This is a genomic window from Alteromonas sp. RKMC-009 (assembly GCF_003584565.2).
Lineage (GTDB): Bacteria > Pseudomonadota > Gammaproteobacteria > Enterobacterales > Alteromonadaceae > Alteromonas.
Map to the genome: position 1 here is coordinate 3,286,135 of NZ_CP031010.1, position 57,671 is coordinate 3,343,805.

Below are 57,671 nucleotides of genomic sequence, written 5' to 3' on the forward strand. Positions count from 1 at the left end.
GCTGATGTTTAACTGAACCGGTATTCCCATCCAGGCACAGAAGACGGCTGGCACGACGTTTTTCTGTAGGATATTTGGCAATCAAATGCTCTGGCAGCTCGAAACTAAAATCAGATAACTTCATTTTTCACTTCAAAATCAGTAAATTAAAACTCGTAAATATACGCACGTATATTTTTAAATAACTATATATATACCGAAATACGCATAAACATTATACAGCGCGGACTTAAACGCTTAAGATACGTACAGATAGTGATGATGTTCTCCCAAACAGATCCTATTCTGACCCGGTAGCTTTACCGGGTTTTTTTTATCTGTTTCACAGGATTACCTTAATCCCCGATTACCCGGGTAGACGTCTCAGTCATCATCCATATCGTTAAGAATGTCACCAACGGCCTGCATAGCAAGTGGCCGGGCATTTAGCACCATCATGATCTGCAAAAACAAATCCGCTCCCATAATACCTTTATTCACTTTGTTTCGCAGGTTATCTGCACTCTGCTCCACCCCAATTTCGGCTAACCGGTCACTAAGTGCCTGATATTTAACACCTCTCACCGACATTTCTGACTTTACCAGCCTTGCCACCGCTTGCCGCCAATTATTTTTCGCCATCAGAAAACCACCATTTGTGAGTTATTTTTTACAAAAACACACTTTTTTACACATAAGAGAGGTATTGATTATTGACTACTTTGCCCCAACCTGTCTACACTGAACCCCGTGAATGTTGTCGTGCACTTTAAAAGTCGTTTACAGTGTTGTCGACATTTTCGCTTCAATCGTAAAGGAGAGACGTTATGACGTGGGATCTGGAAAAGCTTGAATCCCTCTTGCAAGAACACGACGACTTTGTCATCACCCGTGAAGAAGGCTGCCTTCTCATTGCTAATCAGGATGGCATTGATGCCTGGCTGGCACTGAGTGGCGAGCAAATCCTGGTGGAAAGTCTGTTATTCCCGGCTTCCGATGTAAAAGACAAGCCGGCTTTGGATCATGAGATTCTGTCAACGCACATGGTATTTCCGCTGACGACAGTAGGTATTTCTACCATTGGTGGTGATGAATACTACACAGCTTTTGGCGCACTGAGTGCCCAGTCAAAGCCTGAAAGTATCGTGATCGAAGTTGAAACCTTGTTTCAAAACGTAGCGTCTTTCTTAGATGCCTACGAAACGCATTTAAAATAACCTGACAGGAGAAGCGAATGTCTGTTTGGAAAAAATTAGTAACAGCTGTGAAAGGTGGTGCCACTGAAGCTGCGCAAGCCGTAGCCGACAGTCAGGCAATCAGAATTCTTGAGCAGGAGATCCGTGAAGCGAAAGAAGAGTTACGTAAATCTGACCACGCCCGCACGCAAATCCTGGCGAAATGCAAATTATCGCAACAGAAAGTAGACAGCTTCAGCGCGTCTATTGCTGAGTACGAAGCCCATGCCCGCAAAGCGGTTGAAACAGACCGTCAACTGGCACTGGATTGTGCACAGAAAGTGTCTGATTTGAAAGCTGAGCAGGAACAGGAACAGCAATACCTTGATCAGTTCAAACAATCCGAGAAGCAACTGGCTCAAAATATTCAGCAGGCCAAAGCAAACCTGCGCCGCCTGGAACAGCAGGTAGATATGGTAAAGGCGACTGAAAGTGTGCAAAAAGCGCAGGTAGCTGTATCTTCACGCCATATGGGTGCGAACAGTAAAATGAAGACTGCGACAGAATCTTTATCGCGGATTCAGGAAAAGCAAAAACTTCGCACCGCTGAGTTGCAGGCTGCCGAAGAGCTGGCGGCTGAAGAGTCCACCAGCGATCTTGAAAAACGCCTGTCTGAGGCAGGTATCAAAGGCGGCAAATCATCTGCAGATGATGAACTGAGCCGGATTCTGGGTAAGTAATTAATGTTAAGGGGGCTGACACGCCCCCTTACTTTTTGTGACTTGCACCTGAAATTGCTTTTACGTCATACTGCTTAGCTCAGAAATAATCATCAGGGACGCATCCATACACCATGGCTTCATGGACCCACATTCGTAAACTCATGCTGCGGTATTTTTCCGAATCCCGCTGGTACACCATTGTCACCATCACTTTTATTTACGGCTTACTTGCATGGTTAATGCTGTCTGCGGCCGGAGAAGAAGCGCTGACCAGCCATGCAGACTTTTTTTACTGGATGGCTGTTACTGCCTCAACTGTCGGTTATGGCGATCTGTCACCGGTCACACCGGCAGGTAAAATTATCGTATCGCTGTATGTGATTCCGGTGGGATTGAGTATTTTCGCGATGGTAGTGGGCCGGATTGCGGCATGGGTGAGCCATCACTGGCAAAGAGGACTCTTAGGAATGAAACCATTACATGTTGAAAATCACATTCTGGTTATCGGCTGGAATGAAAACAAAACTCTGCTGTTGCTGGATTTGCTGCTTAAAGAGCGGGAAGCCCTGCCGGATAAGCCGGAAATCGTATTATGTGTAAAAGCAGATATTCACAACCCCATGCCGGACAAAATTGAATTTGTGAAAGTTGATTCATTTAACCGCGACGAAGATATGGACAAGGCCTGCGTCGCCACTGCCAGAACCATTCTCATGGACAATCCGCAGGATGACGTGACGTTAACCACAGCCCTTTATTGCACTAACCGCAATCCGGATGCCCACAAAGTCGCGTACTTTACTGACGATACGCTGGTTCCCCTGCTGCAGATGCATTGTCCAAAAGTTGAGTGTACACCGTCAGTGGCCGTTGAAATGCTGGCGAAAGCAGCTTTTGATCCCGGTTCAAGTATGCTGCATCACGATTTAATCAGCGTTGACGATGGTCAGGCGCAGTTTTCGACTCAGGTTCCGGCGGATATTCAGTCTCTTGCCGTAGAGCATGTGTTTAATAATTTTAAGCGTGAATATAACGCGATTCTCATCGGCTACGCCCCCGGCGGCGTGTATAAAAATATGGTTCTCAACCCTGATTTCTCACATACCATTTGTGGCGGTGACAAAGTGTTTTACATCGCCGGCAGCCGGTTGAACGATATTAACTGGCAGACATTAGGAGCGTAATCAATGTTTGGCAAATTGTTTGGCAGAAGTAAGAAAGACACAGAGAAAGCAAAACCCAAATCTCCTGAAATCATGGGATTATATCTGGGCGGTTCATTTGAACTGGATGATCTGAAACTTAAGCTGCTGGAACCGCAACTTACCATCGAAGGCGCGGCCCGTTCCCAACTGATTCAGGCGGTGGGAGAAGCCCCGCTGGACAGTGGTGGTACTTTGCTGCGTTATTACACTGACGATGACGGCTTCCTGCAAATTGTCACTGATGGTGGTCTTACAGAAAACCATATTACCGACGTAAAGCTGTGGTACTTTTACGAAACCAAAACCATCGGCAATGAAGCCCAGTGGAAAGAAGCATTAAGTTCTGTGATTTCTAAGCCCGTTTACACGCTTAACGGACACGATTATCACCGTGTATGGGACGCTGTCGGTGAAATATCACCGCCAGTTGCTGTTACTGAAACCACCTATGAAGAAGATGGTGATGTCAGTACAACTGACCAGTTTATGATGCTGTATGAACGTCCCCTTGATAACGGTCGCACAGAGTCACTGCTGGTAGCCGGTGAAGAAAAAATTGTAGGTCACAATGCAGACCGCTGTCTGGTGATAAGCACCGGGTTCGATATTGAACCCGCCGACATTACTATTAACGGTTAACAAAAGGATACGTACGTCATGGACACTATCATTCAATCATTAGCAGGGCTGGATAATTTCGCCTTGTACTTTGTTATCTCTGTCGCCTTCTTATTTGTATTTAAAATCGTGTACGCCATGGTCACCCCGCATGATGAGTGGAAACTGGTTAAAGAGGAGCAGAACGTGGCTGCAGCCACCGGTTTTGGCGGCGCCTTGATTGGCTTCGCTATCGCCCTTTCAGGTGCAGCTTCTAATGCAGTATCCATTGTGGATTTCGCGCTGTGGGGCGTGATTGCCATCGTCGCCCAGTCGTTTGCTTTTGCACTGCTGCGCTTTACTTTTATGCCGAAGATCGCAGAACGCATTAACAACAATGAAGTTTCCGCAGGGATCATGCTTGCTGCCATGTCAGTGGCAGTGGGTCTGCTGAACGCTGCTTGTATGACATACTGATTCGGAGACAAATATGACCCGGAAAAGAAGTCGTTACATAGATTTGCGCAAAATGCGCAAAGGGTTTGCACTCAAACCACTGGCCGTAGGGATCGCCGGTATAATGGCAACCGGTTGTGCAGACGACCGTCAGGATGCACAGATTTATACCTCACTGGAAGATTGTAAAACCGATTATCCTGACGCAGCAGAACGCTGTGATGCTGCTTACCAGACTGCCCTCGATGAAGCGTCCCGTACCAGTCCCCGTTTTAATTCCGAACATGACTGCGAGTATGAATTCGGTCCGAATCAGTGCCGTGAAGTTAATAATTCAGGTGGCAGTTTCTTCATGCCGTTTATGGCAGGGTTTATGGTCAGCCAGTTACTGTCTCCCCGCCCTTACTATTCACAACCCATTTATACCTCTTATTCCCCGTACTCGCCGTTCCGCTCAAAATGGGTGACTGCAGATGGCTATGTGTTTGACGGTGACATCCGCAAGCGTAATTACAAAGTCAGTCCGTCTGTTTATAAACCAAAGCCCACCGTTACCCGTACTGTCAGCCGTGGTGGTTTCGGCAGCTCTGTGAGAGCCAAATCAAGCTGGGGTAGCAGCAGCCGTTCCGGAAGCTGGGGCAGCTGATCCCGTGCTTCGTATTCCGCTCAGAGAGCGGCCTGACTGGAAGCAGCAGGCCGCTGAGTACGGCTTTCATTTTCATACCATGTACGGCGAGCCGTATTGGGATGAATCTGCTTATTATCAGTTTTCACTGAAACAAATTGAGCAGGATATAGAAGACCCTACCGCTGAATTGCATCAAATGTGTCTGGCGGCAGTAGATAAGGTTATCCGTGACGAGGAGTGGCTGAACCGCTTTCAGATCCCCGCCCTTCACCGTGAATTCATTCTCCGGTCCTGGCAGGACAACGCCCCCTCACTCTATTCCCGGCTGGATTTAGTCTATGACGGTAAAAGTCCCGCTAAGTTGCTGGAAAACAATGCAGATACACCTACGTCTTTGTATGAATCCGGCTTCTGGCAATGGTTATGGCTTGAACAGCAGGTAGACCGGGGAAATTTACCCCGACACGCCGATCAGTTTAATTCCTTACAGGAAAAGTTAGTTCACCGGTTTGAAGAAATCGCGGCTTACTACCGCATCCGTAATATGCATTTCGCCTGTTGCCGGGATACGGAAGAAGACAGAGGCACCGTACAATATTTGCAGGATTGTGCTCAGGCAGCAGGTCTGCAATCAGAATTTTTATACATTGAAGACATAGGCCTTGCCGATACTGGCGCGTTTACTGATTTACACGACAACCCCGTTACTGAATGCTTTAAGCTTTATCCCTGGGAATTCATGCTGCGTGAGAGTTTCGGCGACGCCTTGTCAGGTGCCGGTACAAACTGGATAGAACCGCCATGGAAAGCCATTTTGTCCAATAAGGCTCTGCTACCTCTTTTATGGGACATGTTTCCGGGCCATCCCAATCTGTTGCCTGCCTATTTTCCCGATAATGCGCCGGGCCTGGAAACCGGCAAATGGATTCAAAAACCGCTGTTCTCAAGAGAAGGGGCAAATATCAGCCTGATTGAAAATGGTAAGCAAACCAAACTCTCCGACGGTCCGTATGGAGAGGAAGGCGTTGTGATCCAAGCATTTACTGCCCTGCCCCGGTTTGCTGAAAATTACACACTGATCGGTAGCTGGCTGGTAGACGATATGCCTGCCGGTTTGTCTGTACGGGAAGACAGCAGTGAGATCACGCAGGATTTATCCCGTTATCTGCCACACATTATTGCGTAAACCTATGCCACAACTTAAAAAGCAGCTTCGCTTTCTTGCCATTATTGCCGGCGTACTCATTCTCATTGAAGCGCTGAACCTCCTCACCGGAAACAGCCTGAATCAATTTGGTATTATTCCGAGAGCACTGCCTTACCTGCCCTATATTTTTACTGCGCCGTTTTTACACGGATCTGCCAGCCATCTGATCACGAATCTTGTGCCCCTGATGCTGTTTATGTGGTTAACAATGCAGTGGGGAAACCGCACATTCTGGCTGACTACCCTGACCATTCTTCTCACCGGCGGTCTCGGCGTATGGATATTCGGCCGCTCAGCAATCCATATTGGTGCCAGTGGCATGGTGTATGGTTACTTTGGCTTTTTACTGCTGGCAGGGTTCATGAGCAGAAAAGTCCCTTACCTGGTGATTTCTGTGCTGGTTGCCATTATGTATGGCGGTATGTTGTTTGGCATTCTGCCAACAAAGGCGTTTATTTCTTTCGAGTATCATTTATTCGGATTTATTGGCGGTCTCATCGCAGCACGGGCTTGGGTGAAGTAATTGATTCCCGTATACTGGCCTTCAATCCGTAGTACAACGAAATAAATATGTCCGGCACCACAGAAACCAAAAATCAGCAAAACCAGGGCTTCTTCGGCAACCTTGCGTTCAATATTGTTATCCCTGTTCTAATCATGTCTTACGGCAGCGGAGACGAATACCTCGGGCCGGCCTGGAGCATCGTTGCAGCCCTCGCTTTTCCAATTGTTTACGGCATCTGGGATTTAAAGCAGTCCGGTAAAGTGAATGGTTTTTCCGTTCTCGGGATTGTCAGCGTTATCCTCACCGGCGGGATCAGTTTATTGAAACTGCCCGCCGAATATATTGCAATTAAGGAAGCCACCATTCCGGCGCTTATCGGTATTGCAGTTCTGGTGACTCAGTTTGGTAAAAAGCCACTGGTTAAAATGCTCATCCTGAACGATCAGATCATTAACTGGGAAAATTTAAACCGCGCGCTGGATGAGAAAGGAAAACAGGCGGAATTTAAACGTAAAATTGCTATCAGCTCTTACATTGTTGCCAGCTCCTTTTTTCTTTCCTCAGTATTAAATTATGTGCTGGCGAAAATGATTCTGGTCAGTGAACCCGGCACCACTGCCTACACCGAAGAACTGGGCCGGATGACGATGCTGAGCTATCCGGTTATCGTTATCCCGAGCATGATTTTGCTGGTGACTGCATTGTGGTATCTGTTTTCTCAGATTGGCAAAATTACCGGTGAAGACCTGGACAACTTTCTGAATCAGTAGATTTAAACAATGATGAAAAAAATAGCCGCAATTTGCGGCTATTTTTTTGCCTTGCCGGGGTGGCAGGCGTCTTTCGCATAAGCTGATAAATGAATCAAAGCGTACTGTGAACATTATCACAGTACGCTTGTCATTCAGCTCAGCGGTTGTTCAGGAAGCGGAAGAATTGCTTTGCAATGTCAGTGTTATCTAACTGGCCGGCAAAAGCGTCTGCTCCGGCACCGAATGCAAAAACTTCCACATCGACACCAGTGTGGCCACCAGTGGTCCAGCCGGTATTCGTCTTCTTATCAAGGAATGCTTTCAACGCTGTTTCACGGGCCTCAAAATCAGGCAGTGCCGCAATACTGTCTACCAGTGCACTGTCATCATCTTCAAAAGTGAATCCCAGTTGCGCTTCAGCATACGCTGCCGGAGAGGCTTCACTGACCATGTTGACAGCAATGGATGAAACCGAAGCCTTCATGTTGCGCAGGTACTCAGGATGCCACTCGTAAATACCGTCTGCGCCGATAGTCAAACCGCCGGTACTGTGATCAGCGGTAAGCACAACCAGTGTATCAGGGTGTGTTTCTACATAATTTTGCAGGTATTCCATGGTAACAGCCAGATCGTCCATTTCCGCCATCGCAGAACCGATGTCATTGGCATGCCCTGCCCAGTCAACCTGACTCGCTTCTACCAGAAGGAAAAATCCCTCCGGCCCCTCAAGATGCTTAATCGCATTTTTAGTCAGAAAAGACAGGCGGTGCGGGTTACTGTCATCCAGCGCAGCCGGCAAGCCCACCGGTGCAAATAGTCCCAGCACGTCAGTGCCGGCAGGCAACGTAGCTAACTGGTCGTAGCCATCAACATATTGATAGCCGTTATCTGCAAATAAAGCGGTGAGATCTCTGTCATCACGGGCGAAATAAGAGGTACCGCCCCCCAGCATAACATCGGCGACAAATCCGTCATTAATACGGTCGTCGAAAATGCTGTCAGCGATGGCGTTGTAATTCTTACGGCTTTCATTGTGCGCCAGATAAGAAGCGGGCGTTGCATGATTGATTTGCGATGTAACCGCAACACCGGTGCGCAGGCCCAGTTGCTTTGCTCTTTGCAGAACCGACTCAACAGGTTGCTTGTTGGCATCCACCCCAATGGCACCATTGTACGATTTTATGCCTGTCGCCAGCGCTGTAGCCGCGGCCGCAGAATCGGTAACGTAACCGGAAACCGGCGCAGGATGCGTAGAGGCATTACCGGTAAGCATGTGATCAAACACGACATCTTCGATGTCAGGTGTTTCAGGGTTATCAGCAAAATTGCGGTAAGCCGTGGTGTAAGCCGGCCCCATGCCGTCGGCCACTACCATGATGATATTTCGGGGCTGTTGCTGTGCTGATGAATTCTGTGCCGCATGACCGGCATTATCGAGTTGCGCGCAGCCTTGCGCCAGGGTGAGCCCTACCAGAGAGCACACGCTTATTTTTTTTAGCATCGTCGTATCCACAGGAAAAAAACTGTGGCTAAGTGTAAATCACATCAGGACAAGCGCCAAACCCAAAGCCGTGAGTCATCAAAAATTCACGAAAGGCTGTAATTTCATCGATTTAACGCTAAGCCTTTGACTGACTGGTCAGGAGTTCGCGCATGCGTTGCTGCGCCACGTCAACTAACATATCCGGCTGAAATTTAGAGATAAACCGGTTGCAACCCACCTTTTCCACCATGGCCTCATTAAAGCTGCCACTTAAGGAGGTGTTCAGGGCAACAAATAAATCACTCATTCTCTCATCACCGCGCACTTCTGCAGTTAAGCGGTAGCCGTCCATTTCCGGCATCTCAGCATCGGTAAACATTAATAAGATAAGGTCAGACGGCCGCTTCCCTTCATCTGCCCATGATTTGAGTAACGCCAGGGCTTCTGCGCCATTGTGGCATTCAAGACAGGATAAACCTATCTGGGCAAGGGTATCTTTGATTTGTTTACGTGCAGTAGCGGAATCATCCACAATCAACACCTGACGGCCATGCATAGCACTGACGACCTGCTCATCAAGCACGCCGTCTGAGATAGAAATATCGTAATCGATGATCTCAGCCAGCACTTTTTCGACATCAATGATCTCTACCAGTTCGTTCTTGCCGTCGATTTCTATCTGACTGATGGCAGTAAGGTAATTTGACTTACCTATAGTCAGCGGCGGCGGCTGAATATTTTGCCAGGATGTATTAACGATGCTTAATACATCACCAATCAGAAATCCCTGAACTGAGCGGTTATATTCTGTGATGATGACGTTATTAGCGTAATTCGTATCGCCACTATTTTTCATACGAATGGCGCTGCGCAGATCAATGACAGGAATTGAATTCCCTCTGTACAGGGTCACACCACATAAATTGCCGTGAGATCCCGGCATCGTATTCATCTTCGGAACACCGATGACTTCTTTAACCTTAAACACGTTAATGGCAAACGCATGACGGGTCCCCAACCTGAACATCAGTAGCTCGAGGCGGTTCTCACCCACCAGATTAGTCCGTTGATCGACGGTACTAAGAATACTGCTCATACTCCCCCCGAATTATTTTAATTACAGTAATCATAGGGCGAAAATAAAGATAATGCTTTAAGCAATTAGACTCAAAAAATGAAACCCGAACCGTAACCTTTCCATGAGACCCACAACAATCATTCACAAATATTATGACGGGAATGACAATTATATATTTACGTTATTCGAATTGCGGCACTAGGATGAATGTGAGCTAACGAGAACGCAGTGCAGCGTAATCGCCTAAACAACATATTTGAGTTAATTCGGGAGAGACCTCTATGTCGCAATATCAGCAAGATATCGATACTATTGCTACGCTTAAAGCCGCGCAGAAAGGAAGCTGGGAAGGTATTAACCCAGAGTACGCCGCACGTATGAAAGCACAGAACCGTTTCAAAACTGGTCTGGACATTGCGAAGTACACTGCCGCTATCATGCGCAAAGATATGGAAGAGTATGATGCCGACAGTGCAAGCTACACCCAGTCTTTAGGTTGCTGGCACGGCTTCGTAGGTCAACAAAAAATGTTGGCTGTTAAGAAACACCACGGCACGACTAACAAACGCTATCTGTACCTCTCCGGCTGGATGGTTGCAGCCCTGCGTTCTGAGTTCGGTCCCCTGCCTGACCAGTCCATGCACGAAAAAACCACCGTTCCTATGCTGATTGAAGAGCTTTACACTTTCCTGCGTCAGGCTGATGCCCGCGAACTGGGTGATTTATTCAAGCAGCTGGATGCAGCGAAAGCAAACGGTGGTGATGTTGCAGCAATCCAGGCGCAAATCGACAACTTTGAAACCCACGTAGTCCCCATCATTGCCGACATCGATGCCGGTTTCGGTAACGAAGAAGCCACTTACCTGCTGGCGAAGAAAATGATTGAAGCCGGTGCCTGCTGTATTCAGATTGAAAACCAGGTATCTGATGCTAAGCAGTGTGGTCACCAGGACGGTAAAGTTACCGTTCCTCATGAAGACTTCCTGGCGAAAATCAACGCGGTTCGTTATGCATTCTTAGAGCTGGGTGTAGACGACGGTGTCATCGTTGCCCGTACCGACTCATTAGGCGCTGGTCTGACGCAGAAAATCCCTGTATCTACCGCCCCCGGCGACCTGGCTTCTCAGTACAATGCATTTCTGGACACTACTGAAGTTTCCGGTGCAGATGACCTGTCTGATGGCGACCTGGTTATCAAGCAAGACGGCAAACTGGTTAAACCTGTTCGTCTGCCTAACGGTCTGTTCAAGTTCAAAGCGAATACTGGTTTCGACCGTGTTGTTCTTGACTGTATCACTTCTCTGCAACATGGCGCTGACCTGCTGTGGATTGAAACTGAGAAGCCTCACGTACGTCAGATTGGTGACATGGTTGACGCGATTCGTGAAGTTATCCCGAATGCGAAACTGGTTTACAACAACTCACCGTCTTTCAACTGGACACTGAACTTCCGTCAGCAAGTATTCGATGCATGGCAGGAAGAAGGCAAAGACGTATCTGCTTACGACCGTGCGACACTGATGTCTGCAGAATATGACGACAGCGAACTGGCTGCAGCTGCTGATGCGAAGATCCAGACCTTCCAGCGTGATGCGTCACGTGAAGCGGGTATCTTCCACCACCTGATCACGCTGCCTACTTACCACACTGCGGCACTGTCTACTGACAACCTGGCGCAAGGTTACTTCGGTGACGAAGGTATGCTGGCATACGTTAAAGGTGTTCAGCGTAAAGAAATTCGTCAGGGTCTGGCGTGCGTTAAGCACCAGGCAATGGCCGGTTCTGACCTGGGCGACACCCATAAAGAGTACTTCTCCGGTGAGGGCGCACTGAAAGCTTCAGGTGACGACAACACCATGAACCAGTTTGATGTATAAACACACAGGTTCCTAACCTCTGGCTCCTTCGGGAGCCTTTTTTATATTCACCGGTTTTATTCATTTCACAGCCACAAAAATAAAACACCCGTTTGAAATCCGGGGTACACTGGCAGTCAAACCAGGTCGAAAGTATCAGTACAACAGGCGAATAAAGCAGTAACAATCTGCGACTAATAGTCTATCTTACTTATCAGGACCTGACGCTTATAATAGCAACAGATAATAATCCTAATTTGGAGCATTGAGAGCATGAATATAGCCAAAGTAGATTTGAATCTTCTGGTTTATCTGGATGTTTTGCTCAGAGAAGGCAGTGTTACCCGCGCCGCTAATCAGCTCAGCATCACCCAGCCGGCCATGAGTAACGGTTTAAAGCGGTTAAGAGATTTATTTAAAGATCCGTTGCTGGTGAGAACCAGCGAAGGTATGACACCGACTAAACGTGCCCTTGAGCTCCAGCCGGTCATCCGCGATGTACTCAGTAAACTGGAAAGCTCCATTCAGCCGGAAACCGATTTTGATCCGGCCACCAGCAACCGTACATTCCGGATCATGACCAGTGATTACGCGGAAAGCACTTTATTGCTTGAGCTGGTCGGCCGTTTGGGCAAGATTGCCCCGAACATCACCCTGGATTTAATCACACCGAGTGACGTGACATTTCACGATGTGGAACAGGGTAAAGTCGACATGGCGATTAACCGCTTCGACGAACTGCCTCTATCCTTTCACCAGAAAGTCATCTGGTATGACAGTTTCAGCTGTGTGCTCAGCGCATCCCATCCGCTGGTAAACCAGAAATGGGATCTGGACAGTTATTTAAGCGCCCAGCATATATGGGTAAGTAAAACCGGCTTCGGTGTGGGCGTAGGTATTGATCCCAATGAAGTGCAAAAACTTGGCTGGGTCGATGCTGAATTAACTAAACTGGGAAAACAGCGGGCGATCAGAGTGTTTACCCGCCACTATCACGCAGCACTGCAAATAGCTAAAACTCAAAATCTGGTGGCCACATTACCGGGCAAAGCCGCGCGACTGTTTAAGGACGATCCGGAAGTTGTAGTGAAAGATCCTCCTTTCGATATTCCGCCAATTGCGTTGAAAATGGCGTGGAGTGCCTTGTTGCATCATGATGCGGGCCATATCTGGCTGCGCCGTTTAATTGGTGAACTGGCATCTGAGATGAGTAATCTGTAAGTCATCTTCCAGCGAACATTCACCAATATTATGACAGCAATACAAACCATAAATTAAAAATAGTGTCCGGAAACCTCTACACTAACAACTCATTAAAGAGTAGAGGTCATTATGAAAGGGTATATTCAACACGGACGACTTCAGGTTGCTGAGGTTCTGGACACATTCATCAATGAACAGGCAATGCCCGGCGCTAATGTCGACAAAGACACTTTCTGGGCGAATTTCGAATCCCTGCTTGCAGACCTCACACCGCTTAATCAGGCTCTGCTGGATAAGCGGGATCATTTCCAAACCTTAATTGACGCTTATCACAAAAGCGGCAAGCCCGCTTCCGGCGACGACTATCTGAACTTTCTGCGGGAAATCGGATATCTGGAGAATGAGCCGGACAATGTCACTGCCACGACGGCCAATGTAGATGCAGAGATTGCCACCATGGCGGGCCCGCAACTGGTTGTGCCTATCAATAATGCCCGCTACGCACTGAACGCCGCGAATGCACGCTGGGGAAGTCTGTATGACGCGCTGTATGGTACAGACGTGATCAGCGATGAAGGCGGCGCAGAAGCCGGAACAACCTATAACCCTGTACGGGGCGCTAAAGTAATCGCAGAAGCAAAGCGATTACTGGACACCCTGCTGCCGCTTGCTGATGCATCCCATAAAGATGTCACCGGTTATGGCATCACAGACGGCACACTTACCGTTTCCCTGAAAAGCGGCAATACTACACTGCAAACCAGCGAACAGTTCCTTGGCTTCAGAGGCAATTCAGATGCGCCGGATGCACTGCTGTTTGTTCACAACGGTTTGCATTTTGAAATTCAGATTGATGCCGCAAGCCCGGTGGGTAAAGCCGATCCTGCCGGGGTGAAAGATGTGCTGCTTGAAGCAGCGCTGACAACCATCATGGACTGCGAAGATTCTGTAGCGGCTGTAGACGCTGAAGATAAAACACTGGTGTATTCAAACTGGTTAGGTCTTATGAAAGGCGATCTGTCGCTGACCATGGAAAAAGGCGGCAAAAAGATTGTCCGTGCTATGCAGTCTGACCGTAAATACACCACAGCAGATGGCGCAGGCACACTTTCACTTGCCGGCCGCAGCCTCATGTTTGTACGCAATGTCGGTCACCTCATGCGAAACGACGCGATTTTACTGGACGGTGAACCGGTCTTTGAAGGATTGATGGACGGTGTGATCACATCCCTCATTGCTAAACATGATTTACTGGGCAATGGTAAATTCCGTAACTCCCGTGAAGGCAGTATTTATATTGTTAAACCTAAAATGCATGGTCCTGAAGAAGTTGCCTTCGCAGACAGCCTGTTCAGCCGTGTTGAAGCCATGCTGGGCCTCGACCGGGATACGCTGAAAATGGGTATTATGGATGAAGAGCGCCGCACCAGTATCAATCTGAAAGCCTGCATCGGCCCAGCCTCATCACGTGTCGCTTTCATCAATACCGGTTTCCTCGATCGTACGGGTGACGAAATTCACACCTCTATGCAGGCAGGGCCATTCGCAGCAAAAGGCGCATTGAAAACCATGCCCTGGATTGCTGCCTATGAAAAAGCCAATGTACAAACGGGCCTGGCTTGTCAGCTTTCCGGCCGCGCACAGATTGGTAAAGGCATGTGGCCCATTCCGGATCAGATGGCAAATATGATGGAAGCGAAAATAGGCCATCCGAAGGCCGGTGCCAATACCGCCTGGGTCCCTTCTCCCACCGCTGCCACATTGCACAGTCTGCATTACCATGAGGTCGATGTATTCGCCCTGCAGTCCGGTATGCAAGAACAGCAATATAACGGTATTGCGGATATTCTTACGATACCTTTAATGCCAGAAGACTCGTCTTTGTCTGCAGAAGCTATTCAGCGTGAAGTAGATAACAACGTACAGGGCATTCTGGGATACGTGGTACGCTGGGTACATCAGGGGATTGGTTGTTCGAAAGTGCCTGACATCAATAATGTTGGTCTGATGGAGGACCGCGCGACCTTGAGGATTTCTTCCCAGCACCTGGCCAACTGGCTGGTACATAACATCATTACGCCGGAACAGGTTAACGAATCCCTTGCCCGCATGGCAGTGCTGGTTGATGAGCAAAATGCCGGCGACAGTGATTACATTCCGATGTCACCAGATCTCGACAACGCCATTGGTTTCAAAGCTGCGAAAGAACTGATTTTCGATGGTGTAAGTCAGCCGAACGGCTACACAGAGCCCCTGCTTCATCAGCGCAGAAAAGACATGAAAGCCGCGCTGGCGGCAAAGTAAATTTTTACTTTCATTCCTGAACAGAAAAAGCCACAAGTGTGGCTTTTTCTTTGTGCGTCCCGCCTGAAGCATTGAACCTGCGAAACGGACTCAGGAGCAACTTACGGTGCGGCACGTATACAGTCAGATATCTGTTTACCGGTGTCAAACAGCTACCCGGCAACGCTTTATTCCTCTGTATCCCCTGCCTCTGCTGGCTGTTAAGGATTTTCTTTTGATAAACGCTCAACTATCAAAATTTGTTCTATAGTATCAATAGCGATATCTAACACAGCACTTTTAAGCTGTCACGTTGCACTATCATTGGTGTATTGTGACGTCAGCAGCAGTGAGAAGTTAAAACCATTATGGCTAAGCGTTCGATATTTGACACAATCAATAAAAAGTTCCGCCGTACCAGCGTAGGAAAGATGTTTTCCGGCTATCAGCAGCTCAGGGAAGCTAACTATATTTCTTCACACTTCAGTACGTATCTGGAACCCGTTCTGGCAGTGGATGATGCTCTGAGAGAGTCTGTCTACAAAATCAGGCATAACGTCTATTGTGACGAGCTTGCGTTTGAGCCGGTGAAAGAGTCGGGTCTGGAAACTGACGAATTTGATGCTTACTCAAGACACTGCATGATTCGCCATATCGGCACTCAGCAAATGGCCGGCACTGTGCGTGCGGTCAGGCCATTACAAGATGATCAGTTATTACCCATTGAGAAATATTGCCGCTCCTCTATCACCCGGAACGATTTGAGTCCGGATAATTTTAAACGCCACGAGGTGTGCGAAATATCCAGACTTGCCGTCCCCAAATACTTCCGGCGACGTCGTTCAGATGACTTCGACGGTTCCGCAACCGGTGCTATCAACCCGGTCACCTACTCGGAAACGGAATTACGCTGTTTTCCTTTTATTGCTGTAGGTTTATATTTTGCTGCCGCCGCCTCGGCGCTGGAGTTCGGCGTGAAACATGCCTATGTCATGATGGAGCCCCGCCTTGCAAGAAGTATGGGTTATGTAGGCATTAAATTTCAGCAGATAGGACCGGTAGTGGACTATCACGGCAAACGGGCGCCTTATTACATTAACCGCCCGTTACTCGAGGGGAGTCTGAAGCCGGGTTTTGCATCTATGCTTAATGAGATCCGGCTCAGTTTACGGGAACAAATTCCGGCGATGCCGGAAGAACGTGAAGAATATTTGCGGCAGTTTATCAAAGACTGAGCCCCTGCCGCTGCGCTCAAGGGTTATACGTTGTAGAACCCTCTGTACCACTCCACAAATTTTGCAATACCGGTATCAATGTCTGTAGACGGACGATAACCGGTATCTTTGACCAGTGCTTCTACATCAGCGTAAGTATCAGGCACATCACCTTTTTGCATTGGCAGCATTTCTTTTTCTGCTTCCTTTCCTAACGCTTTTTCGAGAGTTTCGATATAAGTCAGCAGGTGTACCGGCGTCTGAGCGCCAATATTATAAACTTTCCACGGTGCTTTACTTGAGCCCGGATTTGGTGACTTACCGGACCAGGAATCATCCGCTTTTGCGTCGTTGTCCAGCGTGGCGATAACACCTTCCACAATATCATCGATGTAAGTAAAGTCACGGCGGTGGTTGCCGTAGTTAAACACCTTAATAGGTTTGTCTTCCAGGATCGCTTTGGTAAACAGGAACAGTGCCATATCAGGACGTCCCCAGGGACCGTAAACGGTAAAGAAACGCAGCCCTGTGGTCGGCAACCCGTACAAATGACTGTAGGTGTGAGCCATCAGCTCATTGGCTTTCTTACTGGCTGCATACAGAGATACCGGATGATCCACGTTATCTTCGACGGCGAAAGGCATGCTTTCATTGGCACCATAAACAGAGCTGGATGAAGCGTAAACCAGGTGCTTAACCTGATTATGTCTGCAACCTTCGAGCACATTCATAAAGCCGACAATATTCGCATCAATATAAGCGTGAGGATTTTCCAGCGAATAACGCACCCCTGCCTGGGCAGCTAAATGAACCACCTTATCAAATTTGTGTTCAGCGAAGAGCGCCTCCATCGCAGCACGATCTTCAACGCCCATTTTAATAAACGTATAAAGATGGCCGGAAGGTAAAGACGATACCCTTTCAAGCCTGGCTTCCTTTAATGACACATCATAATAATCATTCAGATTATCGATACCTACGACTTCATCGCCACGCTCCGTTAATTGCGCGGCAACAAATGATCCGATAAAGCCAGCGGCTCCCGTTACTAACACTTTCATATCGTGCTCCCTGAAATAAATGCTGCATGTTGAGCAAGATACTCAATCAAACTTCTAAAGCGACTACTTGTCACCATGACCACTAGCAAGAATGACTCCGCTTTTTACTTCTTAATAAAAATAAGCGCCTTTGCTTACAACGTTATCCCGTGCTTCTCAGCCAGTGCATAAACATGCTTCACCGGAATGGCATAAGTGATGCCGCTGGGCGAAGTAATTGCCGACTCTTTTGTTTTCTTAACGAACACTTTATTGATTACCCCTAACACCTCGCCGGTGGCCGCTTTGTATACGGGGCTGCCGCTGTTGCCGGGGTAAGCGGTAATATCAAGTTGGTACACCATGAAAGGGTTGCGTAAGCTGTCCAGATAAGCTTGCGACAGTTGCGCACTGTTCGAAGCCGAGATCACATTAGGCGTATACGCGGCAACAATGCCTCTGTGTGTGGCCGGATACAATCCTAGTACGGCGCCAATGGGAAAACCGGTCATTGCGATTCCAGTACCATCTTCAACCACATCTGTTGCTGATAGCAGACTGACAGGTGGTAATTCATGGGCCATTTCCAGAATGGCCAGATCATGCTCTTCATCTTTATAAACGTGTTTTACCCGCGCAATTCCCATCTTACGGCCTTCGGGTACGAACACGACCTGGTTAAATTTTACATTTTCTTCTGTAGGAAATGCTGTGATCACATGATGGTTGGTCACTACATATTTTCCATTTCCGACAACGAAACCAGTCCCTTTTAATTGATGGCTGACGGTGGCCAGCGGCGCATAAAAGCCCACACCCACCACGGAAGGCTTCACCTTTTTTACAACCTCAGGTAATGCTTCTGCAAAAGCAGTATGACAAACAGGAAGTGAAGTCAGCACAATTGTCATGCTGACGAACAGCACTCTTATCATATTCATTCTAATGTCCCTATCAGGTAATCCGGCTTTTTTCTGATGATAGCATTTTACATGTCATGATATTAGCTTACCCTATAAAGGTTCATGACAAACTGCTTCGCGCAGGATAACCGGATAGCGTATGGATTTTAACTATGATGTGGCGTTTTCCAGAAATATTGGCTGGGTAACGCATGATGAACAAGCTTCACTGCGCACAAAACGGGTGGCAATTGCAGGTTGTGGCGGTGTTGGCGGACTGCATAGTCTGACACTTGCCAGACTGGGTGTCGGAAAAATTAACATCTCTGATTTTGACCAGTTCGATATACACAATATTAACCGCCAGTCCGGCGCTTTTGTGTCGACAAAAGATCAGGACAAGATTGAAGTCATGTCTGCTATGTTGAAGGATATTAATCCGGAAATAGAGATTGGCAGCTTTCCTGCCGGAATCGATGAAACGAATGTTGATCGATTTCTTGATGGCGTCGACCTTTATATAGATAGTCTCGATTTCTTCGCCCTGGCTGCGAGGAAACTGGTTTTCAACCGTTGCTATGAGAAAGGTATACCCGTTGTGACAGCGGCACCGCTTGGCATGGGCGCTGCTCTGCTTTGTTTTATGCCCGGCAAAATGACCTATGAAGAATATTTCCGCTTTAATGACAAGCAAACAGAAGAAGGACAATTAATCCAGTTTCTGATTGGCTTATCACCGGCGATGCTCCAGCGTAACTATCTTGTTGATCAGGATGCTGTAGATTTCCACGAGCAGCGCGGCCCCTCAACAGCCATGTCGGTAAACTTATGTGCTGGTATTGCTGAGACCTATGCGCTGAAGATTCTGCTGGGAAGAGGCAAAGTATTGTGTGCACCTTATGGCCTGCATTTCGATGCTTACAAGAATAAGCTCAGTAAGACGTGGTGTCCGTTTGGTAACCGTGGCTGGCTACAGAAATTGAAGTTCAAAATCGCTGAGAAAGTAGTTAGCGGAAAATAACAAAATTTGTGTCAGGGATTTTTACACGCAGTTTTTACAAGCAGGCAATAAAAATAAAAAAACCAACAAATTCATATGGATAAAAAGTTGGCACACCAGATGCTTTATTATCAGCGAGGCCTAACAGCCGAACGAATTTAATATGGAGATGGTTATGAAATTTAATAAAGTTGTAAAATCTTTCGCATTGACTGCTGGTTTGTTAGCTTCTTTCACAAGCTCAGCTGAGTTCATGGATTTCCAGGTTGACGAAACCCCTTACGGTGGTTCAGTACTGACTGCTGACAAATTCAACGGTGGTTACGTTGAAGAGCTGGTATTCAACGGTTCTGGCTTCACTACTGGTGCTTTCGCAACTATGTCTGCACTGTACGCTAACGAAGGTACTGACGTATACAAAGGTTCTTCATCTTACCTGAACTTTGGTTACAGTGTATATGCAATCCTGACTGCTTCTGGTACAAGCACTTCAGGTACGTCTTTCGCAGCGACTTCAGCTAGCCTGCAGCTGTACATCGACGTAAACAGCGACACAACTTCAGACGACCTGTTAGCAGGTACTACTCTGAACAATGGCGACGATATTCTTATCGCTACTGCTGACGACGTTACTAATGCATACGGTAACTACGACTTCTCAGCTGGTACTGGTAACTATAACTTCGACTTCACAGATTTTACTCTGACTACTGCTGGTATGGATTACTTCGTGAGCCCTGCTCCGTTCTACTCTTACCTGACAGTAAACGGCGACTACGACAGTCTGTCTGACTTAGAGAACATCACTGGTGACGTTTCTGCTGTATTCCAGGCAGTTCCAGTATCTGTTCCAGAGCCTTCAACTGTTGCAGTTCTGGCGCTTGGCCTGATGGGTCTGGGTGTATCTGCTCGTCGTAAAAACAAATAAGATTGTTTTTACACTCTAAAAAAAGGCGACGAATGTCGCCTTTTTTTGTGTCTTCAATTTAAAAACCCCTGATACGTTTGCATACTTTTCTTTTCAGACGATACCCCGTAAAGTATTCACTCATTTTTAAATCCCGGATGTGCTGTATAGTATGGATATATTGAAACGAACCCGAATTGCCGCTTTTGTCACCGCAACGCTGCTCACCACCGCCTGTTCTCAAATGACTGTAGAAGAACGATTAAATAAAGCAGAAGATGCACTTAGTGAAGACAATTACAAGCAAGCTATTGTTCATTTAAAAGCCGCCGTACAGCAATCCCCCACTGATGTCCGCCCCCGTATTGAATTAGCTAAGGTCTATTTCGATATTGGTGATATGGTCAGCGCCATTACGACCTTCGACAAGGTACTCACCCAACGCGGTGATATTAACGATTTTGCGGATGAGTATTTTTTATCCCTCTATTCCATGGCCGATCTGGATATTTTCGAAGTTACCTTTGAAGAGTTTAAGGGGCAACTGAACAACGGGCAGCGTATTTCTGCAGAACTGATTGCTGCCGTAATATCGGGACGTTCAAGATCGCAGGAACAGGCGGAACATCACCTGAAAGTCGCCAGGGAGTTGGCAAAAGAAAACGCTACGCCGGCAGTTAAAAGCAAAATCGACGACTATGCCTTAATTATCAACGGGTACTTGCTTTCGGATAACCCCGGCGACGTAAATGTTTTATCGGCATTATCAGAAAAATACCCGGATGACTGGATGATTCGCTCACTGACTGCGGAAATTCTCCAGGCATCAGGTCAGTTTAAAGAAGCAGCTGAGAACTACGAAGCTTTGCTGGCACTTAAACCTTTCTTTGCCCAGCTTAATCTGAATATTGCAGAAGCTTACATAAAAGCGAAAGAATTCAAAAAAGCACAAACTTATGTAGAGAAAGTGCTTTCATTGTCTGCTGATCAACCGCTGGCGAATCAGCAAATGGCAATTATTGCCCTGTCTGAGCACGATTTTGAAAGTGCCGCCAGACACATTGATATTTCACTGAACCAGAATATGGTGAATATGACATCCGTGTATATTGCAGGGATCTCACATTTCCAGATCGGGAACTACGAGCAGGCACTTTCCTACCTGGAAAAGGTCGTTGACAAATTTCCTCCTAATCATCCGGGCCTGCAAATGTATATTGCAGCAAAATTATCAGCCGGTGACACGCTGGACAGTTACTCTTTATACAAGAAGTATCCGTCACTTGTTACCAGCAATACCCGTCTGGCGACAAAAGCGGCTTCAGCGCTGATCTTCTCCGGAGAAAGAAATAAAGCCGCCGAAATCCTTTCCAATGTCAAAAATGATGCTTTTCAAAATCCGGTGCAGCAACAGCAACTCGGCCTGTTGAAGCTGTCTGTGGGTGACAGTGACGGCGAAGATTTACTTGAAACGTCATCGCAACAAATCGTAAAAGATGCAGCGGAAGGTAACAGTACACAATCTAAGTTGTTCCTGGTCGCCATGAAGGCCACTAACGGGGATGAAGAAGAGGCCCGTTCAATTATTAATGAATGGATTGAAGCGGAGCCGGACAATGCCGAAAACTATCTGATTTCTGCCCAATTTGAATCATATACCGGTAACACAGATGCACTTGAGTCCTTGTATACCAAAGTGCGTAACCTTGAGCCTGCTAACATTGAAGCGGCAAAGTATTTTGCAGAAAAGGCATTTAGAAATGGTGATGCAGAAGAAGCCCTGAAAGCCTACAGCCGGGTACTGAAAGAACAGCCGAATGATCAGATTGCTTTAACCGGCGCCTACGTGTCTGCTCAGGCGCTGCCTGATAAAAAAGCGACCTTCAAAACGATTGACAATATTTTAGCGCAAAATAGCAAAACCAGCGCTTTCAGTACATTGTTTGCGGCTTTCCTCAAACAGGACTACAAGGAAGTGGTATCACTGTCCCGCAGTTCTATTTTTGGTTTTGGTGAACAACCCAAGGTGGATTTTTTACTTTCCCAGTCTTATATGTCAATGGGTCAGCCTCTGGCTGCTCTGGATGTACTGCGAAACTCCATAAAATCCGGTTTTGCGACCATTCAGGTTTTTGAAGCCTATGCTGAAGCCATGATGCAGGCTGAAGGTAACAAGGCCGCATTACGGGCAATCAAAAATATGCCAGAAGGTGTGGCTGAGGCGCCTCAGTTACAGTTACTGAAAAGCCATATTCTGGTGAATGAAAAGCGTTATGACGAAGCCATGGCTATTGTTGCAGGTTTACCGCCGGAGTTTGCTAACAGCGCCAGAGCGATGGAGATCACAGGCCGGGCACAAGCGGGCAACGAAGACTTTTCAGCAGCTATTCCAGCCCTGCAGGAAGCGTTCGATAAACTTAAAACACCTAAGTCAGCGCAGCTACTTTATAAAGCATTAAAAAATAACGGTCAGGATGACGAGGCACTTGCTGTCCTGAAAAAGGCTGCTGACATATCTCAGGGCTATGATGAAGCCGATTTGTTCTATGTCAGTGAGCTGGCTAAAACGGATAAGCAGGCAGCAATCAGCTTCTATGAGCAACTGGTTAGTGCCCAACCTAAGAACTGGCAGGCCATGAACAATATCGCCTGGTTACTCTATGAAGAGAAGCGATACAGTGATGCCTATCAATGGATAATGAAGGCACTGAACTTACGGCCCAGTAATAAATCACTTCTGGATACAAAAAAACGTATCGAAGAAGCGATCAAATCTAAGTAAATCATTGTATTAAATGCGCCGGCGGGTAAGCTTCGTGCCGGCGAACGATATTTCTGTTGTTACAGTAAAGGTTTTAAAGTTAGTGTTTGAGAAAGTAAAAAGTGATCTGCGATATAAACAGGCAGTGTTTGCTGATGATGGTGCGCATTTATCTTTGCCCCGGTTACTGTTAACCGACGGTACCAGTGCAACACTGCTGTTCAGAATGTCTCACCGCTGTCGCCACGGTATTTTAAGCCCTGCAGGTCTGTTGCTTCAAATGCTGAATAAGTGGATTAACGGCTGTGTCATTGGCGTGAAAGCTGAGTTTGGCCGTGGCCTAGTCATTATGCACCCAGTGGGTGTAGTCATTAACAGCAAGGTCAAAACCGGTGACCGGGTCGTTATCGAAAGCGGCGTAGTGATTGGCGATGAAAAAGGTCAGTCACCGGTTATCGGCAACGACGTATTCATCGGCACCGGCGCAAAAATTATCGGTGGGGTAACCATCGGCGATAATGTGAAAATTGGCGCTAATGCTGTGGTGGTTAAAGACATCCCTTCCGGCTGCACTGCGCTGGGCATTCCTGCGAAGCCCCGTTGATGAGTACAACCATGGAATTCATTTTCTGGCTAAGTGTAGTCGCCATTCTTTACACCTACCTGATTTATCCTGTGATATTACTTGCTGTCAGCAGTTTTCATCAGGCAATTAAAGACACCCGTTTTGTACTGAGTAAACAGGGCCGCAGAAAGCGCGAAGCCGATTTACCTGACGTCACTATCGTCATCGCTGCATTTAACGAAGAGAAGTGCATAAAGGCGCGTATTGAGAACCTTCTGGAACTGGATTACCCGACGGACAAGCTAAAGATCCTCATAGGTTCAGACGGCAGCACAGACGGCACCAATGATATTTTGACATCATTCTCTGCTCCCTGTCTGGAAACCGTAGTATTTGAGCAGAACCGCGGAAAGATCAATGTTCTGAACGATTTGATGACACGGGTAACGACACCTGTCACAGTTTTCTCTGATGCGAATACGTTTTTTCAACCCGATGCTGTCAGAAAGCTGGTCGCGGACTTCCGTGAGGAGCAAGTTGGCGGTGTATGCGGAGAACTGGAACTCGTAGATGCCTTTTCCGGAAAAAATAAAGACAGTTTGTACTGGCAGTACGAGCAGGTACTGAAGTTTCACGAGTCCCGTATTAATGCCATGCTGGGAGCGAATGGCGCTATTTATGCTATCCGGACAGCACTGTATGAGCCGTTACCGGAAAATACTATCATTGATGATTTCTGCGTGTTTATGGGTATCGCCAGACAAGGCTATAAACTGACCTATAACCCTGAAGCACGGGCAACGGAAGAGATTGCGCCTAACCTTGAAGAAGAGGCCGGACGTCGCATCAGAATAGGCGCAGGCAATTACCAGGCGATGATGCGCCTGACCTGGGCACTGAACCCGTTAGCTGGCAGCCGGTGCTTCAGTTATATCAGTCACAAAATCTTACGCTGGTTTGTGCCGCATTTTATGCTCGTCGCATTGGTAAGCGGTGCGCTGCTGGCATTAACAAGTCCTCTGTACGGTCTGCTGTTTGCCGGCCAGGTACTTTTTTATTTTACTTATTATTATGGCCTGACATTAAATGATGATAAGAAAGGCAAGTTAGCCAGCATAATTAAACTGGTCACCTTTTTTGTTTCTATGAATATTTCCCTCGGCCAGGGTTTCATCCGATTTTTAACTTCTAAACAGTCTGCAACCTGGAAAAGTACGGCACGCTAATGATCACCTATATTGTTCTCGCTCTCATTGTTCTGATATTAATTGCTGCCGGTTTAGGTACCGCGCTGATTTATCAAAAAGATATGCAGACCTGGATCCTGGGATACTGGAAAAATGCATTCTTCTCTTCTAAGCCGGAAGTCAAAGGTACAACTCACGTGATGTTTTGTTTCGTAGACCACTACGAACCGCAATGGCTGAATAAAGATAACATTGAACTGGAGCGTGCACGTGTTGACCGCTGGATGCAGGACTACCCTGTTATGGCGTCCAAATTTACCGACGCCGATGGTTACCACCCTAAACATTCTTTCTTCTTTCCGGAAGAAGAATACCGGGAAGAGCATCTGGACAAGCTTTCTGACTTATGTGCCCGCGGGTTTGGTGAAATCGAAATTCACCTTCACCATGAAGATGATACCAGTGACAACCTGCGCACCGTATTATCAAATTTCGCGCAAACACTGCATGAGAAACACGGTGCACTGGCAACCGATCCGGTAACCGGCAAACCTGTCTATGCATTTATTCATGGAAACTGGGCGCTGGATAACTCTCATCCCCATGGTCACTGGTGTGGTGTGAATGATGAACTCACTGTACTGAAAGAAACCGGCTGTTATGTGGATATGACTTTCCCGTCGCCGGACGCTACACAGCCCGCATTAACCAACTGCTTCCACTACGCGAAAGACGATCCGGCTAAGCCTAAGTCTTATAACTCCGGAAAGCTGATGAAGACCGGTGGTGAGGCCTGGGGCGATCTGCTTATAATGCAAGGCCCGATGGGCTTTAACAAAGAAGCCTTCAAGTTCGGTATTTTACCTAAAATTGAACGTGCGGATATCAGGGACAACTGTCGTCCGACTCCGGGCAGAGTAGATAACTGGGTGGATAAGCATATCCACGTTGAAGGCCGTCCTGAATGGATTTTCATAAAGATCCATACCCACGGCGCCCAGGACACAGACATGGGCGCCCTGCTGGGCGAACCGGTTGAAATAATGCACCGTCACCTGAATGAAAAGTATAATGACGGTGAAAAATACAAGCTGCACTATGTCAGCGCCCGTGAAATGTATAATATTGCTAAAGCGGCGGAAGCCGGGAAGCAAGGCGACCCGAACGACTACCGTGACTTTATATTGAAGAAGCCTGCATTTAAAAGGATTTAACGTGCTCGCGAAACGGATACAATCCAAGCTTGAGTCTATGATAGGTGTTTCAGCTTTTCGCTGGAAACACCTGCCGGACGGTGTATACGTACTTAACTTACACCGTATCGGCGATATGACGACCAGCAAACTCGATCCGAATGTTTACTCCTGCTCTGCTGAGAACCTGCATAAACACCTGAGCTTTTTGAAGGAGTGTTTCACAATCATCAGCCTGGCGGAATTAAACCAGTTAATATCAACCAGTCCTAAACCGGACAAACGTTACTTACTGGTTACTTTCGACGACGGCTACAAAGACAATTTTGAGCTGGCTTACCCTATTCTGAAGTCGCTGAATATTCCTGCCGTATTCTTTATTGCCACCGGACTCATTGAAAACAACGAACTCCCCTGGTGGGATAAAGTCGCGTATCTTATTCAGCGCTCACATATTCAGAAAATCAAACTACCCGGCTGGGAAGAGACGGTTGAGTTTAAAACTAACCCGCAAATCTTTATCCGGTTAATTCTGAATCAGATTAAGCGCTGCGCTGCCCCTATTGGCGAACAAATTAAAGAGCTGGAAGATTTTGTTGGTATGCCGTCCCCCTATCCGGATGCAGAGTTTATGTCCTGGGATGATGTCATTACGTTAAGTAATAATGGTATGGATATCGGTGCCCATTCTCACAGTCATGACATACTCGCCAAACTCAGTGACGATCAGATGCTGTTTGAGCTCAGCCACTCCAAAGCAATTCTGGAAGAAAAACTGGGAAAACCGGTAAAAGCATTCAGTTATCCCGTTGGCAGCAAGAACACTTACAACGATTGCGTAATTGAGGCGCTTAAAGATAACGGATATGAAATCGCCTTCAACTTTCATCCCGGCGTCAATGTAAATCTGGCAAAGAACCGCTATGACCTCTGTCGTTTCCCCATTGAATATATGATGGATGACGAAGCACTTAAGAAAATGCTGACCTACGCAAAGCGGATATAGCCATGACAACCCCCAGAATCCTTCATTGCGTGAGCAGCCTTCAGGTTGGCGGCGCAGAAAAGTGCGCAGTTAATTTATTAACGTGTCAGCACGCTCTTGGTTATAAAGTAGCAGCACTGAGCTTTGGCAAACCGGCAGAACCTTTTCAGTCAGTACTGGAAAGCAGTGGGATCCGCGTAATAAATAATAACGAGAGCATTATCCGCCGGCTGGTCAGAACGGTCCGGATCCTGAAAGGATTCGATGTGATACATATACACTCTCCGGCTGTGATCCGCGCCTTTATGCCTGTTTTCCCTTTTCTTATGGGTAAAAAAGTCTTGTACACCCATCACGGTGAAGACTCGCCGGATCAAAAGGGTATGCGCCTCAGTCACTGGCTTGCAGCGCTTTATATAAATAAAGACTTCGCTGTATCAGAGAAAGTTAAACTAAGCGTAAAACAGCGCTATAACTGGGAACCCGCCAGAACAGACGTTATTCCTAATGGTGTATTATTAAGCAAGGGCGACATTACCGCACCTGCTACGCCGTTTAAGTTTGCTTGTGTTGCCCGGATGGTTCCCCTGAAGCAGATTGATAAAGTGGTCACCGCATTTGCACAGGCTGATATACCGCAATCTGAATTACATTTATTTGGTGACGGACCGGAAAGGCCGGCGGTAGAAGCTGCTGTGGCAAAACACAATTTACAACATCGTGTTGTGCTGCATGGAAATGTTCTGGATGAAGATGAGATATACCGGCATGTGGATTGTCTGGTGATCAATTCAACCACCGAAGGGCTTCCAATGGCCCTTATTGAAGCGCTGGCAAGAGGAAAGCCAGCCATTTCAACACCGGTAGGTGAAATACCGAACCTCGATAAACGCTATCATTTTTGCCTTTTCAGTGAAGACGACACAGCCGCTCTCAGCGAAGTCATGAAAACCATGGCCTCCAGTCCTGAACAATGGGAAATGCTCGCCAGAAACGGTAAACAACTCGTGGAAGAATCCTATTCTATAGAGCAGGTATCCCGAACTTATTTGAACGCAGTCAGTTAATCCATGCAGAAAGAACACATTGTTTATTTTACCAACCTGTACCCTCTTCCCTGGGAGCCGGCGCGGGCCGCTTATAATAAGCAAATCGTATCAGCGTTAAGAATGCACTGCGATGTAGATGTACTGACGCCGGTGCCCGCTCCTGTGTGGTTCCGGCAGCTTCTGAAAGGTAAACTGAAAAACTCAGAAGCCACTCTGTTTCCTTTTTTCTTTCTGCCCGGCTTCGGACGGCGTACCTATGCATTGACCTTGTTCATGTCCATGCTCTTATGTGTATATCCCCTTGTCAGACTGATAAGGGCAAAACATATCGTTGCCAGTTGGGCATATCCTGAAGGCGTCGTTGCCAGCCTGTTCAAAAAATGGGGAAATCGTAAAGTCGCCATTCATTGTGTGGGTACAGATATCAATTATCACTTCCGGCATTCTGCCAGACAAAAACAGATGCTGCGTGCATTTGACCGTGCAGATGAAGTGATAACGGTCAGTCGTGATCTTGCCGGGAAAATCGTTCCTCTGGCTACCGCGTCTACCCGCTGCAATGTGGTTTACAACGGCGTCAGCTTCGAAAAATTCGCCTTGAGTGATGCCACAACCCACAGCAAGTCATTCCTGTTTATAGGCAACCTGCTGACAACAAAAGGGGTGTATGAACTGGCCGGTGCCGCAGCCCTCCTGAAAGCCAGAGGTCTTGATTTTACCCTTGATATTGTCGGTAAAGGGCCCGAGAGCGATAAGCTTAAAGCACAGATCAGCAGCGATAACCTTGACGATATCGTTACTTTTCATGGCGCTGTTCTGCATGATGATATTCCGGCTCTTCTGGCGAAGGCCAGAGCCCTCGTATTGCCAAGTTACCGTGAAGGGGTGCCTAATGTCATCATGGAATCCCTGGCGGCAGGCGTGCCACCTGTTGCCACCGCAGTAGGCGGGATCCCTGAAATTGTCCGTGACGGAGAAAACGGCATCCTGGTGCAGGAGCTGAATGCTTCAACGCTGGCTGATGCTATGCAAAAAGCGCTGGAGAAAGACTGGGATAACGCTGCCTTGCGTCATTCAGTGTCAGAGTACACATGGGAAAATTGCGCACAGGGCTTCCTCAGCGCGCTTTCTATAAGGTGAGTTGGATTGCGTTAACGCAATCCGGCTTTACGGGCAACGCCGGAGGCGAATGCCAGAGCCTTTATTAATAACTTCTGCCATCCGGATGCATAAGCAGTCGTACTATAAACGGGTTCAGAAAACTCTGCCAGCGACTGTTTATAGCTTTGTTTCACACCACTGCTAAGAAAGTCATATCCCTTCATCCCCTGCCCTGCGGCATATTCTGCCATTAAATAATGAATAAGGGTGCCGGGAGATATATTCGGGCTGAATCCGCTATCAATACCTCCCTGATAAAAGTAAACAGAATCACCGGACTTCATGCCGTAAAATGCACTCACAGGCTTTCCGCCGACTTCGGCATAAGCCAGCAGTAAAGTACCCTGCTTCAGCAGTTGGCCGGCCAGAGACTGATGAAAGCGGTTGAAATACACATCATCAAAAATGGTGTTTTGCTGCTCCCCTTCCCAGCGCAACCGGTGTAAATCTGTGAGCACAGAATAGAACGCATCCAGCGACGCAGGATCGCTGCATATATGCAACTGACCACCTAAACGGGTAAACAGGTTATAGTAGCGCTTCGCCTTCTTTTTGAGCTTTGTTCCGGCCAAACCGTCATCTTCAAGGGTCATGAAGTAACGTTTCTGTGCCACTGTATTATCAACCAGGGACGGCGGATAAGCTTCGCCGGCTAACCGCAACAACAATGCATCATGTTTTACGTTATTAAGCACCAGCCCTTTGCCGGTCGATTTTATGGCTTCGATAAGAATAGCCGTGACAGTATCAACATGTTCTCTGCATACCAGCACATCGTGATATTCACTGAATACTTCGCTTTTTTCAGGTTCACCGGTGCCGGTAAAACGTAAACGGAAGGGCTCGCCTTTACGTTCATACAAAGGCAGAACAGCTATCATTTGACCATTGCTATGGAAAACACAGAGGAACTGTAAACGTGATATCAGGTGCCGGTAAGTGTCGAGCCAGGTGAGATTCCACGCAGGACTGAGGAAAATATGTGCATTCTCTGCCCGCTGATACAAATCCTGCCAGAGTGGCTTTACGTTGAAAGCCTCCTCCAATGTATCAATAACGCGCAGTTGCATAGCTGTCAGTATTTTTGATATTCAAATGCGTCTGCAATCAACTGCCACTTCCGGGTCAGAGTATTGCAGTTACTGTCACAGACAGTATGGGCCCATAGCAGGCCGGAGCGGCGCTCCCCCCTGAGTGCATTTTCAATACGTAATTTCTTCATTTCACTTTCGGAAGCCACTTCGCCGCCGGGTGCAATAAAACTGTGGGCAAACAAATGCAGATGCCGACCGTCACTAACCAGTTGAATAGTCCAGCTGCCATCGGTTATCCGGTTTATTTCCTGCCATTCTACAGGTGCTGACTTCACCTGATATTGTGTAGGCTTACCATCAAGATCAGACCCGTCGAACAAAATACTCAGCGTATCAAATGCGTATCCCTGAGAACGTTGTTCTTTAACACACACAGCCCCTTCATACGGCAGAACCGGAGCAACCTCAGCATCAATAGCAGACAAACCTTTGCAAGTCTGGCCAGGCGGTGCGGGATCAGCATGTAAAGTCAGCTGTAAAGCTGCTGAGCTCAAAATCAGGAAACATACAGAGGTAACAACTACCGGTTTACGTAAAGTAAAACGCCCCGTACCCGGCTCAGGAGAATGCTCTTCTGCGGCGGGCTCTTTTTTCACCAGTTTTTCACCATACCAGAAGAGAAGAATGATAAACGGCGCGTAGATATACCAGCCAAAGTTATTATGGTCCCGCATCAGTTCACTTTGCATATCAGAAAAATGACCAATAAGTATCAGCGCAACAATTCGGATCCAGTTGGTTATCAGTGCACCGACAATGGCCAGCGTCATGAACTTAGCAATTGAAACTTTATTCCTCAGATTGAGAAACACGAATAAAGAACCGATAGCCAGAGACACAATGAAATAACGCAAACCACTACAGCCACCGGCGATAACAAACGTCCCTTCGGGGATCATTACCGAAGTATTTTCCACATAAGTAGGAATACCGGTGAACCCCATGATTTTCATCACAGCAAACACGGAAAGATGTTGGAGCACGAACTGCAGTGCGCCCCACAGAGGGTACATAAACAACAGGAACGCTACGGTATAAGCCAGCCCTGCAGTGAACGGAACCAGTAACCAGAAACTGTTTGCCAGTAAGGCCAGCGACAATACCCACACCGCAAGGCTCAATTGCGCGGCGATGGAGAAGTAGTAAGCAATAAATAAGACAACAAAAGAAACGACAGCAGGCCAGAAAACGGCCTGGCGGGGTGTAAGCTCACCTTTGTTGGCGAGCACATACAATAAATAAAGAAAAATAAACGGGATCAGGTACGCATGGGAATAAGTACCATCGTCAAAGCCATGCCGCCACAAAGTGATCATGACCGGATAATTGACCACTGCCCACAATACCGTCAGCGCACTTAACGCAAAGAAAACAAATCTTGCCGGGTGTGACTGCAAGAAACCTGACATTCCCGCCTTTTCTTTCATGTTCTACATCCTGATATGAATACAACATCCCTGTTTCTTCACAAAACCGGCGTGTTATCTGCCTTTGCCGAACAACACAATTTCTACAGTTCTGATTAGGATAAGGATATCCAGCAGCAAACTTTGGTGCTTCACATAGTAAAGGTCGAATTTCAGTTTTTCCATAGAATCTTCGACGCTTGCACCATATGGATAGTTTAACTGCGCCCAGCCTGCCAGGCCCGGCTTAACGTTATGACGCTGATTATAATACGGTACTTCACGAACAAGTTTTTCGACAAATTCAGGGCGTTCAGGGCGCGGACCGATAAAAGCCATCTCACCTTTAAACACATTGAACAGTTGCGGCAGCTCGTCAACCCGGTACTTACGGATGAAGTGACCAATCCGGGTCACCCGGTCGTCATTTTTACTGGCCCACTTCGCGCCGTCTTTCTCGGCGTCAGGCCGCATACTTCTGAACTTAATAATTTTAAACAACTTACCATTCAGCCCCACACGTTCCTGTTTGTAGAACACCGAAGCGCCGGTCCGGCGTCCATCATCCAGCCAGATGATGGTGGCGGTAATTAACATGAACGGCCAGGTAAAGAAGAATACAAAGGAGGCAAGAAACGCGTTAAGCAGGTAATCCATAGCATCACGAAGGTAGTTCTGACTATGGAATCCGTTGGAGTAAATAACCCAGCTCGGATACATCAGGTTGACCACAATCTGGCCGGTCTCGCGCTCCATAAAGTCGAGCAGGTCTGTAACTTCTATACCACGCAAACGGCATTCGAAAAGCACATCAATGGGCAATGTACCCCGGCGCTGATCGCAGGCGATGACAATTTCTTCTATTTCATTCTCGGCAATAAAATGCTGGAAGTTTTCGTCTACCTTCACATGAATAATTTTTTCTTTCTTAATACCATCTTCACGGTTATCACCGGGTATGGGAATGAATCCCATGAGATCAAATCCGATACGGTCTACATCACGGCGCATACGCTTTTCGATAATAGAAGCCCGTTCACCGGCTCCTAATACCACTATCCGCACTTTGCCTAATCCGAGTAAGCCAAGACGATTTGTAAAATAGCGGAATATCACCAGCGTAATAATGATGCTGGCAACGGCGGCCGGAAGAAAATAGGAATGCATGGTGAGTTCGTCGAACAGCGCTCTGCTGACCACCTCTACCAGAAAATAACTTAAGCCGACACTGACAAATATGCGCCGGATAATACCGCGGAAAGTCTCTCTGAGCTTAGCTTCGTAAAGGCCCACAGACAGTGAGCAAACGAGTATGCAAACGGTCAGCATGCCCACATTCACAACCAGCTTTTCAATACTGACTGTTTCACTGACACCGATCTGAACCAAAATGAACTGCGTAATGTATGCCATATACGCCACGAGCAGAGCTTCGGTCACTACAAGTATATTTGATCGTTTACTCTGATTGTGCTTATTTATCGCCACCCTTGGCCCCCTGATACTGCAACATCTTTGTTCATGATAAAGGTTATTATTGTAATAGACTACATAAGATGTTGGCATTATAGTGGTATTTGCCGTAGGGTAAATTACATTAAGGCAAAAAAATTAATCATATCGAGTGTAGGATGAACTCTCATGTACTGGTCTAAACACGTTTTAAGTTTGACGGTTGTCGGCGCAATGACAGCCCTTTCTGGATGCACAAGTCACTCATCGTTGCCGGAGGCAACGGCCCACCCATCAATGACAACCAATGTGAACGATTATCAGTATCTCATTGGCCCGGGCGATTCGCTCACCATTTTTGTTTGGCGTAACCCTGAAATTTCTGGTCAGTTTATCGTTCGTCCGGACGGTAAAGTGACAACTTCACTGGTTGAAGATGTTGATGTAGCCGGTAAAACGCCTTCTATGCTTGCCCGCGAGCTCGAAGAGCAACTCTCTACCTTTATTAACAACCCCCGTGTAACTGTCAGCGTTAATAACTTTGCCGGTCCGTTAAGCGAACAGGTTCGCGTTATCGGTGAAGCAACTAACCCGCGCGCGATCAGCTACACAGAAAACATGACACTACTGGATCTGATGATTGCAGTGGGTGGACTGACAGAATTTGCTGACGGCAATGATGCCAAGCTGGTTCGTGTTGTAGATGGCCGTCAGACAACGTATGACGTGAACATCGACGCGCTAATCCGTAATGGCGACATCACCAAGAATGTCGACATTCTGCCAGGCGATATCGTAATCATTCCAGAAGCCTGGTTCTAGTTGTAAAAAGTAGTTGGGACATTAAATGCAGGATTTACAGCGCACCCTTGGTCAGCTGAGTGACTATTTAAAGGGAATTTGGGTTAAAAAGCGTCTCATCATGGTGTGTACCTGGATACTCTGTCCAATAGGTTTCGCGTATGTAGCACTATTGCCGGATGTTTACCGCTCTCAGGCGGTTGTATTCGTTGATACCCGTTCAGTACTTCAGCCTTTGCTTAAAGGTCTGGCGATCCAATCCAACCCGGATCAGGAAATCCAGATGATGGCGAAGACACTGCTGAGCCGCTCCAACGTTGAAACCATTGCCCGTGAAAGTGATTTAGATCTGACGACGACCACTGACCAGGATTTTGATAACCTGGTTAATGGTCTGACTCAACAAATCCAGTTACGTTCAACCGGCAGAGACAATATTTTCACCATTTCTTATGAAAATAAGAATCCGGCCATGGCGCAAACCGTGGTGCAGGAAACACTGAACCTGTTCGTAGAAGGCGCGTTAGGTAACAACCGTCGTGATACCGATACAGCTAACCGTTTCCTTGATGAACAGATTGCAGAGTACGAATCCAGATTGTCAGAAGCCGAACAGCGACTGGCCGGATTTAAACGACAGTACAATAATATTCTTCCTTTACAGGGCACTTTCTACTCAACACTGCAGACACTGAGTAATGAGCTGGAAGCCACCCGCCTTCAGATTAAGCAGACGACACAACAGGTTGAATCCTTACAAAATCAGTTATCAAAGGCCAAAAGTGCCGGTGACAGCTTTGGTGTAACGAATCAAACTGATTCCGTATTGCGAACCCGTTACGACGAACGGATCAAAGCGCTGGAAGAACGTCTGGATGATTTACAGCTACGCTTTACTGATCAACACCCTGACGTGATTGAATCAAAAGCACTGCTGGCTAATCTGGAAGAAGCCCGTCAAAAAGAAATCGATGAGTTTCTTAACGCCGGTGACGGCGAAGGTGATGACGTTCCGATGAGCGACCTGAATCAGGAAATTAAACTTGAGATCAGCCGTCATCAAAGTTCTATCGCTGCATTAAATGTGAAAGAACAGGATTTACAACGCCGTATTGCTTCTCTTGAGTCTAAAATCGACCTGGTTCCGCAAATCGAAGCAGAATCAGCGGCACTTAACCGTGATTACGATATTACCAAGGGTAAATATGAAGAACTGCTGGCCCGCCGTGAATCTGCGGACCTGTCCAGACGCGCGGATGTTTCTGCCGAGGAATTACAGTTCAGAATTATTGAGCCGCCGTTGAAACCTAACGAGCCTTCCGGCCCGTACCGCATCATCTATTACACGCTGGTTTTATTAGTAAGCTTTGGATTGGGTGTTGCTCTGGCATTCCTGCTCAGTCAGCTGTCACCATTGCTTATCCGTGCATCTCAGCTACAGCAGATTACTGATTACCCGGTATGGGGTACAGTCACGCATCTGAATATTGATAAGATTCGCAAGACTAACCGTATGCGAATGGCAATATTCCTGCTGTCGTCGGGTGTGCTGGTATTAATTTACGGTGTACTGGTTGGCGCAGAATTGCTTAACATCGATCTACTGCAGGGTGTTTTATAATGAGCAGTACTATTGAAAAGGCGCTTCAACGTCAGCGTGAAGCCCAGAAAAAACAAGCAGAACTCGCTGCTCAGCAGGCAACTGCTGAGCCTCAGACCACTGCACAACGTCCCGGCCAACAAGTTGCTGCCCGTTCGTCTGTCGCAAGTCAGCACGACGGCGCACCCACACAGCTGGAGCCGTTCACACTGGATATCGAAAGGCTTGAACAAAATGGCCACATTTCGATTAATGGTGTTCGTAAACAAATAAACGAAGAGTACCGGGAAATAAAACGTAAGCTGATTAACAATGCTTTCGGCCCGATCTCTTCAACGCTGAATAACAGCAATATCATCATGGTGACCAGTGGTCGTCCGTCAGAAGGTAAAACTTTTACCGCCTGTAACCTTGCGATGAGTATCGCTGCAGAACAGGATAAAACCGTTCTGCTGGTAGATGCCGATGTGCTTAAGCCTAACGTATTAAATACGCTGGGACTCAAACGCCGCAAAGGACTGATGGAATATCTGACCGGTGAAGTAGAAGACATCTCAGATGTACTCTACCCTACCAACCTGGATAAACTTAAAATCATCCCGGCGGGTAAATCTCACCATCTGACAACCGAATTACTGGCCAGCCAGAAAATGGCTGAAACTGTGAATGAATTTGCTAACCGCTATCCTGACCGTATCGTTATTTTTGATACACCTCCCTTAATTGGTATCACTGAAACAGCGGTACTGGCTAATTTTGCCGGACAAGCTGTTGTGGTAGTCGAGGAAGGTAAGTCAAAGCTTAATGACGTACGTCATGCGGTAGAACGATTAAACCCGGACATGGCAATCGGCTTTGTGGTTAACAAGTCGGTCCATAACGATCCGGAAGGAACCGGTTACTATGGATACTACTACGCAGAAAGGCAAGATTCTTAGTATGCGCAATGCACAGCGTTCAAACAAAAAATGGTTACCGGCTTTAACGCCGGTAGCTTTGTTGCTGATGACGCATTTGTCGCACGCTCAGGGGCTTAATGCGTCTGCTTCTGTAGAAGGTTCTACCATTCTTCAAAATCGTCACTCTGATGTTCGTAATGAAGAATTAGTGACTTTCTCTGTGAAGCCTGAAGGTATTTTAAGATACGATTCCCGTACTTTCTCCGGTACGGTAATTGGCAGTGTCACTCACCTTGAGCGTGACTCTGAAGATGTTGCCCGTAAAGATACCTTCTCAGAATTTTCTTATAACGCAAACTGGCAGGCGATAGACCACATTCTGAGCTTCCGCGCGTCAGGAAACCAGAGCTACATTGATGGCTCCGGTGGTGATTTCCTGATTTCTGATTATTTCTTAAATGCAGAATCGCTGGCGAAAGTAGAAACCCAGAATTATGGCGCCTACCTGACCATTCCTGAAGGTGACTGGATTGCCGGCGGTGGCTCACTGGTCTATGCAAAAACCATTGCAGAGGAATCCGAGTTTCGTCCTAATATCGGGCTGAATAACGACTCTGCAGCAGGTTCCCTTTACCTGATGAATGGTGACAATGCTCAAAATTACTTCTGGAACCTGAACAGCACATACACCAAGCTGGAACGTTCAGAAGAATCAGGCAACGGTGACTATATCGGTAAATACGCCACCGGTGCACTGGATAGCATGATCTATAACGATTGGGGTATCCGGGTCACCGCCAGCTACGATGCCAACGAACTTGTAGACCGTACCGATGAATTCTCTAATGAACGGGAATTTAAAAGCTACGGTGTGGGTATCACCTACCGTGAAGCTGCCGGCCGTTATATATCTGTGACTGCAAACAAAGTAAATTCAGACGTAGAGCGGGATGACGGCGATGTTTTTGTAGGCGTTGACGCCGCATGGGCACTGACACCGCGTACCAGTGTTCAGGCTTCAATCGGACGCCGGTTCTATGGCCGTTCAGCCAGTGCCGGTATTACCTACAATACCCGTAAAATTCGTGGTGTCGTTAATTATTCTGAGCAAGTCACATCATTCAGTCAGCTGATTGCCACGCCGCAGTCTCTGGGCGTGTTTGTATGCCCTACCGGAGATTTCACGGCAGATTCCTGCTTCCAACCTTCTTCACTGGATTACACGCTGGGAGACGATGAGCAATTCCTGCAGTTTATGACAACAGGGTTTGAGCCATCTAATGCGATTTTCCTGAGAAAAGCTGCAAACGGTGAATTTGGTATCCAGGGTCGTCGCGGTACCATCGTACTTAATCTGCAATACGCAGATGACGAATACCTCGACTTTGATCAACAACGTAAAACCTACTCTGCTAACCTTAGCAGCAGCTATCAGCTGAGCCGTCACTCGAGCTTACTGGGTAACCTGCGCTACGGTGTCACTGAACAAATGAATAACGGTACCGACCGTGACAGCGAACAGTGGTTCGCGTCTGTTGGCCTGCGCCGTACATTCAGCCGTTACTTCAGTGGTGATGTGGAAACTGGCTACGTCACACGTTCTGGCTCTCTGGCTACCAGCGCTTATGGTGCTGACTACAACGAACGCCGCATCAGCGTGACTATCCGCTACGACTTTGAATAAAGTCCGTACCCGGTTAAATTCAAATAAAAACGCCGCTTCACAGCGGCGTTTTTTTGTTTGTCTTTCACGTTTATGTGAAGAAGAAAACGGGGCTCCTCAGGATCCTCAGTCTTCATCTTCCTCTTTCAGCCGGGCATACGTCTGGTATTTTTTCTTCAGCATTTTATCGATGTACTGAGTCAATTTTACCTTGTGCGCAATAGCGTCATCCAACGCATCCACCAGCTCAGCCAGCATGGCCTTATAATACTCAGCATCCTGCACTTCTTTGCCTTTTGGCGTCACCAGCTTCTGATGAGGGCCTTTCTTTTTCAGACTGGCAACCACTTCAGATAAATCCATATCTTCGTCGATATCATCAGACTCATCGTCCATCACCGGCGCATCCGGCACAAACATTTCATCTTTAACTTCGTCGATGACGGTATTTACCGCTTCTTCGTCCAGCGTTTCCAGTTCCTCAAGGAATCCGAACAACAGTATACGGTCCATCAGCGTGTTAATTTTGCGGGGTACACCGCGGGTAAATTGATGAATACGGGAAAAGGCTTCGTCTGAAAACAAAGACTCACCATTCCAGCCCGCATGGTGCATGCGGTACTCTATGTAACGTTTTGTCTCTTCTTCCATCAACGGGGCCAGGTGGCAGGAGGCCACGATACGTTGACGGAACTGCTCCATATTCGGTGCGCGCAGAATGGGCTGAAGCTCTTCCTGACCAAGCAGGAAGCTTTGCAGTAACGGTTTTCCGAACTGCTGGAAATTGGACAGCATACGCAACTCTTCGATGGTTTCCAGCGGCAGGTTTTGCGCTTCATCCACCAGTAACAGCGCACGACGCCCCTGCTTGCTTAAATCAAACAGGAACGTTTCCAGCTCTTTAAGAATATCGGCTTTAGTCAGGCCTGCCACATTGATACCGAACTTAGATGCAACCATCTTCACCAGTTCATCCGGTGTCAGTTTTGGTGTCACAATTTGTGCAGCAACAATATCGTCTTCAATTTCAGCCAGCAGACTGTTTGCGATAGTGGTTTTACCCGTACCGATGTCTCCGGTGATAACGATAAATCCTTCCGCCTGAGACAACCCGTATTGCAGGTATGACATCGCCCGCTTGTGCCATTTACTGGCGAAGAAAAAAGCCGGATCCGGCGTTAGCTGGAACGGCTTGGAATCAAGTCCATAAAAACTTTCGTACATGTATTATACCGCTGATACTGAAAACCACTTCTTGTGTGCATCAAGGGTATCGTAAAGCTGGGTTAACCGCCATGCCTTAACCGGACAAATTGGCGAATAAAAGAGCTTATTGTTGCCCGCTGACGATCTGGCTGATGATTCCGGTGGTAGATACACCTTCTTCAAAGTGCAATACCCGCACTTCGCCGCCGTTTTCCATGACTTCTTTGCCGCCGGCAATCTCTTCCACTTTGTAGTCACCGCCTTTAACCAGGATATCCGGCAGCAGGCCGGCTATCAGGCGCTGTGGCGTATCTTCGCTGAACGGCACGACCCAGTCTACCGCGGCGAGCCCTGCAAGCACTGCCATACGCCGGCTCACGTTGTTAACAGGTCGTCCGGGTCCTTTAAGACGGCTGACCGAAGCATCATCGTTTACTGCCACAATCAGACGATCACCTAATTTTGCAGCGGCTTGCAGATAGCTCACATGGCCCGCATGCAGAATATCGAAACAACCGTTCGTCATGACAATTCTCTCACCACGGTGACGGGATTGCTTCATCGCCAGTTGCAATTGTTCTTCAGTCATCACACCACCATCAAGATGGCTGGCCTGCTCTCCCAGCGCCACCGCAAGTTCTGTAGTCGATACTGTGGATGTACCTGATTTACCAACCACAATACTGGCAGCCAGATTCGCCAGCACACAGGCATCAGCCATACTGCTGCCTGCCGCCATTGATACGGCAAGTACAGATACAACGGTGTCACCGGCACCGGTAACGTCATACACTTCTTTGGCCTTTGCCGGCAAATGAAACGGACTGTCGCCCTGTTTAAACAAGGTCATGCCCTGCTCTGAACGGGTCAGCAACACAGACTCCAGCGACAAGCTGTCTCTTAAGGATTCAACCTGAGCAGCTAAAACTTCTTCACTATCTGCTTTGCCTTTCACCGCTTCAAGTTCTGCACGGTTAGGTGTAATTAACGTGGCGCCTGCATAGCGGCTGAAATCATTCCCTTTAGGATCGATTATGACCTGCTTGCCGGCTTCTTTTGCAGCCTGAATAAATGCCTGAGCATCAGTCAGACAGCCTTTTGCATAGTCTGATAATACGACCAGGTCGTGCTCAGAAAGCGCCTCATAAAAAGCCTGAGTCAGCGCTGCTTTGTCAGCTTCAGCAAAGCTCTTTTCGAAATCCAGTCTTAACAACTGCTGATTCCGGCTCATCACCCGTAATTTCGTAATGGTATCGTAACCTTCACAGCGCACCAGCTTATGGGAAATACCATGCAATGACAGACGCTGTTCAAGTATACCGGCATTATCATCATTGCCGCACAAGCCCAGCAGCGTCACCTTTGCCCCCAGTGTTGCAGCATTAATTGCCACGTTAGCTGCCCCGCCCGGCCGGTCTTCTGTGCTGTTTACGTTAACCACTGGCACCGGCGCTTCCGGCGAAATACGAGCGGTTCCGCCAGTCCAGTAGCGGTCAAGCATGATATCGCCGGCAATCAAAATACGGGTTGTGCTAAAGTCTGGTAGAATCATGTTTTTTCTGACTATCTTCAAAGTTGCAGCAGAGTATACCAGCCATCAAAGTAAAAGAGCAGACGCAGGCACCGTCATGGTATGTGTATATGGTGGAAAACCGCCTGGGACAATTCTATACCGGCGTTACAACAGACCCGGCCAGACGGATCCGTCAACACAGAGGAGAAATACAAGGCGGCGCAAAGGCGCTTAAAGGCAAAGCGCCACTGGTGTTCCGGATGGTGGTATCTGCCACAGACAAATCTGCGGCGATGAAAGCGGAATACTGGCTTAAGCAGCTCAGTAAAAGACAGAAAACCGCCCTGCTTGACGGTAAAAAAGCACTACCGGGCGACTTCCCGGACTGCACTTCACAATTCAAAACGTGCTGAGCTTAATCCAGAAACGCCAGCACACCGTTCACAATGAGTGCAATCCCGATACTGAGCGTTAACTCAAGACAGGCCACGCCGATGTTATGCTGCTGATCCACCTCCTGGCGGTAGTTCAGGCCGAACAACAATAACTTCTTACTGATAGTTACCAGCACCAGTAATGCGAGGGACAGCACCACGCCGGTGGCCAGCCAGCCGGTGATATTACTGACATAGCCTGACGGGTGATAAGTCAGCAGGTGGCTTGCCGACGACACAATCATCGCGATACCTAACAGGTTGCCCGCATGTTCCACCGCCAGTGCCAGCTGTCCTTTTCGCAGCGCCCCCTGAAATGAGTCGTTCTGATTATCCCGTGCATACCGGATTTCATACACCCTGGTCATCATCAGCAATAAGGCCAGCACCACAGTAAAGCCGGTCACAATGGCGATAATCGCGTTCATATCGCTGCCATCCACCCATAACATCATGCTGCGCAAAATAATGGCGCTGGCTATCAGACTGGCAGCATCAACAAGGGCAACGCTGACACTACGCTCTCCGATTAAGTCCATGGTATCCAGCTTATTCAGCACAATTTTGTCATGGGCATAACGGCCGAATTTAACCAGTAATACCCCGGTTAAACCAAAAATCAGCATCCCTTTTGTTGCTTCCAGATATCCCTGCCCCACATGCCGGCCCACCACGGAGCCAACAACGATACACAGTGACAACATGCCGCCGGCCATGCTGATCCCGAAAGCGAAGTTATCCTGCACACCCAGCTCTTCTACTACAGAGCGCTTGCGGAACGCACCGGACAACCATTTCATGACCATTAACAGCAATAAAGCCAGACCAAAATCTATCAGCAGATAAACCCATAAATCGTGGGGCAGCGGGTTCAGCTTTACCAGTGCATCCATGAAATATTAACTCCGTATTCAACGTTAAACAGAACTGGAGACCCTGTGCATCTTGTGCCAGACTCGGTGCACATTCACTCTGACGACAACATGTATTATGCCTACGAAGGAAGTAAAAAACAGGATTATCACTGAAAAGGGAACAGCTTGCTGGCAGGCTCTGAATGAACGGCATTCTCTGAGTGAGCAAATTCAGTTACATCAGGCAGAGGTCATAGCGGCAACGGGCTGCAGTGAGTTTATCTTTCGTCAGTGTATGCAAGATATGGAAAACCTTGAATTTTGCCTGTCAGACGCTCCGGTTGCGGTAACCGCTGAAGCTTTCAGTGACAGCCTGAAGCCACTGTTAAACGATCTTGATGAAGCCGGAATGATGCGGGTTTTACGCCGTTTCCGTAATCAATACATGGCCAGAATCGCCTGGCGGGATTTGCTGAACCGGCAATCCATAGAAACATCCTTACAACAGGTATCCGCGCTGGCGGACGCGTTGATCCTTTGTACATATGACGCGCTTTACAGCAGTCATTGTAGTAGTTTCGGCACACCTGAAGGGAGCGAAGGCCCGCAGCCCATGCTGATTTTAGGTATGGGAAAACTCGGTGGCAGAGAACTGAATTTTTCGTCAGATATCGATTTAATCTTCGTTTATCCGGAAAAAGGCGAAACCTCAGGCGGCCGGAGATCCATGGAGCATCAGCAATTTTTCATTAAGCTTGCTCAGAAACTCATTAATGTACTGAATAAAATCACGCCGGACGGTCAGGTTTTCCGTGTAGACATGCGCCTCAGACCATTCGGTGACAGCGGCCCGCTGGTCATGCACATGGCCGCGTTTGAAGATTACTATCAGGAGCAGGGACGGCACTGGGAACGCTTCGCCATGATTAAGGCCCGCGTACTGAATCCCCCTTCTCCCTATCGCACTGAGGTTGAAAGTATTCTTAAACCCTTTACTTACCGCCGGTATCTGGATTTCACGACAATAGAGTCACTGCGGGAAATGAAGGGGTTGATTGCCAGCGAACAGCGCCGCAGACAACTTACCGGCAACATAAAACTGGGAGCCGGCGGTATCAGGGAAATTGAATTCTTTGCCCAGAGCTTCCAGCTGATTCACGGAGGCCGCGAGCCGGACCTGCAGGTTAAAGGGTTACACGAAACACTCTCCGCTATCGCCGCATTAGCACTGGCCGGAAAAGATGACATAGAAACCCTGTACAGACATTATCTTTTCCTGCGGAAAACCGAACATACACTGCAGCAAATTAATGATGAGCAAACTCAGCTCCTTCCGGCTGATGAATTTCGCCGGACAGTACTTGCAGAAGTGACCGGTTTCCCCTCATACGATGATTTTCTTCAGGAACTGGAAAAGGTGTGTCATGGCGTTCATATCCGTTTCCGCGAGCTTATCGACAGCAGTGAAGACAATCATGACGCAGATGACTCTGTGTTTCTGCGCTGCAGGGACGCATGGGATCTTGAACTGACAGAAGACGAATTTTGTGCCCTGACCACACCACGGTTTGACGGAGAAGACGGCCGCACTATTTTTTCAATCCTCAGCAATTTTAAAGAAAAACTGACTCATACCCGGCTGGGACAGCGTGGCAGGGATACGCTGAACAAACTGATGCCGGAAGTTTTGTATGTTCTGTCGGAAGAAGCGCCGGAAAAAATGATAACCGTGCTACAGCGGGTGCTGAATGTGATCAGTGCGATTACCGGGCGTACCACTTACCTGGATTTGTTGCTGGAGAACCCCGATGTACTGCGCCAGTTAATGAAACTGTGTGACCGCAGTAACTGGATTGCTGAACAAATTCAACGATTCCCTCTTCTGCTGGACGAACTGCTGACGCCACTTTATCTGCAACAGCAAAAAACCGGATACCGGCAAAGCCTGGATGCTTACCGTGACGAATTGCGCCAGAGCCTGCTGCGTGTTGAACCTGAAGACGTAGAGCTGCTGATGGATACATGGCGTCAGTTTAAGCTTTGTCAGCAGTTGCGCATTGCCGCCAGTGATATCAGCGGATCTCTGCCGGTGGCCAGTGTCAGTGACAAGTTAACGGCTCTGGCAGAAGTCGTACTGGAGAGTGTTCTTAACAGCGCCTGGCAGCACACCACAGAGCGTTACGGCCCGCCGTCTCACCTGCAGGAAGGAGAAACCGGTTTTGCTATTGTGGGCTACGGCAAGCTTGGCGGGTTTGAACTGGGCTACGGCTCCGATCTTGATTTAGTGTTTTTACATAACGCCCCGCAGGACAGCCGCACTACCGGCAAGAGAACGCTGGATGCCACTCAGTTCTATATCAAGCTGGCTCAACGCATCATGCACCTGCTGAACACGAAAACTCTTTCCGGACAGCTTTATGAAACCGATCTGCGACTACGGCCTTCAGGCAATGCAGGCCTGTTAAGCTGCCATCTTAACGGATTCAGGAAATATCAGCAGGAGGACGCCTGGACCTGGGAACATCAGGCACTGGTAAGAGCCAGAGCCATTACCGGCGATGCGGCGGTGATTGAGTCTTTCGAAGATATCCGCAGAACAATTCTCGCCAAATCCAGAGACACAGGCGCTCTGGCAAAAGACGTCACTGAGATGCGGGTAAAAATGCGGGAGCACCTGCTTAAAGATAATGCGGAAGGACTCGACCTTAAACAATGCAGCGGCGGGATCACAGATATTGAGTTTATGGCCCAGTTCTGGGTACTGGGCTATGCCTCACAGCACCCGGGCCTGATGGATTTTCCTGATAATCTTCGCATCATTGAACAAACTGGCAAAGCGGGATTAATCACTGAGGATACTGCCAGTCAGCTACAGGAAGCCTATCTGGATTTGCGTGACAGATATCACCAGTTAACGCTGGCTGACCACAGGTATGCAGGAAAAGAGGATTTAAGTGATATCAGAGCCGCTGTACAGAAAATCTGGCAGGAAGTCTTTGCCTGAAGCTTTCTGCCGGCGACCTTTGCAGGCCCGGGGCATCTCCGGCTCTGAACTGACATATTAGTTTACAACGTTGCAGTTTTTCTTCAGAAAGGGCGTCACTTCATCGGTTACCACCAGAGAGCGTTGTTGCGGGCACACATACGTGCCTACTCCGCTTTCAAAGTTTGAATCAATGGCACTGGCAATGTCCGATAATGAACCGACGATGGTGTTATCAATCTGAAAGTGATACTTGATGACAAAGTCCTGGTCCAGATCCCAGATAACCTGCATCCCTTCCTGCTGGGCATACCGTGTAATGGCTTCACGCAAGGTATTGCCGGGCTTAAAGCTCCGGTTCTTGTGTTCACCGACCCAGCGGTTATTAGCCGGTTTCAGTTCGCTGGACATACCGGACAACTGACTGTCCAGGCTGCCGCCCTCGTTGTTCAGTTCCACCACAAAGTCGCTTTCCTGATCTTCAATAGGATCGCTGGCCGACATCCGGTATTCACGGTAAAACTCACTGAGCCCCTGTGAAATGGACTTTTCCTCTTCAGGTTTTTGCGGAGCTGATGATTTGTTTTGCTCGTAAAGCATAACCACAATACCGGCAACCACCAGCGTGGCAAGCGCCACGCCAATGTGTTTTGCCCAGAAGGCAGCATCTGATTGTCTTTGTTTAGTGGCCATACAATACATCCGGACAGCGCATGTTTTTCCCGTTTCAGTATAGACAGAAAATGGACTTCACGGCTACTTTGTGAGGAAAAAATCATACTAAACAACTAACTAGCCATCAGTCGTAAAGCGACGGAGCATCCGGATCAGGACGGGTTTTAAATCGCTTGTGCGCCCACAAATAGCTTTCAGGCTGTTCAGCGATAATTTTTTCAATGTGCTGATTCAGCAACGTTAAAGCAGGCACATCTTCCAGTTCACGCAATGCTTCCAGAGGCGGGTAAAATTTCACTTTATAACCATCCCGCGTGTACTGTGAAGTAATGATCAGCGGCACACTGTCAGTTCTTCTGACGAACATCAGGGTTGCCGTGGTGGTTGCCGTATCTTTCACTCCGCCAAAGGGTACAAAAATACTTTGCGCCCGGCCGTAATCCTGATCAGGAAGGTACAAACACAGCTCTTTTTCAGCCATTGCTGCGAGCAGGGCTTTAGCATTACGTTTGTGGATCATATATTTATTTGAGCGTGCACGGCCATGATACTGAAGATAATCCATCAGCGGGTTATCATGCTTACGGTAAAACGCAATGGCAGGATGGGTATATCCCAATCCACGACAGGCAAACTCCAGGTTCATGTTGTGAAGCGCCATACCAAATACGCCCCTGCCCTGAGCCAGCGCCGCTTCGACATGCTCGTAACCTTCAACGGTAAAGTGTTTCTTAATCCGCCACGCCGGCCACCACCAGCCCATGCCGGTTTCGAACAGCGCCATGCCAGTACAACGGATATTTTCTTCCAGCAACCTTGATTGCTCACCGGCTGACAATTCTGGATACATAAGCGCCAGGTTCCGTCTGGCTACATTTACCCGCTTTGGTAACAGCCGGGCGATTAGTTTTCCTGTTCCCGCACCAAGCAAGCGGATCACAGGAAACGGAAGCCACAACAAGAGATAAAGCAAGCTGGCACCCAGCCAGACGCCCCAATATTTAGGGCCGAGATAGGAAAATTTGAAAACAGGGGGTTTTATAGCAGCAGACAAAAACAAACCATCCGGATAATTATTTGCTGCTTATTGTACTCATTTGTCGCCTGCCAGCATACCGGCAGGCGAAAGAAAGCAGGAAAACTCCGATGAGTCTGCTTAAACGGCCAGAGCAGGCTAATACTGCTTATCGATTTCTTTCAGTTTTTTCTCAAACTGCTCGTAAGCATCCTGAGACGGATAATCAAAACGGTACTGATTGTGAAAGCCGAACTGCAACTTCACCTTAGCATCTTCAATGAACAAGGTATAACCATCATGGTCAGTGAACGCCACAATGCCGTTAAGCAAATATTTATCGTCATTCTTCTCGCCGCTCTGGCGAATTTTATCGAACACCTGAAGCAGAAATTTACTTTCCAGTTCATTTTTCATCGGGGAGATACTCCATCAGCAACTGTCATACTATTCATACGGTAACAGCCGCCGATGGATTACTTTTACGTACAGCGAAAGGACTAATTAAAGTTGTAGCGAAAACCGAGGTTCAGCACGGTGGCAGCGAAATCGTCCTGTCCACGAACGTATAATGCTTCCATTCGCAGCATGCTGTTCAGACCGACGTGATAGTCAAAACCCAGTCCGGCCATGCCAGCAATAATGCCATCGTCGTAAGCACAAAAGCCTTCAGGGATTGAATCAATATCGCTGACCTGGCAACTGCCTGTTTCAATGCTTTGCAAACCCTGAACGTCAACATTCATGACGCCCAGTTTGTAGTATAACTCGCCGGTACGCCCGCCAGCTTTACCCAGCACAGCCAGATAAAGGCCCTGGGCTTTCAGCGCATCGGTATCGCCTTCTTCATCCAGTAAATTCTGGTAGCCGGCTTCTACATACCATTTACTGCTGAACTGGTGACCCAGCGCAAGACTGTACGCCACGCCTTTATTTTCAGTGTCGCCAAATTCTGCATCGGTATAACCCACCGTCGCCAGACCGTACATTCTTTCGGTGGCCTGCGCGTTGAAACTAAGTCCTGCAAGACTTAACACCGGTAACAGCAAGGCGGTGACTATTCCTTTTTTCATACTCTGCAATTCCTTTCCTTAGAAATAATATTCCAGCGCTACCTGCACGTGGTCGTCACGGCGCATGTAGTAAAACGTGTCGTCGGTTTGATCGGAAGAGAAGAAGTAAGCGTCCATCTTCCAGCGCCAGTTGTCAGTCATTCGGCTTGAAGCTTCAACAAAAGCACTGTAAGTATCGCTTTCGTCCAGATCCTGAATGAAGCCGGATAAGATTTCTGTACCGTCGATATCATTCCACACCCAGCGTAGTCCCAGCATCAGGTCGTTCTGACCGGTGGCGAAGAAATTATCTTCACGCTCGTCGTACTGATATTCCATCAGCACACCAAGATCATAGGAGGTACCGAAAACGCCCACCGAAGTGCGCTCAAAGCCTGCCACGGCTGCGGCAAAATCTTCACTTTGCCCTGCGCGGTAAATACCTTCAAACTTAAGTAACCAGGCGCCCTGCACTTTCAGTAAATCCACGCCATATTGTTCAATTTGCGCATAGTAAGGCTGAATAAACGGTGTGCTGTTTTCATCGGTTGCCTGCAGCAACTCAGGTTCACGGGTTGTACCGTCGAAATAAGACAGACCAATTTCCCAATCCCCCAGAGAACGTTGCCATCTCAGTGCAAAATCCACATGGTTCTGTTCATCATCTGATTCATACAATGCCGAATTTTCACGAATTTCAACAGGCGGACGTAAGCGGCCGTCTTCACCCGGGAAGGTACGTTCACGAAAATATGGCAGCACAAAACCGGACAATGTTCCCCAGTCACCGAACACGTTAAGGTTGATCATCGGCTGACCAAGCTTATCTTCGCCGTCGATGTTTTCTACCATGTCGGTCTGATTGATAATGTCGACCAGGTGAATGGATTCCGTTTGTCCCCAGAATACCTTGCTTACGCCGACACGGGTTTCCCAGTTATCAGCTGCGTGCATCCACATTAATTCACGTAAATCAAAGTGTGTGCGCTGCTCATCTTCCTGGTCCAGACGGGCAAAAGGCTTGAACAGTATACTGTCGATGCCGTCGTTCCATTCCGTGTACATTTCAGGTTCTAAAAACACGGAAGCCTGAGAGCGGGGTTGCCCGGGATACGCTGCATCCTGAAGAAAGTAGCGGGTTTCCACACCGGCTGAGCCACTAATGTCAATATCTGACATGTCAGCCATTGCACCGGCAGAAAATCCCAGTGCGGCGGCAACAAGTGACAAACGTCTGACGGGGTTAGCGCGCCCGGCGTAAACTGTTACTGTCAAAGTCCGATTCCTCTAATTCTGTGCCAAATTCCAGTTTGTGTGTAACCAGTTCGGTAGATTTTTGTGTTTGCAGATTGTACATAAAACTACGCAGAGGTCGCCAGAACTCCCCCTCAAATAGTTTGTAATCTTCAAATTCGAGTACTTTAAGCGCTTCACCCTTGCGGTCGAAAAACTCAACCTTACGGGGCCGGTAATGTTCTTTATCAATCCATAAAATTTGTTTCGAATAGCCCGAATATTCGTCCATAGGGGTCTGTTCGAGTACGTAGACATCGTCCCCCTGATACTTGTCTTCACGGAGTAAGTCGTAAGAGAACTTAGGGATTTCAAAGGACGTCATGTCTTCAAAGGCATATTCGCTGCCCAGAAACGGACCGGATTTGTTGCTGGTAGAAATCCGGCGAACACGCTTTACAGCCGGCAGAAAAATCCACTGTTCGTCCGGTGCATCAACATGACTGAAGCTTAAAAATGCGGTGCCGCTTAAATCCCGCGGTGAATCAAATATTGTCAGCGCTTTATCACCATCAGTAGGCACTTCCAGCGTTTTCACCCGCATTTCCCGCTGGGCTTCCTGCCCCTGAGCATTGCGCAGGGTCATGGTAATACTGGCAACTGTATTTTCCCAGCCACGGTTAACATCTTTTCTCGCTGTCGCAATACGAAGGCCTTCTTTCTCAGAAGCTTCATCTGCAATAACCGGAGTCGTCAGCGCCACACTCAGTGCCAGTGACGCTAAAGAGAGCTTGCGTAATTGTCTCATGTAGCTTCCCTCGTTGTTTTGTTTTTATCTTTATCCAGCCACATCAGGAATGAGGGCAGGAAGAGTAAATCAATAAATAATGCTGCAATGAAGATAATGTTTGTCATTAACCCCATGTCTGAGTTCAGGCGGAAATCAGACAACAGCAGTACACCAAAGCCGGCAGCCAGCACCACGGTTGTGGTGATCATGGCCCGGCCTACGGTACGGAATGCATATTCCACGGAATCCCGCACGTTCATATTATCTTTTCTTGCAGCCTGGTATTTCAGCAGGAAATGCACAGAGTCGTCGACGATAATCCCCATGGTCATACTCAGTTCTACTGACAGCGCCATATTGATTTCGCCGGACATCATGCCCCATATTCCAAAGCCCACACCAGCCGGCATTAAGTTAGCCATCAGGCTGACTATTCCCAGCCGCCAGGACCGCAGTGCAAGGGTGATCAACAGTGAAATCACCACCAGCGCAGCCACTGAACCCCACACCATGCTTTCCATGTTCCTGGCACCGATGTGCGCGAACATCAAAGCAGGGCTGGCCGCTTCCAGACGCAATTCTGGTGCCAGTTTACCAAACCACCGTTTGGTCCGCGCCTCAAATTCGGTGAACTCCTCACTTCCGAGGTTTTCCAGCACGGCAATAATGCGAACACCGGACTTGTCAATATCTATCTGGTTATTCAGATCGAGACCATATGGCAAGGACATTTCGTACAGTAACAGGTACTGTGCAGCGAGGTCTTTAGATTCAGGTAAGGTGAAATATGCCGGATCATCATCATGCATATTCATGTTGAGGCGCTTGATGATGTCAGCAAAGCTCAGCACATGTTTGACTTCCGGCTGCGAGCGCAACCATTTGGCCAGTGCATCCACCTCTTTCATCACCGCCGGGTCATTGATGCCATAGGGCTCACCGGTATAAACAGCAAAATCGATATTCGACATGCCGCCCATATATTTCTTTTGGATTTCAACGGACTGACGAAACGGTGATGATAAATCGAAGTATTCCACAGCCACATCGTTCAGGCGGTTATTCAGGCAGAACAGCAGCGACACAGTGAGAATGATGACCGAATAAGGCAGAATACGGCGGTGATTGCTGATAACCCATCCACCCAGTTTTTTAACCTGAGTGTCGTCGCCATTTTGCTCTTTAACGCGGGGGGCTGGCAGTAAAGTGAGCATAGCCGGCAGCACGGTCAAAGACAAAATACAGGCCAGTACAACCCCGACGGCGGTTAAATTTCCAAGGTGAGATAAAATAGGTACTTCCGCAAAGTTCAGCATTAAAAAGCCAATTGCAGTGGTACCGCTGGTAAGTAAAACCGCCTTGAGGTTTAGCACAATACTTTCAGCCAGTGCCTGTTCCTTTGCCAGACCCTGCTGAATTTTTTGCCGGTAAGTCACAATAATGTGTAGGCAATCAGCGACAGCAAGCGTTGTGACCATGGTCGGCACATTGACCGTAGAGGGGCTCAGAAAAATTCCCCACCAGCCGGCAATCCCCATCGTCATCACAATCGTGCCGCCAACAACCACGAGCACTACTGCTGATGCTGCTTTTGAGCGTGTTAATAATGCGATCATCACCGCAATGATGATAAACATAAGCGGGATCAGGGTAGACGCATCATCCTGCGCTGTCAGCGCGAATGCGTCATTCATTGTCACAATCCCGGACAGATAAATTTTGTGCTCCGGGTAGGCGGTTTCATATTTCTCTTTTAACTCTCTGGCGAACGCCCCGATCTTCATTATCTTGGGAGTCTGGTCGCCTTCGGGTAGCTGAATTGTGACATTGATCACCGCCATCGCTTCGTTGTCGGAGATAAGCCGCCCGCGTAAATTTTGGATGGGTTCAATTACTTCCCTCACCCATCTGATATGGGCCTCATCCGTTTGCCCTTTGCGAATAAGATCCTGCACCACCAGCCCTTCCTCATCGGCAAAGGTATACTGATAATTCGACAGTGATTCCACCCGGTTAGACATGGGGATATGCCAGGCATCCTCTGTGAGGGCATGAATAAGTTCGAAGGTTTCCGGCTGATAGACGTTTTCACTGTCCGGCAAAATGAGGAAGGTAACATTTTCGCTTTTGCTGAAAACGTTCTGCATTTCTTCATAAGCCAGTTTCTGAGGATCATCAGGCTCAAAGAAAACTTTATAGTCTCCGCGAAAATAAAGATTACCGGCTCCGAAACCGGTGATGACGCACGCCAGCAGAAACAGTGCTATGACTGTTTTCGGTTTTTCCATGCACCACCGCGCCCAGGCCGGGAGTGTTTGCATAAAATGTCATGTCCTTTTATCTGTTCTGTTTCACAGTGTATCTGCTAAAAGCACAGAGTGTAAGTATTTGCCCTTATACGCAGGATTTCCAAAAAGAAATTTAATGTTTAAAAAAACAGCAGAAAAACAAGCAGGTAAATAAATCCGCGTACTGGCTCAGGTATCTCATTTAACAGACTGCTTACATAACATTTGATCTTTGGAAAATGTCATGTAGTATTAGAAGAATACAACTGGTCAGATGAGCGGATGAGTAATATGAGTATTCGAAAAAGCCTGAAAAAAGTTCTTCCACCTATTTCTGTGACAGAGCAGGAAGCATTGGACGCCGGTGATATCTGGTTAGAAGCCTCTATCTATCAGGGCAAACCAGACATGCAAGCCCTGCGTGCCATTCCACAGGCGAAATTAAGTGCCGATGAACAGGCATTTATTGACGGCCCTGTGCAGGAGTTGCTGGGATTAATCGATGATTTCGAGCTGGCAAATGGTAAGCACATTCCGGATGAGATTTTAGCGTTCCTGAAGAAACACCGTTTCTTCTCAATGATCATTCCGAAGAAATTTGGTGGTCTGGAATTCAGTCCTTACGCCAACTCAACCATCGTTGCAACTATCGCTGCGAAAAGTGGTGCTATTGCCGTAACCGTTATGGTGCCTAACTCGTTAGGTCCGGGCGAACTGCTGATGCACTATGGTACAAAAGAGCAGCAGGACTACTATCTGCCCCGCCTTGCAGTGGGTGATGACATTCCCTGTTTTGCACTGACCAGCCCTGAAGCCGGTTCAGATGCCGGTGGCATTCCTGATGCAGCTATCGTCACGAAGGGTGAATGGGAAGGTAAAGAAGTTATTGGTCTGAAAGTCAGCTGGGACAAGCGTTATATCACGCTTGCGCCAATCGCTACCGTACTGGGCCTCGCATTTAAAGTTTTCGACCCTGATCAACTGCTGGGTGAAAAACTTGAGCTGGGTATTACCTGTGCCCTGCTGCCAAAATCTCACCCCGGCGTAGAACTGGGTAACCGTCACGATCCTATGGGACAACGTTTCTACAACGGTACGACCCGTGGTAATGATGTATTTATTCCTATGGATTTCATTATCGGCGGTCAGAAAAACATCGGCCGCGGCTGGCAAATGCTGGTGAGCTGCTTAGGTGCAGGTCGTGGTATTTCATTACCGGCCATGGGCGTTGCAACAGGTCAGGCAGCACTGAAAGCGTCTGCAGAATACAGCTTTGTGCGTGAACAATTCGGACTGCCAATTGGCCGCTTCGAAGGTATTCAGGGCAAGCTGGCAGATATCGCCGGTAAAACGTTCCTGTTGGAGTCTATGCGTGTTCTGACGACAGAAGGTTTAGGTTTAGGCCTGAAGCCGTCAGTAGTGACTGCGATTGCCAAATACCATATGACTGAGCTGGGTCGTGACGTAATGAACTCGGCAATGGATATCCTGGCGGGTAAAGCCATTCAGCGCGGACCGCAAAATACTTTATCCGGCGGCTACAGTTCATTACCGATTGCCATTACGGTGGAAGGTGCCAACATTCTGACCCGTAACCTGATGATCTTCGGCCAGGGTGCAATGCGCTGCCATCCATACCTGAAAGAGATGGTGGATCTTATTCACAGTGACGACCACTCTGCCGACGGCGAATTTAATAAAGTATTGAAGAAAACGGTCAGTTTCAGTGTGAAAAATGCGTTCCGCAGCTTAGGTAAGAGCTACCTGCCCTTCCTGCGCGGTGCAGAGTCTGCACTGCCGGAAGTGACAAAGTACGAGAAGCGTCTTAATGCATTGTCAGCAAAACTGGCTCCTATGGCCGATTTATCGCTGGCGGTACTGGGCGGTGATCTGAAAAAGGCAGAATTGCTGTCAGCCCGTCTGGGTGATGTAATGAGTTATCTGTACGGCGCCATGGCAGCCATCCGCTTCTATGAGCAACGTGTAGAAGACCGTAAACTGGCACAGCCTTACTTCGAGTACGCTATGGAGTGGACGCTGCAACAGGCTGAACAGGCACTGGTTGATTTCATCGGCAACTTCCCGAACACAGCAACCCGTGGTCTGATGCGCCTGCTGACATGTACGTATACCAATTCAGTCAGCGGGATCAGCGATAAGCTGTCCTGTGAACTGGCTCTGGCTTCCATGCAGGATAACAGCATCAAAGCACAACTGACGCACCTGGTTCGTCCTGTTGCCGGTGACGGTAACGACATCAACGAGCAGGCGTTTAAAGCGAAACACGCTGTTGCCCATCTGTTAGGTAAAGTACAGAAGGCGCTGCGTAAGGAACCGGTCATCCCGTTCCTGTCGTTTGAAAACGCACTGAATAAGTTACAGGAGCGCGGTGTCGTAACGGCTCAGGAAGCTGAAATGCTTCACGATTACAATAAGAAGCGTAAGCTGGCTGTCCGGGTTGACGAGTTCAACTTTGACCTGGAGCCGCTATCTCAGGAAAAAAGCGATTCTTCAGCGAAGAAAGACGCTGCCTGATATCCTGAATAATGCTCTACAGCATTGATTTAAAAGGTGACTACGGTCACCTTTTTTTATTGCTTTTTGCCGGTTTTGCACTATACCTTTTAGCAGGAACTTTTCCGGTTTACCCGGGCGGTACGCTTCTCCGTCATCTCCCGGTGAATACACATAAAATGTGACAGGGCCGTCCAGCAAACAGGATTAAGTAGTGCGCCCCATATTCCACCACTCCACACTGAATGATGCTGCGTTAAGGGATGTTGTGCACCTGCTGCACTCCAATGCCTTTAACGGCATGATTATCTCTGTCGCTGCCATCAGTGCACTGGCATTCGGCTTCGATACACCGGAAACCCATTCAGTCAAACGACTCTTCTGGCTGATCATGGTGTCTGTTTTACTGCTTCGCTTTCTTGATGCCATCTTCTGGATGAAAGTCCTCAGGCAGAAAGACACATCTCCCCGTCCCGCATTTTTCCGGTTTGCCATTGGTGTCACACTGACAGCCATCATCTGGGGGCTCTATTGCGTTACCCTGTACCCGCTAATGGATATTATGGAGCTGGCTACCACAGTTGTTGTTCTGTCAGCCCTGGCGGGCGGTGCAGCGGCAGTGCTCGGTGCCAGCCGGCCGCTGGTATGGACTTACTGCACGCTGTTGCTGATCCCGGTTTCCGTAATGGCACTGACAGATCCGCGTAAAGAATTATTCATGCTGGGCCTGCTTGGATTCGGCTTCTGCATCATCATGTTGGGTACCTCCCGCAAAACCAATGCCTTTTATCTGGAGACCATCAGCTTACGGGAAAAGAATCAGGCGCTGGTGGAACAAATGGCGGAAGAGCGCAATGAAGTGGTAAGAGTAAACGAAGCACTGCGTCTGAGTAACCAGAAACTGGACAATATGAATGCGACTCTGGAAGCCGAAGTGCACTCCCGCACAGAAGATATTGTGCGCCTCTCTAACCGCGACCCACTCACCGGCCTGATGAACCGGGCGGCGTTCTTAAATACCCTGCGGGATAAATTGAAACAGGCCGCCTTCAGGGAAGAGAAGCTGGCTATCCTGTTTACTGATCTCGACGGCTTTAAACAGGTGAACGACAGTCTCGGCCACCAAACCGGTGACCAGGTGCTGGTCTCTGTCGCCTCAAGATTCCGGCAATTTGCACCGGACGATTGTTTGTCGCGGTGGGGAGGCGACGAATTCATTATTGTTGCTACGTTCAGCAATCTCAGCAAAATAGTGCAACTGGCAAAAAATATCCGCGCCAGTATTGCTCAGGGCATGGCTATAGACAGAAACATCATCAATCTTGATGCCACGACAGGTATTGCTATTTTTCCAGATCACGGCGACAACGAACAGCTTTTGATCCAGCGTGCCGATATAACCATGTATCATGAGAAACGTCGCGGCGTGAACCATACCGGCATTTTCAGTGACAACGTGCATGATGCGGTATGCAGAGAAATGCAGTTACGGGACGGGCTTCGTTCTGCCATCATCAATGACCAGTTGCACCTTGTTTATCAACCTATTGTAGATGCCGGTACCGGCCTTGTGTGGTCTTACGAGGCGCTGCTGCGGTGGCAATTTAACGGACAACCCGTCTCTCCCGCAGACTTTATTCCTGTCGCTGAACGTTCGGGCCTTATCAACGATATCGGATTATGGGTGCTGTCAAAAGCGTGCGAAACCGCAGCAAGCTGGAAAGACCCTGACGTTGCCGTTTCGGTGAACGTATCAGTGATTCAGCTTATGGAAGATAACTTCATCCTCAAGCTCGACGAAGTACTCAGTCATACGGGCCTTGCGCCTTCCAGGTTGCATCTGGAAATTACAGAATCTGTATTCGCAGACAATAAACAAAAGCTTGCGGCGCAGGTAAATGCCATAAAAAATCGTCGGGTAGCCGTTTCCATAGACGATTTCGGTACCGGCTTTTCATCGCTGAGTCAGCTTCAGCTCCTGCATTTTGATCACATTAAAATTGACCGGTCGTTTATTCATAACCTCGACTCAGCAGGCGGCCCGATTATCCGTGCAACCTTGCTGATTGCCGGCGAGTTCGGCTGTAAAACCGTTGCCGAAGGAGTAGAAACAGAAGAACAGGCTACAAGGCTTAAGGCGATGGGTGTAGACTACCTGCAAGGATTTTACTTCGCCAGGCCTGAACGTGCAGAGGCACTGACCAGCCGGCTTGAAACAGAACAATAATAATCACATGGCTCAACTTTACTTTTACTACTCTGCAATGAATGCAGGGAAATCTACCTCACTGCTCCAGTCTGCTTACAACTACCGTGAACGGGGTATGCATGTACTGATTTTCACAGCGGCAATCGATGACCGCTATGATGTGGGTAAGGTCACCTCAAGAATTGGTTTGCAGGCCGACGCCAGTTTATACGGTAACGAAGATAACTTGTTCCGGCAGGTATTTAAGGCTCACCGGGCCCAGCCGCTGGACTGCGTATTTATTGATGAAGCGCAGTTTCTGACTAAGGCGCAGGTAAGGCAACTGGTAGAAATTGTCGACGAACTGGATATTCCCGTGCTGGCCTACGGACTCCGTACAGATTTTCTCGGTGAAACCTTCGAAGGCAGCCATTATCTGCTGGCCTGGGCTGATAAATTTACTGAGCTGAAAACAGTCTGTCACTGCGGTCGCAAAGCCACATTTGTGGTACGGATGGATGAACAGGGCCAGCCTGTCACCGGCGGTAATCAGGTTGAGATTGGCGGTAATGACCGTTATGAATCTATGTGCCGCAAACACTTCAAACAGCTGGTATGGGATCAACCGTCGGCGTAGATTCGCTTCAGCGATTCCCTGCAGCGCCGGGTCGTTGATCCGCAACCCTGTGTCACTGAACCTCTGGCAGTTGACAAGCCTCTTAATATTTTCAACAGTGGTGTGAAAAGATAAAGGAGTACACCACTTGCGCAGGCTTTTTCTCTCCGGCTTATGTGCCACCCTCATTGCAGCACAGGCTGCGGCTGATACGCAACCGGTAAACCAGTTGCCATCTGATTTGAAAACACTGCCGGATACCATTGACCGTGCTTTGTCAGAATTTTACACCCCGGGCATGA

General features: G+C 48.0%; 51 protein-coding genes (2 of these 51 only partly in view). 32 read left to right on the forward strand and 19 right to left on the reverse strand.

Annotation, left to right across the window (positions count from 1 at the left end; translation table 11 throughout):
* On the reverse strand, positions 1-124 hold the 5' end (the start) of the coding sequence (queA, locus tag DS731_RS14640) for a tRNA preQ1(34) S-adenosylmethionine ribosyltransferase-isomerase QueA (RefSeq protein ID WP_119502030.1). Its footprint begins 926 nt before the window's first position; the window shows 124 of its 1,050 coding nt (coding positions 1-124); the start codon lies at positions 122-124; its stop codon lies beyond the left edge, outside the window.
* Between the two features lie 239 nt (positions 125-363).
* Entirely contained in the window at positions 364-621 is a 258-nt protein-coding gene (locus DS731_RS14645) for a DUF6471 domain-containing protein (protein ID WP_119502031.1), read from the reverse strand.
* Between the two features lie 185 nt (positions 622-806).
* Here DS731_RS14645 and DS731_RS14650 point away from each other — a divergent pair, with 185 nt between their 5' ends.
* The 9 genes from DS731_RS14650 to DS731_RS14690 all read left to right on the forward strand — a co-directional run bounded on the left by DS731_RS14650 (position 807) and on the right by DS731_RS14690 (position 7,244).
* Positions 807-1,196, forward strand: coding sequence for a DUF2170 family protein (locus DS731_RS14650; RefSeq protein ID WP_119502032.1), 390 nt, complete (start codon positions 807-809; stop codon positions 1,194-1,196).
* Between the two features lie 17 nt (positions 1,197-1,213).
* A complete protein-coding gene (locus DS731_RS14655; protein WP_119502033.1) occupies positions 1,214-1,894 on the forward strand; it encodes a PspA/IM30 family protein in 681 nt (226 codons plus the stop codon).
* Between the two features lie 113 nt (positions 1,895-2,007).
* Positions 2,008-3,060: a potassium channel family protein gene (locus tag DS731_RS14660; RefSeq protein ID WP_181013631.1), complete on the forward strand. Its 1,053-nt coding sequence runs from the start codon at positions 2,008-2,010 to the stop codon at positions 3,058-3,060.
* Positions 3,061-3,063: 3 nt separating this feature from the next.
* Positions 3,064-3,720, forward strand: coding sequence for a YjfK family protein (locus tag DS731_RS14665; protein ID WP_119502034.1), 657 nt, complete (start codon positions 3,064-3,066; stop codon positions 3,718-3,720).
* A gap of 18 nt (positions 3,721-3,738) precedes the next feature.
* Positions 3,739-4,155 (forward strand): DUF350 domain-containing protein, encoded by a 417-nt coding sequence (locus DS731_RS14670; RefSeq protein ID WP_119502035.1) that lies wholly within the window; start codon positions 3,739-3,741, stop codon positions 4,153-4,155.
* A gap of 13 nt (positions 4,156-4,168) precedes the next feature.
* Positions 4,169-4,780, forward strand: a complete 612-nt coding sequence (locus DS731_RS14675; protein WP_119502036.1) for a DUF1190 family protein — start codon at positions 4,169-4,171, stop codon at positions 4,778-4,780.
* Between the two features lie 4 nt (positions 4,781-4,784).
* Positions 4,785-5,948: a glutathionylspermidine synthase family protein gene (locus tag DS731_RS14680; RefSeq protein WP_119502037.1), complete on the forward strand. Its 1,164-nt coding sequence runs from the start codon at positions 4,785-4,787 to the stop codon at positions 5,946-5,948.
* A gap of 4 nt (positions 5,949-5,952) precedes the next feature.
* Entirely contained in the window at positions 5,953-6,492 is a 540-nt protein-coding gene (locus DS731_RS14685; RefSeq protein ID WP_119503437.1) for a rhomboid family intramembrane serine protease, read from the forward strand.
* Between the two features lie 47 nt (positions 6,493-6,539).
* Positions 6,540-7,244, forward strand: a complete 705-nt coding sequence (locus DS731_RS14690; protein WP_119502038.1) for a VC0807 family protein — start codon at positions 6,540-6,542, stop codon at positions 7,242-7,244.
* 139 nt (positions 7,245-7,383) lie between these two features.
* Here the strand turns inward: DS731_RS14690 and DS731_RS14695 are convergent, their stop codons facing one another.
* Together DS731_RS14695 and DS731_RS14700 are read right to left on the reverse strand one after the other, a co-directional pair.
* Positions 7,384-8,727, reverse strand: a complete 1,344-nt coding sequence (locus DS731_RS14695; RefSeq protein WP_119502039.1) for an alkaline phosphatase — start codon at positions 8,725-8,727, stop codon at positions 7,384-7,386.
* A gap of 118 nt (positions 8,728-8,845) precedes the next feature.
* On the reverse strand, positions 8,846-9,805 hold the full coding sequence (locus tag DS731_RS14700) for a chemotaxis protein CheV (protein WP_119502040.1): 960 nt from the start codon (positions 9,803-9,805) through the stop codon (positions 8,846-8,848).
* 263 nt (positions 9,806-10,068) lie between these two features.
* Here DS731_RS14700 and DS731_RS14705 point away from each other — a divergent pair, with 263 nt between their 5' ends.
* The 4 genes from DS731_RS14705 to DS731_RS14720 all read left to right on the forward strand — a co-directional run bounded on the left by DS731_RS14705 (position 10,069) and on the right by DS731_RS14720 (position 16,364).
* Entirely contained in the window at positions 10,069-11,664 is a 1,596-nt protein-coding gene (locus DS731_RS14705) for an isocitrate lyase (RefSeq protein ID WP_119502041.1), read from the forward strand.
* Between the two features lie 252 nt (positions 11,665-11,916).
* Complete coding sequence (locus DS731_RS14710; RefSeq protein WP_119502042.1) at positions 11,917-12,864, forward strand: LysR family transcriptional regulator; 948 nt, start codon at positions 11,917-11,919, stop codon at positions 12,862-12,864.
* Between the two features lie 111 nt (positions 12,865-12,975).
* The gene (locus DS731_RS14715) at positions 12,976-15,150 is read left to right on the forward strand and encodes a malate synthase G (protein WP_119502043.1); all 2,175 of its coding nucleotides are present in this window, start codon (positions 12,976-12,978) and stop codon (positions 15,148-15,150) included.
* A gap of 347 nt (positions 15,151-15,497) precedes the next feature.
* Positions 15,498-16,364 (forward strand): PEP-CTERM/exosortase system-associated acyltransferase, encoded by an 867-nt coding sequence (locus tag DS731_RS14720; RefSeq protein WP_119502044.1) that lies wholly within the window; start codon positions 15,498-15,500, stop codon positions 16,362-16,364.
* A 23-nt stretch (positions 16,365-16,387) separates the two neighbouring features.
* On the opposite strand, the gene DS731_RS14725 is transcribed toward DS731_RS14720, so the two are convergent.
* The gene (locus tag DS731_RS14725; RefSeq protein WP_119502045.1) at positions 16,388-17,404 is read right to left on the reverse strand and encodes an NAD-dependent epimerase; all 1,017 of its coding nucleotides are present in this window, start codon (positions 17,402-17,404) and stop codon (positions 16,388-16,390) included.
* A gap of 134 nt (positions 17,405-17,538) precedes the next feature.
* The gene (locus tag DS731_RS14730) at positions 17,539-18,324 is read right to left on the reverse strand and encodes a S1 family peptidase (protein WP_119502046.1); all 786 of its coding nucleotides are present in this window, start codon (positions 18,322-18,324) and stop codon (positions 17,539-17,541) included.
* A gap of 121 nt (positions 18,325-18,445) precedes the next feature.
* Here DS731_RS14730 and DS731_RS14735 point away from each other — a divergent pair, with 121 nt between their 5' ends.
* The 9 genes from DS731_RS14735 (at position 18,446) to DS731_RS14775 (ending at position 29,072) form a co-directional block, all read left to right on the forward strand.
* Positions 18,446-19,306, forward strand: coding sequence for a ThiF family adenylyltransferase (locus tag DS731_RS14735; protein WP_119502047.1), 861 nt, complete (start codon positions 18,446-18,448; stop codon positions 19,304-19,306).
* Positions 19,307-19,460: 154 nt separating this feature from the next.
* Positions 19,461-20,213, forward strand: coding sequence for a flocculation-associated PEP-CTERM protein PepA (gene pepA / locus DS731_RS14740; protein ID WP_161599162.1), 753 nt, complete (start codon positions 19,461-19,463; stop codon positions 20,211-20,213).
* A 151-nt stretch (positions 20,214-20,364) separates the two neighbouring features.
* Positions 20,365-22,974, forward strand: a complete 2,610-nt coding sequence (locus DS731_RS14745) for a tetratricopeptide repeat protein (protein WP_119502049.1) — start codon at positions 20,365-20,367, stop codon at positions 22,972-22,974.
* 82 nt (positions 22,975-23,056) lie between these two features.
* Positions 23,057-23,557 (forward strand): serine O-acetyltransferase, encoded by a 501-nt coding sequence (locus DS731_RS14750; RefSeq protein ID WP_232373377.1) that lies wholly within the window; start codon positions 23,057-23,059, stop codon positions 23,555-23,557.
* A gap of 11 nt (positions 23,558-23,568) precedes the next feature.
* On the forward strand, positions 23,569-24,744 hold the full coding sequence (locus DS731_RS14755; protein ID WP_119503438.1) for a glycosyltransferase family 2 protein: 1,176 nt from the start codon (positions 23,569-23,571) through the stop codon (positions 24,742-24,744).
* Positions 24,744-25,919 carry a hypothetical protein gene (locus tag DS731_RS14760; protein ID WP_119502051.1) on the forward strand — a complete coding sequence of 392 codons (1,176 nt, stop codon included), beginning with the start codon at positions 24,744-24,746 and terminating at the stop codon, positions 25,917-25,919. Before DS731_RS14755 ends, DS731_RS14760 begins: the two co-directional genes overlap by 1 nt.
* Position 25,920: 1 nt before the next feature.
* Entirely contained in the window at positions 25,921-26,904 is a 984-nt protein-coding gene (locus DS731_RS14765) for a polysaccharide deacetylase family protein (RefSeq protein WP_150154301.1), read from the forward strand.
* Positions 26,905-26,906: 2 nt separating this feature from the next.
* Positions 26,907-27,950, forward strand: a complete 1,044-nt coding sequence (locus DS731_RS14770) for a glycosyltransferase family 4 protein (protein ID WP_119502053.1) — start codon at positions 26,907-26,909, stop codon at positions 27,948-27,950.
* A gap of 3 nt (positions 27,951-27,953) precedes the next feature.
* A complete protein-coding gene (locus tag DS731_RS14775; protein ID WP_119502054.1) occupies positions 27,954-29,072 on the forward strand; it encodes a glycosyltransferase in 1,119 nt (372 codons plus the stop codon).
* Positions 29,073-29,083: 11 nt separating this feature from the next.
* Here the strand turns inward: DS731_RS14775 and DS731_RS14780 are convergent, their stop codons facing one another.
* From DS731_RS14780 to DS731_RS14790, 3 genes are read right to left on the reverse strand one after another with little or no spacing between them, the layout of a single operon-like run.
* Positions 29,084-30,163 carry a GNAT family N-acetyltransferase gene (locus DS731_RS14780; protein ID WP_119502055.1) on the reverse strand — a complete coding sequence of 360 codons (1,080 nt, stop codon included), beginning with the start codon at positions 30,161-30,163 and terminating at the stop codon, positions 29,084-29,086.
* Positions 30,164-30,168: 5 nt separating this feature from the next.
* Entirely contained in the window at positions 30,169-31,614 is a 1,446-nt protein-coding gene (gene xrt, locus DS731_RS14785) for an exosortase (RefSeq protein WP_119502056.1), read from the reverse strand.
* 54 nt (positions 31,615-31,668) lie between these two features.
* Entirely contained in the window at positions 31,669-33,081 is a 1,413-nt protein-coding gene (locus DS731_RS14790) for a TIGR03013 family XrtA/PEP-CTERM system glycosyltransferase (RefSeq protein WP_119502057.1), read from the reverse strand.
* A 198-nt stretch (positions 33,082-33,279) separates the two neighbouring features.
* Between DS731_RS14790 and DS731_RS14795 the strand changes: the two genes are divergently transcribed.
* The 4 genes from DS731_RS14795 to DS731_RS14810 are packed head-to-tail and all read left to right on the forward strand — an operon-like array spanning position 33,280 to position 38,029.
* Entirely contained in the window at positions 33,280-33,867 is a 588-nt protein-coding gene (locus tag DS731_RS14795; RefSeq protein ID WP_442858431.1) for an XrtA/PEP-CTERM system exopolysaccharide export protein, read from the forward strand.
* A gap of 25 nt (positions 33,868-33,892) precedes the next feature.
* Positions 33,893-35,467, forward strand: a complete 1,575-nt coding sequence (locus DS731_RS14800; RefSeq protein ID WP_119502059.1) for an XrtA system polysaccharide chain length determinant — start codon at positions 33,893-33,895, stop codon at positions 35,465-35,467.
* On the forward strand, positions 35,467-36,384 hold the full coding sequence (locus tag DS731_RS14805) for an XrtA-associated tyrosine autokinase (protein WP_119502060.1): 918 nt from the start codon (positions 35,467-35,469) through the stop codon (positions 36,382-36,384). The genes DS731_RS14800 and DS731_RS14805 overlap by 1 nt, the downstream gene beginning before the upstream one ends.
* The gene (locus tag DS731_RS14810) at positions 36,350-38,029 is read left to right on the forward strand and encodes a TIGR03016 family PEP-CTERM system-associated outer membrane protein (protein ID WP_119502061.1); all 1,680 of its coding nucleotides are present in this window, start codon (positions 36,350-36,352) and stop codon (positions 38,027-38,029) included. The genes DS731_RS14805 and DS731_RS14810 overlap by 35 nt, the downstream gene beginning before the upstream one ends.
* 105 nt (positions 38,030-38,134) lie before the next feature.
* Here DS731_RS14810 and DS731_RS14815 read toward each other — a convergent pair whose 3' ends face one another.
* The gene (locus DS731_RS14815; protein WP_119502062.1) at positions 38,135-39,232 is read right to left on the reverse strand and encodes an XrtA/PEP-CTERM system-associated ATPase; all 1,098 of its coding nucleotides are present in this window, start codon (positions 39,230-39,232) and stop codon (positions 38,135-38,137) included.
* Positions 39,233-39,338: 106 nt separating this feature from the next.
* The gene (gene hldE, locus DS731_RS14820; protein ID WP_119502063.1) at positions 39,339-40,766 is read right to left on the reverse strand and encodes a bifunctional D-glycero-beta-D-manno-heptose-7-phosphate kinase/D-glycero-beta-D-manno-heptose 1-phosphate adenylyltransferase HldE; all 1,428 of its coding nucleotides are present in this window, start codon (positions 40,764-40,766) and stop codon (positions 39,339-39,341) included.
* A 23-nt stretch (positions 40,767-40,789) separates the two neighbouring features.
* On the opposite strand from hldE, the gene DS731_RS14825 reads away from it, so the two are divergent.
* Complete coding sequence (locus DS731_RS14825) at positions 40,790-41,140, forward strand: GIY-YIG nuclease family protein (RefSeq protein WP_232373378.1); 351 nt, start codon at positions 40,790-40,792, stop codon at positions 41,138-41,140.
* Positions 41,141-41,142: 2 nt separating this feature from the next.
* Here DS731_RS14825 and DS731_RS14830 read toward each other — a convergent pair whose 3' ends face one another.
* Positions 41,143-42,054, reverse strand: a complete 912-nt coding sequence (locus DS731_RS14830; protein ID WP_119502065.1) for a DUF350 domain-containing protein — start codon at positions 42,052-42,054, stop codon at positions 41,143-41,145.
* A 97-nt stretch (positions 42,055-42,151) separates the two neighbouring features.
* Here DS731_RS14830 and glnE point away from each other — a divergent pair, with 97 nt between their 5' ends.
* Complete coding sequence (gene glnE / locus DS731_RS14835; protein WP_119502066.1) at positions 42,152-45,019, forward strand: bifunctional [glutamate--ammonia ligase]-adenylyl-L-tyrosine phosphorylase/[glutamate--ammonia-ligase] adenylyltransferase; 2,868 nt, start codon at positions 42,152-42,154, stop codon at positions 45,017-45,019.
* 57 nt (positions 45,020-45,076) lie between these two features.
* Here the strand turns inward: glnE and DS731_RS14840 are convergent, their stop codons facing one another.
* The 7 genes from DS731_RS14840 to DS731_RS14870 all read right to left on the reverse strand — a co-directional run bounded on the left by DS731_RS14840 (position 45,077) and on the right by DS731_RS14870 (position 52,051).
* Positions 45,077-45,691 carry a TcpQ domain-containing protein gene (locus tag DS731_RS14840; RefSeq protein ID WP_119502067.1) on the reverse strand — a complete coding sequence of 205 codons (615 nt, stop codon included), beginning with the start codon at positions 45,689-45,691 and terminating at the stop codon, positions 45,077-45,079.
* 106 nt (positions 45,692-45,797) lie between these two features.
* Positions 45,798-46,727 (reverse strand): LpxL/LpxP family Kdo(2)-lipid IV(A) lauroyl/palmitoleoyl acyltransferase, encoded by a 930-nt coding sequence (lpxL, locus tag DS731_RS14845; RefSeq protein WP_119502068.1) that lies wholly within the window; start codon positions 46,725-46,727, stop codon positions 45,798-45,800.
* 120 nt (positions 46,728-46,847) lie between these two features.
* Positions 46,848-47,105, reverse strand: coding sequence for a DUF3081 domain-containing protein (locus tag DS731_RS14850; RefSeq protein ID WP_119502069.1), 258 nt, complete (start codon positions 47,103-47,105; stop codon positions 46,848-46,850).
* 83 nt (positions 47,106-47,188) lie between these two features.
* Entirely contained in the window at positions 47,189-47,761 is a 573-nt protein-coding gene (locus DS731_RS14855) for an outer membrane beta-barrel protein (protein ID WP_119502070.1), read from the reverse strand.
* 18 nt (positions 47,762-47,779) lie between these two features.
* Entirely contained in the window at positions 47,780-49,015 is a 1,236-nt protein-coding gene (locus tag DS731_RS14860; protein ID WP_232373379.1) for a hypothetical protein, read from the reverse strand.
* Positions 48,984-49,781, reverse strand: a complete 798-nt coding sequence (locus DS731_RS14865; RefSeq protein WP_119502071.1) for an outer membrane lipoprotein-sorting protein — start codon at positions 49,779-49,781, stop codon at positions 48,984-48,986. The genes DS731_RS14860 and DS731_RS14865 overlap by 32 nt, the downstream gene beginning before the upstream one ends.
* Positions 49,778-52,051 (reverse strand): efflux RND transporter permease subunit, encoded by a 2,274-nt coding sequence (locus tag DS731_RS14870; protein WP_232373380.1) that lies wholly within the window; start codon positions 52,049-52,051, stop codon positions 49,778-49,780. The genes DS731_RS14865 and DS731_RS14870 overlap by 4 nt, the downstream gene beginning before the upstream one ends.
* A 291-nt stretch (positions 52,052-52,342) precedes the next feature.
* Between DS731_RS14870 and DS731_RS14875 the strand changes: the two genes are divergently transcribed.
* The 4 genes from DS731_RS14875 to DS731_RS14890 form a co-directional block, all read left to right on the forward strand.
* Positions 52,343-54,586 (forward strand): acyl-CoA dehydrogenase, encoded by a 2,244-nt coding sequence (locus DS731_RS14875; RefSeq protein WP_119502073.1) that lies wholly within the window; start codon positions 52,343-52,345, stop codon positions 54,584-54,586.
* Between the two features lie 193 nt (positions 54,587-54,779).
* Positions 54,780-56,792 (forward strand): putative bifunctional diguanylate cyclase/phosphodiesterase, encoded by a 2,013-nt coding sequence (locus tag DS731_RS14880; RefSeq protein WP_119502074.1) that lies wholly within the window; start codon positions 54,780-54,782, stop codon positions 56,790-56,792.
* A 7-nt stretch (positions 56,793-56,799) separates the two neighbouring features.
* Positions 56,800-57,390: a thymidine kinase gene (locus tag DS731_RS14885; RefSeq protein WP_119502075.1), complete on the forward strand. Its 591-nt coding sequence runs from the start codon at positions 56,800-56,802 to the stop codon at positions 57,388-57,390.
* A 127-nt stretch (positions 57,391-57,517) separates the two neighbouring features.
* On the forward strand, positions 57,518-57,671 hold the start of the coding sequence (locus DS731_RS14890) for a serine hydrolase (protein ID WP_119502076.1). Its footprint extends 1,424 nt past the window's final position; 154 of the gene's 1,578 nt are visible here — the first part of the coding sequence; the start codon lies at positions 57,518-57,520; its stop codon lies beyond the right edge, outside the window.

Bases quoted from the DNA above. Each gene is read 5' to 3' on its own strand.
- DS731_RS14705 (WP_119502041.1), top strand. From the start codon at position 10,069: ATGTCGCAATATCAGCAAGATATCGATACTATTGCTACGCTTAAAGCC.
- DS731_RS14745 (WP_119502049.1), top strand. From the start codon at position 20,365: ATGGATATATTGAAACGAACCCGAATTGCCGCTTTTGTCACCGCAACG.
- xrt (WP_119502056.1), bottom strand. From the start codon at position 31,614: ATGAAAGAAAAGGCGGGAATGTCAGGTTTCTTGCAGTCACACCCGGCA.
- DS731_RS14685 (WP_119503437.1), top strand. From the start codon at position 5,953: ATGCCACAACTTAAAAAGCAGCTTCGCTTTCTTGCCATTATTGCCGGC.
- DS731_RS14670 (WP_119502035.1), top strand. From the start codon at position 3,739: ATGGACACTATCATTCAATCATTAGCAGGGCTGGATAATTTCGCCTTG.
- hldE (WP_119502063.1), bottom strand. From the start codon at position 40,766: ATGATTCTACCAGACTTTAGCACAACCCGTATTTTGATTGCCGGCGAT.
- DS731_RS14780 (WP_119502055.1), bottom strand. From the start codon at position 30,163: ATGCAACTGCGCGTTATTGATACATTGGAGGAGGCTTTCAACGTAAAG.
- DS731_RS14675 (WP_119502036.1), top strand. From the start codon at position 4,169: ATGACCCGGAAAAGAAGTCGTTACATAGATTTGCGCAAAATGCGCAAA.
- DS731_RS14795 (WP_442858431.1), top strand. From the start codon at position 33,280: ATGACAGCCCTTTCTGGATGCACAAGTCACTCATCGTTGCCGGAGGCA.
- DS731_RS14715 (WP_119502043.1), top strand. From the start codon at position 12,976: ATGAAAGGGTATATTCAACACGGACGACTTCAGGTTGCTGAGGTTCTG.
- DS731_RS14760 (WP_119502051.1), top strand. From the start codon at position 24,744: ATGATCACCTATATTGTTCTCGCTCTCATTGTTCTGATATTAATTGCT.
- DS731_RS14840 (WP_119502067.1), bottom strand. From the start codon at position 45,691: ATGGCCACTAAACAAAGACAATCAGATGCTGCCTTCTGGGCAAAACAC.
- DS731_RS14695 (WP_119502039.1), bottom strand. From the start codon at position 8,727: ATGCTAAAAAAAATAAGCGTGTGCTCTCTGGTAGGGCTCACCCTGGCG.
- DS731_RS14805 (WP_119502060.1), top strand. From the start codon at position 35,467: ATGAGCAGTACTATTGAAAAGGCGCTTCAACGTCAGCGTGAAGCCCAG.
- DS731_RS14810 (WP_119502061.1), top strand. From the start codon at position 36,350: ATGGATACTACTACGCAGAAAGGCAAGATTCTTAGTATGCGCAATGCA.
- DS731_RS14690 (WP_119502038.1), top strand. From the start codon at position 6,540: ATGTCCGGCACCACAGAAACCAAAAATCAGCAAAACCAGGGCTTCTTC.
- DS731_RS14830 (WP_119502065.1), bottom strand. From the start codon at position 42,054: ATGGATGCACTGGTAAAGCTGAACCCGCTGCCCCACGATTTATGGGTT.
- DS731_RS14855 (WP_119502070.1), bottom strand. From the start codon at position 47,761: ATGAAAAAAGGAATAGTCACCGCCTTGCTGTTACCGGTGTTAAGTCTT.
- DS731_RS14655 (WP_119502033.1), top strand. From the start codon at position 1,214: ATGTCTGTTTGGAAAAAATTAGTAACAGCTGTGAAAGGTGGTGCCACT.
- DS731_RS14770 (WP_119502053.1), top strand. From the start codon at position 26,907: ATGACAACCCCCAGAATCCTTCATTGCGTGAGCAGCCTTCAGGTTGGC.
- DS731_RS14650 (WP_119502032.1), top strand. From the start codon at position 807: ATGACGTGGGATCTGGAAAAGCTTGAATCCCTCTTGCAAGAACACGAC.
- DS731_RS14665 (WP_119502034.1), top strand. From the start codon at position 3,064: ATGTTTGGCAAATTGTTTGGCAGAAGTAAGAAAGACACAGAGAAAGCA.
- DS731_RS14725 (WP_119502045.1), bottom strand. From the start codon at position 17,404: ATGAAAGTGTTAGTAACGGGAGCCGCTGGCTTTATCGGATCATTTGTT.
- DS731_RS14735 (WP_119502047.1), top strand. From the start codon at position 18,446: ATGGATTTTAACTATGATGTGGCGTTTTCCAGAAATATTGGCTGGGTA.
- DS731_RS14645 (WP_119502031.1), bottom strand. From the start codon at position 621: ATGGCGAAAAATAATTGGCGGCAAGCGGTGGCAAGGCTGGTAAAGTCA.
- DS731_RS14660 (WP_181013631.1), top strand. From the start codon at position 2,008: ATGGCTTCATGGACCCACATTCGTAAACTCATGCTGCGGTATTTTTCC.
- DS731_RS14710 (WP_119502042.1), top strand. From the start codon at position 11,917: ATGAATATAGCCAAAGTAGATTTGAATCTTCTGGTTTATCTGGATGTT.
- pepA (WP_161599162.1), top strand. From the start codon at position 19,461: ATGAAATTTAATAAAGTTGTAAAATCTTTCGCATTGACTGCTGGTTTG.
- DS731_RS14755 (WP_119503438.1), top strand. From the start codon at position 23,569: ATGGAATTCATTTTCTGGCTAAGTGTAGTCGCCATTCTTTACACCTAC.
- DS731_RS14815 (WP_119502062.1), bottom strand. From the start codon at position 39,232: ATGTACGAAAGTTTTTATGGACTTGATTCCAAGCCGTTCCAGCTAACG.
- DS731_RS14870 (WP_232373380.1), bottom strand. From the start codon at position 52,051: ATGGAAAAACCGAAAACAGTCATAGCACTGTTTCTGCTGGCGTGCGTC.
- DS731_RS14885 (WP_119502075.1), top strand. From the start codon at position 56,800: ATGGCTCAACTTTACTTTTACTACTCTGCAATGAATGCAGGGAAATCT.
- glnE (WP_119502066.1), top strand. From the start codon at position 42,152: ATGCCTACGAAGGAAGTAAAAAACAGGATTATCACTGAAAAGGGAACA.
- DS731_RS14700 (WP_119502040.1), bottom strand. From the start codon at position 9,805: ATGAGCAGTATTCTTAGTACCGTCGATCAACGGACTAATCTGGTGGGT.
- DS731_RS14720 (WP_119502044.1), top strand. From the start codon at position 15,498: ATGGCTAAGCGTTCGATATTTGACACAATCAATAAAAAGTTCCGCCGT.
- DS731_RS14800 (WP_119502059.1), top strand. From the start codon at position 33,893: ATGCAGGATTTACAGCGCACCCTTGGTCAGCTGAGTGACTATTTAAAG.
- DS731_RS14730 (WP_119502046.1), bottom strand. From the start codon at position 18,324: ATGAATATGATAAGAGTGCTGTTCGTCAGCATGACAATTGTGCTGACT.
- DS731_RS14850 (WP_119502069.1), bottom strand. From the start codon at position 47,105: ATGAAAAATGAACTGGAAAGTAAATTTCTGCTTCAGGTGTTCGATAAA.
- DS731_RS14775 (WP_119502054.1), top strand. From the start codon at position 27,954: ATGCAGAAAGAACACATTGTTTATTTTACCAACCTGTACCCTCTTCCC.
- DS731_RS14875 (WP_119502073.1), top strand. From the start codon at position 52,343: ATGAGTATTCGAAAAAGCCTGAAAAAAGTTCTTCCACCTATTTCTGTG.
- DS731_RS14865 (WP_119502071.1), bottom strand. From the start codon at position 49,781: ATGAGACAATTACGCAAGCTCTCTTTAGCGTCACTGGCACTGAGTGTG.